The organism is Bacillus sp. LLTC93 (genome assembly GCF_002993125.1).
GTDB classification, from domain to species: Bacteria; Bacillota; Bacilli; order Bacillales; family Bacillaceae; genus Bacillus; species Bacillus zhangzhouensis.
Window position 1 is genome coordinate 859,938 of sequence record NZ_PVME01000001.1, and the last position, 57,671, is coordinate 917,608.

The 57,671-nt window shown below is 42.1% G+C and carries 55 protein-coding genes and 2 other annotated features (2 of these 57 cut by a window edge); of the genes, 8 read left to right on the top strand and 47 right to left on the bottom strand.

All coding sequences use genetic code 11. From position 1 onward, the window contains the following. The 3 genes from pheT to C6W18_RS04645 all read right to left on the bottom strand — a co-directional run. Window positions 1-1,341, bottom strand: the 5' portion of a protein-coding gene (gene pheT, locus C6W18_RS04635) for a phenylalanine--tRNA ligase subunit beta (protein WP_105926247.1). It extends 1,074 nt beyond the left edge of the window; 1,341 of the gene's 2,415 nt are visible here — the first part of the coding sequence; its start codon is at window positions 1,339-1,341; its stop codon lies off the left edge, out of view. A 15-nt stretch (window positions 1,342-1,356) separates the two neighbouring features. Continuing rightward, window positions 1,357-2,391: a phenylalanine--tRNA ligase subunit alpha gene (gene pheS, locus C6W18_RS04640; protein ID WP_034320883.1), complete on the bottom strand. Its 1,035-nt coding sequence runs from the start codon at window positions 2,389-2,391 to the stop codon at window positions 1,357-1,359. A gap of 372 nt (window positions 2,392-2,763) precedes the next feature. Then, entirely contained in the window at window positions 2,764-3,507 is a 744-nt protein-coding gene (locus C6W18_RS04645) for a TrmH family RNA methyltransferase (protein WP_105926249.1), read from the bottom strand. Window positions 3,508-3,621: 114 nt separating this feature from the next. Here C6W18_RS04645 and sspI point away from each other — a divergent pair, with 114 nt between their 5' ends. Continuing rightward, window positions 3,622-3,843, top strand: coding sequence for a small acid-soluble spore protein SspI (gene sspI / locus C6W18_RS04650; protein ID WP_024425725.1), 222 nt, complete (start codon window positions 3,622-3,624; stop codon window positions 3,841-3,843). A gap of 48 nt (window positions 3,844-3,891) precedes the next feature. On the opposite strand, the gene cstA is transcribed toward sspI, so the two are convergent. Beyond that, complete coding sequence (cstA, locus tag C6W18_RS04655) at window positions 3,892-5,688, bottom strand: carbon starvation protein CstA (protein WP_105926251.1); 1,797 nt, start codon at window positions 5,686-5,688, stop codon at window positions 3,892-3,894. A gap of 352 nt (window positions 5,689-6,040) precedes the next feature. Next, window positions 6,041-7,129 (bottom strand): M42 family metallopeptidase, encoded by a 1,089-nt coding sequence (locus C6W18_RS04660; RefSeq protein WP_034320889.1) that lies wholly within the window; start codon window positions 7,127-7,129, stop codon window positions 6,041-6,043. A gap of 179 nt (window positions 7,130-7,308) precedes the next feature. Here C6W18_RS04660 and C6W18_RS04665 point away from each other — a divergent pair, with 179 nt between their 5' ends. After that, window positions 7,309-7,713 carry a sigma-w pathway protein ysdB gene (locus tag C6W18_RS04665; RefSeq protein ID WP_105926253.1) on the top strand — a complete coding sequence of 135 codons (405 nt, stop codon included), beginning with the start codon at window positions 7,309-7,311 and terminating at the stop codon, window positions 7,711-7,713. A 17-nt stretch (window positions 7,714-7,730) separates the two neighbouring features. On the opposite strand, the gene C6W18_RS04670 is transcribed toward C6W18_RS04665, so the two are convergent. From C6W18_RS04670 to C6W18_RS04705, 8 genes are all read right to left on the bottom strand, one after another. Beyond that, on the bottom strand, window positions 7,731-7,997 hold the full coding sequence (locus C6W18_RS04670) for a DUF1294 domain-containing protein (RefSeq protein ID WP_105926255.1): 267 nt from the start codon (window positions 7,995-7,997) through the stop codon (window positions 7,731-7,733). A gap of 63 nt (window positions 7,998-8,060) precedes the next feature. Further along, window positions 8,061-8,420 carry a 50S ribosomal protein L20 gene (gene rplT / locus C6W18_RS04675; RefSeq protein ID WP_003216409.1) on the bottom strand — a complete coding sequence of 120 codons (360 nt, stop codon included), beginning with the start codon at window positions 8,418-8,420 and terminating at the stop codon, window positions 8,061-8,063. A gap of 31 nt (window positions 8,421-8,451) precedes the next feature. Then, window positions 8,452-8,652, bottom strand: a complete 201-nt coding sequence (gene rpmI, locus C6W18_RS04680; protein WP_003216324.1) for a 50S ribosomal protein L35 — start codon at window positions 8,650-8,652, stop codon at window positions 8,452-8,454. A 24-nt stretch (window positions 8,653-8,676) separates the two neighbouring features. Beyond that, on the bottom strand, window positions 8,677-9,192 hold the full coding sequence (gene infC, locus C6W18_RS04685; protein WP_034320896.1) for a translation initiation factor IF-3: 516 nt from the start codon (window positions 9,190-9,192) through the stop codon (window positions 8,677-8,679). 71 nt (window positions 9,193-9,263) lie between these two features. Next, window positions 9,264-9,395: a sequence feature (ribosomal protein L20 leader region), on the bottom strand. Window positions 9,396-9,523: 128 nt separating this feature from the next. Next, window positions 9,524-10,219: an antiholin-like protein LrgB gene (lrgB, locus tag C6W18_RS04690; protein ID WP_189318028.1), complete on the bottom strand. Its 696-nt coding sequence runs from the start codon at window positions 10,217-10,219 to the stop codon at window positions 9,524-9,526. A gap of 14 nt (window positions 10,220-10,233) precedes the next feature. Next, window positions 10,234-10,677 (bottom strand): antiholin-like murein hydrolase modulator LrgA, encoded by a 444-nt coding sequence (lrgA, locus tag C6W18_RS04695; protein ID WP_034320899.1) that lies wholly within the window; start codon window positions 10,675-10,677, stop codon window positions 10,234-10,236. Between the two features lie 136 nt (window positions 10,678-10,813). Next, window positions 10,814-11,551, bottom strand: coding sequence for a LytR/AlgR family response regulator transcription factor (locus tag C6W18_RS04700; RefSeq protein ID WP_105926257.1), 738 nt, complete (start codon window positions 11,549-11,551; stop codon window positions 10,814-10,816). Continuing rightward, entirely contained in the window at window positions 11,548-13,305 is a 1,758-nt protein-coding gene (locus C6W18_RS04705; RefSeq protein WP_105926259.1) for a sensor histidine kinase, read from the bottom strand. The genes C6W18_RS04700 and C6W18_RS04705 overlap by 4 nt, the downstream gene beginning before the upstream one ends. A 177-nt stretch (window positions 13,306-13,482) precedes the next feature. On the opposite strand from C6W18_RS04705, the gene C6W18_RS04710 reads away from it, so the two are divergent. Further along, a complete protein-coding gene (locus C6W18_RS04710) occupies window positions 13,483-14,262 on the top strand; it encodes an HAD family hydrolase (protein WP_105926261.1) in 780 nt (259 codons plus the stop codon). A 55-nt stretch (window positions 14,263-14,317) separates the two neighbouring features. On the opposite strand, the gene C6W18_RS20510 is transcribed toward C6W18_RS04710, so the two are convergent. From C6W18_RS20510 to C6W18_RS04810, 20 genes are all read right to left on the bottom strand, one after another. After that, the gene (locus C6W18_RS20510; protein ID WP_105926263.1) at window positions 14,318-15,238 is read right to left on the bottom strand and encodes a methyl-accepting chemotaxis protein; all 921 of its coding nucleotides are present in this window, start codon (window positions 15,236-15,238) and stop codon (window positions 14,318-14,320) included. A 169-nt stretch (window positions 15,239-15,407) separates the two neighbouring features. Beyond that, window positions 15,408-17,348 carry a threonine--tRNA ligase gene (gene thrS / locus C6W18_RS04720; RefSeq protein ID WP_105926265.1) on the bottom strand — a complete coding sequence of 647 codons (1,941 nt, stop codon included), beginning with the start codon at window positions 17,346-17,348 and terminating at the stop codon, window positions 15,408-15,410. Window positions 17,349-17,393: 45 nt separating this feature from the next. Further along, window positions 17,394-17,642: a binding site (T-box leader), on the bottom strand. A gap of 43 nt (window positions 17,643-17,685) precedes the next feature. Beyond that, a complete protein-coding gene (ytxC, locus tag C6W18_RS04725; RefSeq protein WP_105926267.1) occupies window positions 17,686-18,555 on the bottom strand; it encodes a putative sporulation protein YtxC in 870 nt (289 codons plus the stop codon). A 60-nt stretch (window positions 18,556-18,615) separates the two neighbouring features. Next, window positions 18,616-19,254, bottom strand: coding sequence for a TVP38/TMEM64 family protein (locus C6W18_RS04730; RefSeq protein WP_034320919.1), 639 nt, complete (start codon window positions 19,252-19,254; stop codon window positions 18,616-18,618). Window positions 19,255-19,287: 33 nt separating this feature from the next. After that, window positions 19,288-20,217 (bottom strand): primosomal protein DnaI, encoded by a 930-nt coding sequence (dnaI, locus tag C6W18_RS04735; protein ID WP_034320922.1) that lies wholly within the window; start codon window positions 20,215-20,217, stop codon window positions 19,288-19,290. A gap of 17 nt (window positions 20,218-20,234) precedes the next feature. Further along, the gene (gene dnaB, locus C6W18_RS04740; RefSeq protein ID WP_105926269.1) at window positions 20,235-21,659 is read right to left on the bottom strand and encodes a replicative helicase loading/DNA remodeling protein DnaB; all 1,425 of its coding nucleotides are present in this window, start codon (window positions 21,657-21,659) and stop codon (window positions 20,235-20,237) included. 100 nt (window positions 21,660-21,759) lie between these two features. Continuing rightward, window positions 21,760-22,218: a transcriptional regulator NrdR gene (nrdR, locus tag C6W18_RS04745; RefSeq protein ID WP_034320926.1), complete on the bottom strand. Its 459-nt coding sequence runs from the start codon at window positions 22,216-22,218 to the stop codon at window positions 21,760-21,762. Window positions 22,219-22,222: 4 nt separating this feature from the next. Then, on the bottom strand, window positions 22,223-22,606 hold the full coding sequence (locus C6W18_RS04750; protein ID WP_034320928.1) for a hypothetical protein: 384 nt from the start codon (window positions 22,604-22,606) through the stop codon (window positions 22,223-22,225). 184 nt (window positions 22,607-22,790) lie between these two features. Then, window positions 22,791-23,171 (bottom strand): adenosylmethionine decarboxylase, encoded by a 381-nt coding sequence (speD, locus tag C6W18_RS04755; RefSeq protein ID WP_003216492.1) that lies wholly within the window; start codon window positions 23,169-23,171, stop codon window positions 22,791-22,793. 235 nt (window positions 23,172-23,406) lie between these two features. Then, a complete protein-coding gene (locus C6W18_RS04760) occupies window positions 23,407-24,429 on the bottom strand; it encodes a glyceraldehyde-3-phosphate dehydrogenase (protein ID WP_105926271.1) in 1,023 nt (340 codons plus the stop codon). A 172-nt stretch (window positions 24,430-24,601) separates the two neighbouring features. Continuing rightward, complete coding sequence (gene coaE / locus C6W18_RS04765) at window positions 24,602-25,207, bottom strand: dephospho-CoA kinase (protein ID WP_105926273.1); 606 nt, start codon at window positions 25,205-25,207, stop codon at window positions 24,602-24,604. Window positions 25,208-25,220: 13 nt separating this feature from the next. Then, on the bottom strand, window positions 25,221-25,853 hold the full coding sequence (gene ytaF, locus C6W18_RS04770; RefSeq protein ID WP_034320935.1) for a sporulation membrane protein YtaF: 633 nt from the start codon (window positions 25,851-25,853) through the stop codon (window positions 25,221-25,223). 178 nt (window positions 25,854-26,031) lie between these two features. Beyond that, window positions 26,032-26,865 (bottom strand): DNA-formamidopyrimidine glycosylase, encoded by an 834-nt coding sequence (gene mutM, locus C6W18_RS04775; protein WP_105926275.1) that lies wholly within the window; start codon window positions 26,863-26,865, stop codon window positions 26,032-26,034. 26 nt (window positions 26,866-26,891) lie between these two features. Next, complete coding sequence (polA, locus tag C6W18_RS04780; protein WP_105926277.1) at window positions 26,892-29,528, bottom strand: DNA polymerase I; 2,637 nt, start codon at window positions 29,526-29,528, stop codon at window positions 26,892-26,894. A 255-nt stretch (window positions 29,529-29,783) separates the two neighbouring features. Next, entirely contained in the window at window positions 29,784-31,526 is a 1,743-nt protein-coding gene (gene pnpS / locus C6W18_RS04785; RefSeq protein WP_034320943.1) for a two-component system histidine kinase PnpS, read from the bottom strand. Continuing rightward, complete coding sequence (locus C6W18_RS04790) at window positions 31,519-32,247, bottom strand: response regulator transcription factor (protein WP_105926279.1); 729 nt, start codon at window positions 32,245-32,247, stop codon at window positions 31,519-31,521. The genes pnpS and C6W18_RS04790 overlap by 8 nt, the downstream gene beginning before the upstream one ends. Before the next feature lie 187 nt (window positions 32,248-32,434). Continuing rightward, entirely contained in the window at window positions 32,435-33,373 is a 939-nt protein-coding gene (gene mdh / locus C6W18_RS04795) for a malate dehydrogenase (RefSeq protein WP_034320949.1), read from the bottom strand. 34 nt (window positions 33,374-33,407) lie between these two features. Then, a complete protein-coding gene (icd, locus tag C6W18_RS04800) occupies window positions 33,408-34,679 on the bottom strand; it encodes an NADP-dependent isocitrate dehydrogenase (RefSeq protein WP_105926281.1) in 1,272 nt (423 codons plus the stop codon). A gap of 147 nt (window positions 34,680-34,826) precedes the next feature. After that, window positions 34,827-35,945: a citrate synthase gene (gene citZ / locus C6W18_RS04805; protein ID WP_008346063.1), complete on the bottom strand. Its 1,119-nt coding sequence runs from the start codon at window positions 35,943-35,945 to the stop codon at window positions 34,827-34,829. Between the two features lie 375 nt (window positions 35,946-36,320). Then, a complete protein-coding gene (locus C6W18_RS04810; protein ID WP_034320955.1) occupies window positions 36,321-36,785 on the bottom strand; it encodes a DUF441 domain-containing protein in 465 nt (154 codons plus the stop codon). A 100-nt stretch (window positions 36,786-36,885) separates the two neighbouring features. Here C6W18_RS04810 and ytvI point away from each other — a divergent pair, with 100 nt between their 5' ends. Continuing rightward, window positions 36,886-38,004, top strand: coding sequence for a sporulation integral membrane protein YtvI (ytvI, locus tag C6W18_RS04815; protein WP_105926283.1), 1,119 nt, complete (start codon window positions 36,886-36,888; stop codon window positions 38,002-38,004). Between the two features lie 24 nt (window positions 38,005-38,028). Here ytvI and C6W18_RS04820 read toward each other — a convergent pair whose 3' ends face one another. The 7 genes from C6W18_RS04820 to dnaE form a co-directional block, all read right to left on the bottom strand. Beyond that, on the bottom strand, window positions 38,029-38,415 hold the full coding sequence (locus tag C6W18_RS04820) for an FxsA family protein (protein WP_034320960.1): 387 nt from the start codon (window positions 38,413-38,415) through the stop codon (window positions 38,029-38,031). Between the two features lie 99 nt (window positions 38,416-38,514). Further along, window positions 38,515-40,275: a pyruvate kinase gene (pyk, locus tag C6W18_RS04825; RefSeq protein ID WP_034320963.1), complete on the bottom strand. Its 1,761-nt coding sequence runs from the start codon at window positions 40,273-40,275 to the stop codon at window positions 38,515-38,517. Window positions 40,276-40,302: 27 nt separating this feature from the next. Next, window positions 40,303-41,262, bottom strand: coding sequence for a 6-phosphofructokinase (pfkA, locus tag C6W18_RS04830; protein ID WP_017358271.1), 960 nt, complete (start codon window positions 41,260-41,262; stop codon window positions 40,303-40,305). A 341-nt stretch (window positions 41,263-41,603) separates the two neighbouring features. Further along, window positions 41,604-42,581, bottom strand: a complete 978-nt coding sequence (gene accA / locus C6W18_RS04835) for an acetyl-CoA carboxylase carboxyl transferase subunit alpha (protein WP_034320966.1) — start codon at window positions 42,579-42,581, stop codon at window positions 41,604-41,606. After that, on the bottom strand, window positions 42,566-43,441 hold the full coding sequence (gene accD / locus C6W18_RS04840; protein WP_034320969.1) for an acetyl-CoA carboxylase, carboxyltransferase subunit beta: 876 nt from the start codon (window positions 43,439-43,441) through the stop codon (window positions 42,566-42,568). Before accD ends, accA begins: the two co-directional genes overlap by 16 nt. Window positions 43,442-43,746: 305 nt before the next feature. Continuing rightward, the gene (gene ystJ, locus C6W18_RS04845; RefSeq protein WP_034320971.1) at window positions 43,747-44,979 is read right to left on the bottom strand and encodes an NADP-dependent malic enzyme; all 1,233 of its coding nucleotides are present in this window, start codon (window positions 44,977-44,979) and stop codon (window positions 43,747-43,749) included. A 141-nt stretch (window positions 44,980-45,120) separates the two neighbouring features. Beyond that, a complete protein-coding gene (gene dnaE, locus C6W18_RS04850) occupies window positions 45,121-48,456 on the bottom strand; it encodes a DNA polymerase III subunit alpha (RefSeq protein ID WP_105926285.1) in 3,336 nt (1,111 codons plus the stop codon). A gap of 137 nt (window positions 48,457-48,593) precedes the next feature. Between dnaE and ytrH the strand changes: the two genes are divergently transcribed. The 3 genes from ytrH (at window position 48,594) to C6W18_RS04865 (ending at window position 49,730) form a co-directional block, all read left to right on the top strand. Beyond that, the gene (gene ytrH, locus C6W18_RS04855; RefSeq protein WP_034320977.1) at window positions 48,594-48,935 is read left to right on the top strand and encodes a sporulation membrane protein YtrH; all 342 of its coding nucleotides are present in this window, start codon (window positions 48,594-48,596) and stop codon (window positions 48,933-48,935) included. Further along, on the top strand, window positions 48,932-49,435 hold the full coding sequence (gene ytrI / locus C6W18_RS04860; protein ID WP_105926287.1) for a sporulation membrane protein YtrI: 504 nt from the start codon (window positions 48,932-48,934) through the stop codon (window positions 49,433-49,435). The genes ytrH and ytrI overlap by 4 nt, the downstream gene beginning before the upstream one ends. A 109-nt stretch (window positions 49,436-49,544) precedes the next feature. After that, on the top strand, window positions 49,545-49,730 hold the full coding sequence (locus C6W18_RS04865) for a YtzJ family protein (RefSeq protein ID WP_008346082.1): 186 nt from the start codon (window positions 49,545-49,547) through the stop codon (window positions 49,728-49,730). Between the two features lie 51 nt (window positions 49,731-49,781). Here C6W18_RS04865 and C6W18_RS04870 read toward each other — a convergent pair whose 3' ends face one another. Further along, window positions 49,782-50,723, bottom strand: coding sequence for a DHH family phosphoesterase (locus C6W18_RS04870; RefSeq protein ID WP_007501719.1), 942 nt, complete (start codon window positions 50,721-50,723; stop codon window positions 49,782-49,784). Between the two features lie 147 nt (window positions 50,724-50,870). On the opposite strand from C6W18_RS04870, the gene C6W18_RS04875 reads away from it, so the two are divergent. Further along, window positions 50,871-51,173, top strand: coding sequence for a YtpI family protein (locus C6W18_RS04875; protein ID WP_003216665.1), 303 nt, complete (start codon window positions 50,871-50,873; stop codon window positions 51,171-51,173). 124 nt (window positions 51,174-51,297) lie between these two features. Here C6W18_RS04875 and C6W18_RS04880 read toward each other — a convergent pair whose 3' ends face one another. From C6W18_RS04880 to C6W18_RS04905, 6 genes are all read right to left on the bottom strand, one after another. After that, window positions 51,298-52,620 (bottom strand): CBS domain-containing protein, encoded by a 1,323-nt coding sequence (locus C6W18_RS04880; protein ID WP_034320983.1) that lies wholly within the window; start codon window positions 52,618-52,620, stop codon window positions 51,298-51,300. Window positions 52,621-52,767: 147 nt separating this feature from the next. Beyond that, window positions 52,768-53,451, bottom strand: coding sequence for a metal-dependent hydrolase (locus C6W18_RS04885; protein WP_105926289.1), 684 nt, complete (start codon window positions 53,449-53,451; stop codon window positions 52,768-52,770). A 64-nt stretch (window positions 53,452-53,515) separates the two neighbouring features. Further along, entirely contained in the window at window positions 53,516-54,271 is a 756-nt protein-coding gene (locus C6W18_RS04890) for an SDR family oxidoreductase (protein ID WP_105926291.1), read from the bottom strand. Between the two features lie 102 nt (window positions 54,272-54,373). Beyond that, window positions 54,374-55,282: a phosphotransferase gene (locus C6W18_RS04895; RefSeq protein WP_105926393.1), complete on the bottom strand. Its 909-nt coding sequence runs from the start codon at window positions 55,280-55,282 to the stop codon at window positions 54,374-54,376. A 126-nt stretch (window positions 55,283-55,408) separates the two neighbouring features. Further along, window positions 55,409-56,782 carry an argininosuccinate lyase gene (gene argH / locus C6W18_RS04900; protein ID WP_105926293.1) on the bottom strand — a complete coding sequence of 458 codons (1,374 nt, stop codon included), beginning with the start codon at window positions 56,780-56,782 and terminating at the stop codon, window positions 55,409-55,411. Beyond that, window positions 56,779-57,671, bottom strand: partial view of an argininosuccinate synthase gene (locus C6W18_RS04905; protein ID WP_105926295.1) — the 3' portion only. 319 nt of this gene lie beyond the right edge of the window; only the last 893 of its 1,212 coding nucleotides appear in the window; its start codon lies off the right edge, out of view; the stop codon is at window positions 56,779-56,781. The genes argH and C6W18_RS04905 overlap by 4 nt, the downstream gene beginning before the upstream one ends.

Consider the following 57,671-nt stretch of genomic DNA (forward strand, 5'->3'; position numbering starts at 1 on the left):
TTGACCCACTGTAAAGCCTAGTTTATTGAAAATATGAATCATATCTTCTTTTGAAATACTCATTCCGAGTACTTTGTTTACACGCTCAGTTGATACATGGATGACATTCATACTTGCTTCAATATGATTTTCCTCAACAATGCCGCTTAGCACTTCACCGCCTGCATAGACGCTGATCAATTGCGCTGCTCTTTCTGCTGCTGGTTTCACACGCTGCGGATCGAGTCCTTTTTCAAATCGTGTGCTCGATTCACTGCGAAGCCCTAAGTCTCTAGATGCTTGACGGACTGTTTGACCGTTAAAATATGCCGCTTCTAAAAGAATTGTAGTCGTTTCATCACGCACCTCTGATTCAAGACCACCCATAACTCCTGCTACAGCGTGTGCTTTCGTACCATTTGTAATGACCAGATGCTTTGATGACAATGTGCGCTCTTGATCATCCAGTGTTTGAATCATTTCGTTTTCAGCCGCTTTCCGTACGACCACCTGCTTTGAACCAAAGCGGTCATAATCAAATGCATGAAGCGGCTGACCGTATTCAAGCAGCACAAAATTCGTAATATCCACGACGTTGTTGATTGGGCGGATGCCTGCATTCATCAATCTTGTTTGCATCCAAAGCGGTGCAGGCCCAACTTTTACACCTTTAATGATCTTGGCTACGTAAAGAGGGTTCGCTTCTTGATCCTCAATTTTGACCGAAATGTAGTCTGCTGCTTTCTCCGAAGCCGATTCATGTGTTATATCAGGAAGTTTGACTTCTTTTCCTAAAATGGCTGCAACTTCATAAGCCACACCTAGCATATTAAGGGCATCCGCACGGTTTGGTGTTAAGCCAAGCTCTAGTACCGCATCATCTAATTGAAGCGCCTGAAGTGCATCATCTCCTGGTTTGACATCATTCGGAAAAACAAAGATACCTTCTGCATATTCTTTTGGTACGAGTTTACTCTCTACTCCTAGTTCTTGCAGAGAACAAATCATGCCATGAGACTCTTCGCCGCGCAGTTTTGCTTTTTTAATTTTAAAATTCCCTGGAAGGACTGCTCCAACTGTTGCGACTGCGACATGCTGTCCTTTCTCCACATTCGGAGCCCCACAAATAATTTGCACAGGTGCGTCTTCTCCGATATCAACAAGACATTTGTTTAATTTATCTGCATTCGGGTGCTGTTCACGCTCAATGACATGTCCAACGACAACACCTTTGATGCCTTCACCGTTATACTCAACGGCTTCCACTTCAATACCGCTTCTTGTGATTTTTTCAGCTAATTCATCTGGCTGTATGCCTTCTAAATCGACATAGTCTTCTAACCATTTATATGAAACAAACATGTTGATTTCCTCCTCTTAGTCCTGCTTGAATTGCTTTGTGAATCTAATATCGTTTGTGTAGAAATGGCGGATATCATCAATGCCGTATTTCAACATCGCAATACGTTCAACGCCCATTCCAAAAGCAAAGCCTTGGTAAGTATCTGGATCAAATCCGCTCATTTTCAGTACATTTGGGTGAACCATTCCTGCACCTAAAATCTCAATCCAGCCTGTTCCTTTACATACAGAACAGCCTTTCCCGCCGCATTTAAAGCAAGACACATCTACTTCTACTGATGGTTCTGTGAATGGGAAAAAGCTTGGACGCAGTCTAATTTCACGATCTTCACCAAACATTTTTCTTGCGACCGTCTCTAGCGTTCCTTTTAGATCACTCATGCTAATATTGTGATCTACCACAAGTCCTTCAATCTGCATGAATTGATGTGAATGGGTTGCGTCATCGCTGTCACGTCTATATACCTTACCAGGGCAGATGATCTTCACAGGGCCTTGGCCTTTATATTTCTCAAGTGTACGCGCTTGAACTGGTGACGTTTGTGTTCTCATCAATGTATCTTCGGTAATATAGAAGCTGTCCTGCATATCACGTGCTGGATGCTCTTTTGGAAGATTTAACGCTTCAAAGTTATAGTAATCCGTTTCCACCTCAGGACCTTCCTCAACGGTATAGCCCATTCCAATAAATAAATCTTCAATATCTTCTACAACAATCGTTAATGGGTGTCTTGCCCCAATTTTAATTGGACTTGCTGGCAATGTGACATCAATGGTTTGAGAAGCCAGTTTCTTCTTCACTTCTTCTGCTTCCAGCTGTTCATTTTTTTCTGCAATGGCATTAGCAATCTGCTCTCTCACTTCGTTTGCGAGCGCACCCATTTTTGGTCTTTCTTCAGCGGAGAGTTTACCCATTCCGCGAAGGACTTCTGTAATCGGCCCTTTTTTTCCTAAATATTGTACGCGAATGTCATTGACCTCTTTGAGCGAGCTAGCTGCTTCTACCTTTGCTATCGCCTCTGTTTCAAGCTGTTTTAACGTTTCTTGCATGAGTGTAATCCTCCTTTTGATATACAAAACCGCCTGGATAAACGGCTGTTTGATCGTTTGAAGACAATAAAAAAACCCGCCCCTCCAAAAAAGAAGGGACGAGTTGTGGTCGCGGTACCACCCTTGTTAAGCACACATGTGCGAATAAGCTTCATTGACATAACGGAATCAAACGAATCCGGTTCACCTTTACGCAAAGCTTGCGGTCCCGGTGACAACTCCAGAGGTGAATTCCTGTTTCAGCATTCCTTAAATGCACTTTCAGTCTACGATGCATTCTCCCTATAAGGCCGCTCATTGAAACAATCTTCCTCTATCATGGTTTTTAAAATATTAGTTTCATTATAGTGAAAATGAGCGCATGATGCAACACTATCCGCGCAAATGATAGACAAGAACCGCTGCTGCAACAGCAACATTTAATGATTCTGCTTTCCCATACATTGGAACATATAAATTCTGGTCTGTCATTTGCAGAATGTCTGGATCAATCCCTGCTCCTTCGTTTCCTACAATCAATGCAAACGGGCCTTCTGTCGTTACGCTTCTATACTCTTTCGCATCCTTTAAGGCACTTCCGTATACGGGTATGCCTTGCTCCTTGAATGCTGAAATCGCCTGTTGAAGTGTTTGCTTTAAGATGGGCAGATGGAAATGAGAGCCCTGTGCTGAACGGAGCGTTTTTCCGTTAAAAGCATCGACCGTCCCCTCACCTAAAATCACAGCATCCAGACCAGCGGCATCTGCTGTCCGAATAAGAGTGCCCAAATTTCCCGGGTCCTGCACTGCATCTAAAAGTAAAATTCGCTCATACTTCTTTTCTTCAAATACAGGAAGTGTACAAACCGCTGCGATGTGCTGAGGCGTTTCGGTTTCTGTCATTGCAGAAAAAGCCTCTTCACTCAGTTCATAGAGCCCCATGTCAGGCTTGATGTCAGACGGAAGCATGTCAGGTGATGTGACCATTAACTCCTTCACAATCCCGCTCTTTAATGCTTCTTCTACTAAATGTTTCCCCTCAACGAGAAATAGCCCCGTTTTCGTTCGTTCTTTTTTTGTATGCAGCTTTTTCCATTGTTTAATACTTGCGTTTTTAGCTGATTCTATATATTTCAAGCGACTTTAACTCCTTTAAATATCATGAATTTATTATATCTCATGCACACTACATAATAAACCTGTCTTTGAGACAGAATAGGGCTATTACCATCAAAAAAAGGAGTGTGGACAATGGATTTTAATTTAAGAGGCGCAGTCATTCAAAACATCACTGGACATAATCAAGAGCAGCTTGAACATACGATTTTAGATGCGATTCAAAGCGGCGAGGAAAAAATGCTGCCAGGCCTTGGCGTGTTGTTCGAGGTGTTATGGCAAGAAGCATCAGAAAACGAAAAAAATGAAATTCTTGAAACATTAGAGCAAGGCTTAAAGCCTCAGCAGCAGCAATAAAAAGAAGCCGGTTTGCTTATGTATGACAGCAAACCGGCTTTTGTTCGTTTATCCAGTGATAGGTGTCTCCATCCGAAGCGCTGGATCACGCCAGATCTCGACCCATTTTTTAATAGCAAACACAATAATCACAAATCCCAAGATCAGCATGATGATCGACAAGACCGCATTAAGCACGCTGTAGCCAGACGCCTCAGGATTCAGGTATACATTGACCACCATCCAGTAGCCCGCATAATTCACGGTGACATATAAGTAAGCGAGCGGAATTAAACAAGTCAGCATATATCGCCTTTTATCTGCAATTTTTAACACAACAGTTGCTCCAATGATTAAGCCTACCGAGGCCATTAATTGGTTTGAAACCCCAAACAGCGCCCAAATGGACCCAATGTCTCCAGAGTAAAGCAAGTATCCCCACATAAAACAGGCAAGCGCACTTGCAAACACAGACCCAGGTACCCAGTCATTTCGTTTAAGCGGTTTATACGCTTCTCCAAAGAAGTCTTGAATCAAATATCGCGCCACACGCGTTCCAGCATCAATAGCTGTTAAAATAAAGACCGCTTCAAACATGATGACGAATTGAAAGAAATAAGACGCCAAATGGCTAAAGAATGGAATCCCCGTAAAGATATACGCCATCCCCACTGCTAATGTAACGGCTCCACCCGTTCTCCCCTCTAAATCAAGACCAATTTCCTTACTAAGCTGCGGAAGGTTCTCGACACTCATACCGAGCGTTCGGAACACTTCTGGTGTACTGTTAATCGCAAAATAATCTCCTGGATGAAGAGCTGTGGCGGCAATTAACGCCATGATCCCAACCAAGCATTCCACTAGCATTGCACCAAACGCTACAGGCTTCATATCACTCCATCGATCCAGCATCTTTGGCGTTGTTCCTGAGCCAACAAATGCGTGGAAACCGGATATGGCACCGCAAGCAATTGTAATTGAAATAAAGGGCCAGACAGGACCAGCTAAAACAGGCCCTCCTCCATTCACAAACTCTGTAAACGCCGGAAATTGAATGGACGGATTCACCACAAAGATCCCAGCAATCAGAGCGATGAAAACACCAATTTTCATAAAACTACTTAAGTAGTCTCTTGGTGCCAATAGCAGCCAAACTGGCAGAGCCGCAGCAAAGAATGCATAAATCGGCAAGGCGAGAGCCAGCGTTTTTGTATCAAGTGTTAAAAAATGACCAAGTGCCGTTCCTTGAATATTTGGTCCAAGGAATACACCAATCATCAGTAAAATAAACCCCGCAGATGTGGCCAGCTTTAAATTGCCTGTCTTTTTATAATAAAGACCGACCCCCATCGCAATTGGAATGGTGATTCCGACTGCAAATGTCCCCCAAGGATTTCGTTCTAAAGCATGAAGCACAACCATAGACAGTCCTGCCATTGTGATCGTAATGATAAACAGCATGGCAAGCCCAGTACAAAATCCTGCAACAGGTCCTAGCTCTTCCTTCGCTACCTCTGATAATGATTTTCCCTTTTTACGCATCGAAGCAAATAACACGACAAGATCATGTACAGCTCCGCCAATCACCGCTCCAATTAAAAGCCAAAGGAGACCAGGTAAATACCCAAATTGTGCGGCTAAAATTGGACCAACTAGTGGGCCAGCAGCTGCAATCGCAGCAAAATGATGTCCAAATGTGACCCATTTATTTGTCGGCACATAATCTTTCCCATCCTCCAGTGTGTGAGCCGGTGTCGGATGATCATCTGTGACTTTTAATACCTTGACCATCATAAATGTGCCATAAAGACGATACGCAATCGCTAAAATACACATCGATCCTATGACAATTGTAACCGCATTCATTTAACCATCCCCTTCGCATAAACAATTTGTTACAAATATAACATAAATTGATTGATTTTTCTTTCTTTTAAAACCAAGTTGACAAATATGAATAATAGGTTTATTCTTAAGTTAGCTTCACCTATTTCCATAAACTCTCTTTTGGCAGGGCAGTCTCTAGGCTCTGTCCTTTTTATTGATTTCATCTTACAAAAATAAAGGCTTGATCACATGTGCCTTATTCACTAGAAAAATGTCTCTTCATTTGTCAAAAACAGTTCTTTTGACGCTGCTTGAACAACGATGTTCATTTCCTGGGAAATTCCATGGAACAAAAAAAGCCTTTCCCCAATGCTGAGGAAAGGCCTTCCTATTAGGAACCGTACGTAATCTGCTCGACAGTTTTTTGATCGAGTCTTTTGATCACTTCTGTTAAAAGCTTCACTGCATTTTCATAATCATCCCGATGAATCATCGCTGCATGGGTATGAATATATCTACTTGGTATCCCGATCGATAGAGATGGAACACCATGACCTGTTAAATGGATACCACCAGCATCTGTACCCCCGCCAGGCACTGAATCATATTGATAAGGGATGTTCAATTCATCCGCTGTCTGGACAACAAAATCGCGAAGTCCTTTATGAGAAACCATAGAAGCATCAAATACAACGATTGTTGGTCCTTTGCCAAGTTTGCTTGTTGCTTCTTTTTCAGTGATGCCTGGCGTATCTCCTGCTACACCGACATCAATGGCAAATCCAATATCAGGCTGGATCGTGGCAGCTGCTGTTTTGGCTCCACGTAAGCCTACTTCCTCTTGAACAGTTGCGACACTGTAAGCGATATTTTCATGCTGAGCATCATGTAAATTCTTCATGACATCAATCGCCACTGCACAGCCGATACGGTTGTCCCATGCTTTTGCCAGAAGCATTTTTTCATCATTCATGACCGTAAACTCAAAGTAAGGAACAATTTGATCTCCAGGCAGCACGCCCCACTCCATCGCCTGTTCTTTGCTTGAAGCTCCAATATCAATAAACATATCTGTGATTTCAATTGTTTTTTTGCGGGCTTCTGGTGATAAGATGTGTGGTGGTTTAGAGCCTATCACACCTGTGATTTCCCCTTTTTTCGTCACAATGGTCACACGCTGTGCCAGCATGACCTGCGACCACCAGCCACCGACCGTTTGAAAACGAATATAGCCTTTGTCATCAATTTTTGTCACCATGAATCCTACTTCATCTAAGTGACCGGCCAGCATAATTTTAGGGCCATTTGCGTTTCCTTCCTTCTTAGCGATCAAGCTGCCAAGGCGGTCTGTCGAGACTTCATCTGCATATGATTCTATGTATGTCTGCATGACTTTTTTGACATCACGTTCATTACCTGGAATCCCTTTTGCATCCGTTAGGTCTTTCAGCATAGTTAATGTTTGATCTAGTTTTGTCATTCCATTTATCCTCCTTTATCTTCATGGTGCATTCTTATTATACAAAACCTCTTTCGTTCAATACGATCTTTTTATGAATATTTTTTCGTTTAACGAAATATTTTTTTTAAAAAAGTTGAAACCTTTTGGCCTTTTCATTCGTAGTACATCAGATAACGGTATTGGAGGTGCATCCTGTCATGTTTGTAATCCTCATTAGACTCGCTCTTGTTGCACTGCTTGTCTACATTTTCTACATGGCGGTAAAATTCTTCTCAAATCCGAGAAGAAAGCTGAAACAAGCGCAATTAAAAGAAGGCTTTTATTTTATGGACGAACAGCAAAATGCGCGCAAAAATTTTAATTTCGTCTATAAAGGTGTCTTGTTTGAAGGGGAAAAGCATGTTCCTTCTAAGGATCATCCTCTGTTTGTCCACTCCATTTACGTTTGGACGGAGTCACCTGAAAAGCTAAATGAATTTACATTAGAAGACTTTGAAAAACTTGAGGAAAACATCATCGAACGGTATCCTCAAACAAAAATCGATTGGGATCAGCCCATCAAAAAAATCAAACAAAAAAAAGGAGCAGACACGCCGTCATGATGGCGTCTGCTCCCTTTTTAGATGAGATGGATATATCCTAATATGAGCAACTGTAAAACAATTAAAGCAGGCATACCAATTTGAAAGGCAGTATGTTTTGTTTTATGCCGGAAATACTGCATCCCAAGAAACGATCCAGCAGCGCCAAAAAGCACCGCAGCACTCCATAGATGCGCCTCTGAAATTCTCCATTTATGTGCTTTAGCCCGGCGTTTATCCTCTCCCATAAGAAAAAAACCATAGCCATTCACTAAGATGAGCAGCAGGATCAGACCGATGTTCATTCTTTTCACCTCACATGATGAGAAAAAAAGATCACCCCTCGACGGAATGATCTTTTATATGACTTACTTGTCTAGTTGTGCTTTTGCAGCATCAGCAAGCTGATTGAATGCACTTAGGTCATTCACAGCAAGGTCAGCAAGCATTTTGCGGTTTACTTCGATACCAGAAAGCTTTAAGCCATGCATTAAACGGCTGTAAGAAAGACCGTTCATACGAGCTGCAGCATTGATACGAGTGATCCATAGTTTACGGAAGTCACGTTTTTTCTGACGACGGTCACGGAAAGCGTAGTTTCCAGATTTCATGACCTGTTGGTTTGCTACTTTGTATAATCTATGTTTTGAACCGAAATAACCTTTTGCTAATTTAAGAACCTTTTTACGACGCTGACGCGACACAGTTCCGCCTTTTACTCTTGGCATTGTAATTCCCTCCTATGATTCCTATTCCAAATTACTTAATGTTTGCAAGTTGTTGTTTGATACGTTTGAAATCTCCAGCACTTACGATTGCGCTCTTACGCAATTTACGTTTTTGCTTAGTAGATTTGTTAGCGAACAAGTGACTTGTATACGCATGAGAACGTTTAAGTTTACCAGAACCTGTTTTTTTGAAACGTTTAGCAGATCCGCGGTGAGTTTTCATTTTTGGCATTGGATATTTCCTCCCTCTGTTACTTTACTTTTCGACTTTTGGTGCAAGCATAAGGAACATGCTGCGTCCGTCCATCTTAGGTTTTGTTTCTACTGTTGCTACTTCAGCGCAAGCTTCAGAGAAACGGTCTAACACGCGCTGTCCGATTTCTTTATGCGTAATCGCACGGCCTTTAAAGCGGATAGAAGCTTTCACTTTATCTCCCTTTTCAAGGAATTTGATTGCATTACGGAGCTTCGTGTTAAAATCATGTTCATCGATTGTCGGGCTCAACCGAACTTCTTTTAAGCTAATGATTTTTTGATTCTTACGTGCCTCTTTATCCTTCTTCTGCTGTTCGAATCGGAACTTACCGTAGTCCATGATTCGGCAAACAGGTGGTTTTGCATTTGCAGCAACTAACACAAGGTCAAGATTGGCTTTAGCAGCTATCTCCAGAGCTTCCTGTCGGGATTTAATCCCAAGCTGATCGCCATTTTGTCCGATTAAACGAACTTCACGCGCACGAATACCTTCATTAACTAATTGATCTTTGCTAATAGTGAGCCACCTCCATGAGATTTTGAATTGAGTTCACAATTCATTTTGACCATTTCGTTGTATGTTTTACAGGCAAACAAAAAGTGTGGGCATATAAAACACCCACACTACGAACATTTGCATGAAAAAATAAATGTACGGTCAACCTGTCAACTACAAACATGTGTCAATCAGGTGAGAAGCGGGTGCTTCTGCTTGTGATATCTATTCAATTCGTTAACTATTCTACACAATTTTCATTTGTCCGTCAAGTAACCGAACTCTTGAAACAACTTTTTCATTTTAGCATGATGAAACGATTTGGGCAAGACTTTTTCAAACAATCACGTCATCAAAGAATGAATTGCATAAAGATTGGGATGACGATGACGGTCACAACCCCTACGACCACAACGGCGATACTGGCCATTGCCGCTTCTACTTCTCCCATCTCAATCCCAACAGAAACGCCAAGCGCATGTCCTGATGTGCCAAGTGCAAGACCTTTTGCCACTGGATTTTTAATTCGAAACATTTTCAAGAAGAAGGCACCAAGCGCATAGACAATCACTGCGTTAAATATGACCGCAAAGGCTGTAATATCCGCAATTCCGCCAATATCCTTGGCAATCGGAAGGGCAATCGCTGTCGTTGCTGCCTGTGGAAGCATGCTTTTCATGACAGCGGCATCAAGATGAATCCCTTTTGCTACGACATACACAATCGTAATGGAACAGAGTGAACCTACAAAAATAGCGGATAAAATTTGCCACCAATATTTCTTAAGGAGCGCTCTTTGCTTATAAAGCGGGATAGCAAAAGCAATTGTCGCAGGCTCTAAGAAAAACTTAATGATCCGGCCACCCTCATTATAGTCTTCATAGGAAAAGCCACCAATTTTCAAAAACAAAATGCCTAACACCATGGCAACAAAAAGTGGGGTGAATAAGAAGAAACCTTTAGACTTTTTAAATAAGAATGTGCCGATCCCAAAGGCGACTAATGAGACGACAATTCCAAAATACGGACTCATAGTACTTGTACCCATCTTATACCTCTCCTTTAATGCGTACTTGAAGCTGGTTTATTTGAATGAGAAGGAGTCGATTTAGTCTCCTGTGTCTCTTTACGTTTCTGCGGTCTTTCTGATAATTGCATTAGAAGCTGTGAAAATAGCCCTGTCGTTGCAAGTAACATAATGGTTGCAATGATAATCACACCCACTACTTGCACGCCTACTTCTTGCATGACACCAAGTGATTGAATGACCGAGATACCAGAGGGAACAAATAGAAAGCTAATGAGTCCTGTCAAGGATGTGCCTAATTGCTCCACCTGCTCAAGTTTCACGATTTTTGTTGTTAATAAAACAAATAATAGAACCAATCCAATAACGGATGCGGGCATCGGAATCGGTAAATACATTGAAATGAGATTAGAAACGAACATTACGGTTGCAAAGATAAATGCTTGAGATAGAAATCCATATACTTTTGTGGCACTCATGCCCTTTCACCTCTTTCTTCGACTGCCCTCAGTATATGGCATGAAATAAATGAATGAAGCGTTTACAATGAAACTCACCGGATTCAATGACTGAAATGCAAAAAACGAGTATTGAAATACAAACAAAAAAGCCGTCCTACTCTAGCAGGAGCGACTTCTTTAGTTCTTTCGCATATGTGCGGCTGACAGGAATGATGGACCCGTCTGTCATATGAAGATTATACGTCGAATTAAACCACGGCTGTACTTCTTTCATATGAGAAGTGTTGACAATATAGCTTCGATGGACCCTCATAAAGTAAGCCTCAGGCAGCTTCTTTTCAATCACTACAAGCGGTTCGGTTACTTCATACATGTGATCCTTTGTTTTCACGACTTTTTTTCCCTCACTGAGCCCTACATACATAATCTCTTCGACTTGCAGGATGACAATCGAGTCATCGACTGAGATGGCTAATTTTTGCTGGTGGGGAAGCTTCTCTTCTGTTAGCTGGTGCTCTTGTGTCTCAACGGATTTCCACTTTTTAAACTTTTTGATGGTTTGCTGAAGCCGCTCTTCATCAAATGGCTTTGTTAAGTAATCAAGGGCACTCACCTCAAACGCCTTCAGCGCATATTGATCAAAGGCTGTAGCAAATACAATCGCTGGCGGATCAGACATCCGGTTGAGCCGTTTTGCAACATCAAATCCGTTCTCACCAGATAAGTCGATGTCTAAAAAGAGCAAATCAGGCTTATGATCTACCATCCGGTCAAAAGCAGATTCTATATTTTCTGCTTCCTCTATTTGAACATCCTCTTTCGTTCTTCGTAATAAGTATTTTAATTCGTCTCTTGCTAAAACTTCATCATCTACGATTAATACCTTCATCAACGAGAATCATCCTTTTTTACATAGTCCATTGGAATGTGAAATGAGATGTCAGTGCCTTTGTCACTATGAATGGTTAAAGCGGCTTGTCTGCCAAAAATCCCTCTTAATCGCTGGTCTAAATTATAAAGTGCCGTACCCGTTCCTTCTTTTGATTCTACAGGCGCCTTTAATAGCTGAGCCATCTTGTCATCCTCAATCCCCTGTCCATTATCTGTTACTTTCACATATACATGCCCCTCTGTCATCAAAGCGGATACGATGACTTCACAATTCGTTTGATGTTTAGGAAAAGCATGTCTCACCGCATTTTCAACAAGGACTTGAAGCACAAAGGGCGGAATCATCACCTGCTCCAGCTCTTTTTCAATTTGAAAGGTCACATGGTACTTATTTGGAAACCTTGCTTGTTCAAGTGACAAATAAGCCTCTACATGCTGAATCTCTTTATGCATTGGGATCAGCAGCTGGCGGGCGCCTTGCAAGTTTGAACGAAAATAAATACTCAGCTGCAATAGCAGCTTTCTTGCCATCTCCACATTGGTTCTGCATAAAACAGAGATTGTATTAATGGCGTTAAATAAAAAGTGTGGATTTACCTGTGCTTGAAGTGCTTTGATCTCTGCATCTTTTAACAGACGGCTTTGGGTCTCTGCCTCCCCAAGCTCAAGCTGTGTGGAAAACAGCATCGCTAAACCTTCTGCAAGCTCCTCTTCCACCCTGCTTAATCCGACCGGCGAATTGAAATACATTTTTAACGTTCCGATCGTTTGAGCGTTTGACGTGAGTGGGAGCACAATCGCCGCTTCAAGAGGGCAATGGGCGACTGAACAATTAATTTCGTCTTTCGAATGCGCCTTCATAATCTTTCCACTCATCAATACTTGCTTAGACAGCCCTGTAATCAGGCTTTTAGATGGAATATGATGATCCGTTCCATCTCCGACATGTGCTAAAATCTTTTCTGTATCTGTTAAGGAGACGGCATCTGTTTCTGTTAATCGATGAATGATCTCCGCCACACTTTTACAGGACTGTTCATTTAATCCTTGCCGGAAAAAAGGAAGCGTTTGATCTGCGATAGAAAATACACGATGTGTCTGCATCGCCTTAGCCTGCTCTTCTTGTCGAATCACTGACTGCAAAATAGATAAAAAGATAAAGCTTCCGATTCCATTCACAAAGATCATCGGCAACGCAATAATGCTCACAAGCCCCCAAGCATCAGCAAATGGCTTGGCAAACAAAAGAATAATGATCATCTGTAATGATTCCATCGCAACACCAAACAATGCTGCTTGGCGAGGTGTCACCATTCGATTCTTCCGCTTAAACCGGCTGCCGACATAGCCCGCAATCACACCGGCTAAAATCGAAGAAATCGCACAGCTCAGCGCCGTGCTCCCCCCTAGTGAATAGCGATGGATCCCAGCTAAAAGCCCTGCACCAATGCCAACAAAAGGCCCCCCTATCAAGCCGCCCATTTCAATCCCCATGATTCTTGTATTGGCGATAGAGCTTGACGAGCCGAGATGATATGAAAACTCATGATTCATGATCATCTGCTGCTGGATTTCGATCCCTGTGTAATTGCTGATCATACTAAAAGAAGCAAAAACAAAGACAAGGATTGCCTTTTTCCGAAATCCTTGGTTGTGAAGCAACAGATTGCGAAAGCCCTTCACATGGGCAAGCACGAACCCTAAAATAACGATGATCCCCACACGCTCGATCATCATAATGATTAAATGAAGCAAACCGGCCACCTCAATTGATGTATGTGATATCTATTGTCTTTCTATTCTATCATGTGCGGTCAATGATCAAAGATCTCTCAAATCTTTTCTTTATTGCCCTCACCTTCTATTGTAAAATGAACATGAGCCTGTCAGATGCAATTGAAGGTAACTACATACATAACAAGGGAGAAGATCATGAAAGCCGTATTTTTCGATTTAGATGATACTTTGCTTTGGGATGAAAAAAGCATTCACACAACTTTTCAGGAAACATGCCGGGAAGCAGAAAAGAAATATGGACTTGATCCAGAAGCATTTGAACAGATTGTACGTGAAGAAGCAAGAAAGCTGTACTCTTCTTATGAAACATATGACTATACTGTCATGATCGGAATTAATCCTTTCGAAGGACTGTGGTCAAATTTTAGTGAACCGATTAGCGAAGGCTTTCAAAAGCTGAACGCTCTTGCACCAGAGTATCGAAAAAACGCTTGGACAAACGGCTTAAAGACAGCGGGAATTAACGATGAGGCATTTGGACAATACTTGGCTGATTTTTTTGCAGCAGAACGCAGAAAACGCCCGTATGTCTATGAAGAAACGTATCCTGTTTTAGACCGCCTGAAAGGCAGCTACGAATTACTCCTTTTAACAAACGGGGACCCTAGTCTTCAAAAGGAAAAGCTTGCAGGTGTACCGGAGCTTGCGCCTTATTTTCATGAGATTGTGATTTCAGGAGATTACGGGAAAGGCAAGCCTGACCCTGGCATCTTTGAGCACTGCCTCCAGCTATTAAACGTAACAAAAGACGATGTCATCATGGTTGGAGATAATCCTAAAACAGATATTCTCGGGGCATCTCGCGTTGGCATCCAAACCGTTTGGATTAATCGCCATGGCAAGAAAAATGAAACAGATGTGACACCAGATTATGAAATCAAAGACTTACATGAATTGTTTGATATATTAAAGTAGAACCAAAGAGAAAACACCCTTCTCCTTTCGAGATAGGGTGTTTTTGTATCCTCAGCTAAACAATTGCTGCTAGGCTTTGCGCTTGCCTGTCTAAGCCGCGGGCAGCTTCTCCCACATTGATGAATTCTTCGCTTGCCTGCTTCACAAGATCCCGGTTTGAAAACACACTTGTCTTCGCCCGGCTCGTTCCGCTGCTGACCTTTTCTACTTCTGCATGAATCGCCTTCACATATTGATCCACCTTTACGATCGCTTGTTTTGAATCTGTCGCAAGCTTTCGAATTTCTGTCGCTACGACACTAAAACCATTTCCATAGGAACCCGCATGTGCAGCTTCTATCGCCGCATTTAATGCGAGCAGCTGCGTTTGTGAGGCAATGCTGTTAATGGTCGTAGCAATTGAGCTGATGGACTCTACCTGCTCTGATAACCCCTCTAGTAAGCTCATGTTTTGATCTGTTTCATTGGCGATATGGTCAAAGGATGCATTGACACTTTGACTATGCTGAATGCCAATTTCTGCTCGTTCCATTAATTTTGCAGACATCACCTTCAAATCTTCTACGACCTGCTTCATTGTATTTTCTCTCTCTGTAATATCTGTTGCCACTTTCACGACAGCCACTACGTTCCCCTCTTCATTACGAACAGGTGTATACGTCGCTTCAAGCCATAAGCTGTCACCGTACTTGGTGATCCGCTGCACTTTTTCCTGAAAGATTTGCCCCTCCTTCAAACGCTTCCAAAACATTTGATAGCTGGCGTGTTCTGCAATATGCGGTGGGCAAAACTGTCTATGCTTTAGACCGACCATCTCTTCCTTAGAATATCTCATAGCTTTTGCAAAAATTTCGTTGACCCACAGCACTTCACCTGTGACATCAAATTCAATCATTGCAAGTGAGTCCTCCAATGCACGAAGAACAGCTGATTGCTCCAATACTTGTGATGATACAGTGTTTGTTGTTTGAATCATCGCTTTTCATTCCCCCAATTTGTCTCTAACTAATAGTACATACTTACCCATACTTTCGTACTATCTAAACGTATCATTCAAGAAATGGGATCACCAGTGGAGAATTTTTTCCCTAAAGAAAAAGCCAGTGATCTCAAGGGTGAGATCACTGGCTGCTTAAATAAAAGAATTATTTTTTCGCTTCTGCTACTGCATGTTTCACAAAAGCTTCAAGATCCATTGTTTCTGAATCTTGTTCACCGTATTTTCTTACATTAACAGCGCCATTTTCTGCTTCTTGATCCCCAACGACTAGCATGTACGGAATCTTTTGCATTTGCGCTTCTCTAATTTTGTATCCAATTTTCTCATCACGGCTATCAAGCTCTACACGTAAGCCTTCAAGCTGCAAGCGTTCTTGCACTTTTTTCGCATAGTCTAGATGAACAGATGGTGAAACCGGGATGATTTGGAATTGTACAGGTGCCAGCCATGTTGGAAGGGCTCCTTTGTATTCTTCAATTAAGAAGGCAACGAAGCGCTCCATTGTGGAGACGACCCCTCTATGAATAACGACTGGACGATGGTGCTTTCCATCTTCTCCGATATATGTGAGATCGAAGCGCTCTGGAAGTAAGAAGTCAAGCTGCACAGTGGACAGCGTCTCTTCTTTTCCAAGAGCTGTCTTCACTTGTACGTCAAGCTTCGGTCCATAAAATGCCGCTTCGCCTTCTGCTTCATAGTAGTCATGACCAAGCTCGTCCATTGCATCTTTCAGCATCGACTGTGCTTTATTCCACATCGCATCATCGTCGAAATACTTCTCTGTATCCTCTGGATCACGGTAAGATAGTCGGAATGTGTAGTCATTTAAGCCGAAGTCTTGGTACACTTCTTCAATTAAGCGAACTGTACGAATGAACTCGTCTTTGATTTGATCTGGACGAACAAAGATATGTGCATCGTTTAATGTCATGCCGCGAACACGTTGCAGGCCAGATAAGGCACCCGACATTTCATAGCGATGCATTGTACCAAGCTCTGCAATACGAATTGGCAATTCACGATAGCTATGCGGTTCATTTTTGTAAATCATCATATGGTGCGGACAGTTCATTGGACGAAGGACAAGATCTTCGTTGTCCATTTCCATCACCGGGAACATATCTTCTTGATAATGCGCCCAGTGGCCTGATGTTTTATACAATTCTACATTCGCAAGAACTGGTGTATACACATGCTCATAACCAAGACGCACTTCTTTATCGACAATGTAACGCTCAATCACACGGCGAATCGTTGCCCCTTTTGGCAGCCAAAGCGGAAGACCTTGACCAACCTTTTGAGAGTTGGCAAACAGTTTCAGCTCTTTTCCAAGTTTACGGTGATCGCGTTCTTTTGCTTCTTCAAGCAGGCGTAAGTGTTCGTTTAAATCTTCTTTATTGAAGAAAGCAGTCCCATAAATACGCTGAAGCATTTGATTGTTGCTGTCGCCTCTCCAGTATGCACCTGCAAGGCTTAACAGCTTGAACTCTTTGATTTTCCCTGTAGACGGCAAGTGAATCCCGCGGCACAGGTCAAAGAATTCACCCTGCTCATAAATCGTGACAGCTTCGCCTTCTGGAATCGCCTCTAATAGCTCAAGCTTCAATTCATCACCAATCGCTTCAAAGCGTTTTTTCGCTTCTTCTCTTGATACTTCAATGCGCTCAATCGGCAGATTACTGTTAATGATTTTTTTCATTTCTTTTTCAATCTTTGGTAAGTCTTCAGGTGTAATGGCAACATCGATGTCAACATCGTAGTAGAACCCATTTTCGATCACAGGACCTACGCCAAACTGGACGTGATGCTCTTTTCCATAAATACGTTTAATCGCCTGCGCTAGTAAATGCGCTGTGCTGTGGCGCATAATATCGAGTGCTTCATCACTTTTATCTGTGATGATCTCGATTGTTCCACTTTCTAATAGCGGCGTACGCAGATCTATTTCTTTGCCGTTCAATTTACCGGCAAGCGCTTTTTTCTTTAGGCCCGGGCTAATTGATGCCGCGATGTCTTCTGTTGTTGCTGTTTTGTCAAACTCCTTGACTGCTCCATCTGGAAATGTAAGTTGAATTTGTTCTGACATCTCTGGTCACTCCTTTTTTTGGCAATATAAAAACCCCGCCCCCTGGAAAGGGACGAGGTTGAATAAACGGAATCGTGGTTCCACCCTTTTTCCCGTATTTGCAGCTTGCTTTTTCATAAGCAAATACGGCTTGTGGTTCGATAACGGGAATTCCCGTCAGCTATTACTAAACAAGTTCACAGCTGATGTTCAAAGGTGGTAAAGCAAATGGTCCTCTGCTAGGAAGCTTTCAGCCGCGGCTTCCCTCTCTTTAAGCGGGTGTTCATTTGTTCATGTCCTTATCAATACGGTCTCTGTATGAAGTTACACCGTATTATAAAACGTTTTTTCGTGAAAATCAAGAAAGCTTTTCACTTTTCTTTTCCAAATGACCATGAACAAATTGAACATTTTGTTCATTAAACGAATGAGGTGGGAACACCTCGACCCTTTCTTGAAAAATATTTTGAATGGTTTGCACCATCGAGTGACCTGTGTCATTTGTAAACAGGTCAATCTTTTGCGGAGCAATGGAAACAAGCGGTGCAATCAGCTGCGAATCAATATACATTGGATGCTCTCTTACAAACTGTCTGTCTATGTATTGTTTTTGATCACGCTCAGAAGCGTAGCGAAATTCCCAAATCACCAGGCGATCCCGATGCACAACATGTACTTTTTCAAGCTTGGGCTTTCTTTCCATCACATAGTCTCGAAGTGATTGAATAAAGTTTTGATATTCTTGTTCCATTTTGTATTCTTCAATGGACACTTCAACATAATTCTTCAGCCTTCGATCATACTCTGACAGCCTAAATGTCATAAATGAACCAATTGAAAAAATACCTTGCTGTAAAGAGATCGTCTCAAGCTCCTTTTTTAACAGGGCTTCTCTTGGTGGATCTTGATGAATCCCGGGAATATCATCTATATCCCCTTTCATGATGCTATGGGCGATTGAAAGAATTTGGTGCTGCTCTTCGGGATCTTTAAATAGGTATGTGTTTTCAAGGATGCTACGCATGCGCTCATTTTCTTTGCATTCCAAAAAAAAGTGAACCAGTAATGGCCGCACGAAGTGCTCAAGTGATTCATCTGATTCCTTCGCCTCTATGAGAAGCCGGTCTTTCCCTTGTTGAATTGACATGTGATGCCGACTGTCCAAGTGTTCAGCAAGATGTAAAAAAGCGGCGGTATCATATTCATCTTCAAAGATTATTTCAAGCATGTTTGTCCCCCCTAACGACATCTGTTACATATATATGGGGAGAACATAAAAAATAGACGCCTAAAATAAATCAGGCATCTTTCTTTTTAAAATCAGTGGAACTGAGATAAAGATCAAATAAATCAAACAAACAATTGCTAAGGCGGCATAATTGCCGCTAACAAAGCTTGACCCAAGGACATTTAGCGCAACCGTACCCGGTATTAAGCCTATAAAGGTCGCCGCCGCAAATGCACGATATTGAGCATGTGAGGCTGCTGCCGCATAGCTGACAAAATCAAAATGAATAGGCGCAATACGCAATAACAAAATATAAAGAAACCCATGCTCCTGAATCCGGGACGTCACCGCTTTCAGCTTCCGGCTGCTTGCATTCGTTTCATTCTTCTTTGAACGGAAGGTTGAAGTAAGCCAAAAAGAGCCTGTTGCGCCAGCTGTAGCACCGACGAGGGCATAAATGGTCCCAAGGACACTGCCGAATGCCAAACCTGCTGCTAGCGAGAATACAGTAAGCGGGACAAGGACAAACGGACGAAAAAGTGATAAGAAAAGAAAAACAAAGGGAGCCAGCATCCCAAATTGAAGTATCCAATTCTTCACATCTTTCGGCGCCAGCTGAAGATGATGTTTATTCAGCCACCATAGCGTAGCAACGAGAATGCCAATCACGAGAAAAAGCAGCCATTTTCTTTTGTTCATCTCATCCGCTCCTCCTTCATGTGACGTACGCTTTTATAAATGACGGCGATTTTCTCCTTCAAGCATGACTGGCTCTGCTAAATAGATAATCCGTTCCATTAAACGAGCTGCTTTGACCTCTTCTTTTTCTCCGCGCTGCGAGTACGTAAAGTGATGCTTTAGTTCACTCGGTGAGAAATTAGAAGAGAAGAAAGTCGGTAGCTGTTCAGCCATACGATATTGTAAGATCGTTCCTAGCAGTTCATCTCGTACCCAGCTTGTCATCGACTCTGCCCCAATATCATCAAGCATTAAGATAGGCGTTGATTTGACCATATTCAGTTTCTCTTCCAGTGTATGATCGGCTAACGAATTTTTTAGCTCTCTCACAAATTCAGGCACGTATACAAGGAGAGATGGGTATTCTTTTTCCGCTAGCTGCTGCGCAATCGCTGCTAGAATAAACGTTTTGCCTACCCCAAATTTTCCGTGTAAATACAAGCCTTTTCCTTTACCAGTCTCATCATAGCTTTGCAGGAATTGGCCTACTTTTTGGATGACTTCTTGTCTTCCCGTGACGGTCAGATCAGCGAACGTCGCTTGAAGAACATTCTGCGGAATGTACATGCTTTTCATGAGCTCTTGCTGTTTTTTCTGTCTATCGAGGCGCAGCTTGACTGGACAAGGGGAATATTCAATATCAATACTCTGACCTTTGATCACAAGCTTCGGATGATACCCATCTAAAATGGCATTTACGTTCTCTTCCTCTAAGCAGTAAGAGCAACCCTTCGATTGCTGAACATATTCAAAGAGCCGATTCAAGCTGCGATTAATCATGTCTTCTTGTATCTCTTCTTGATGCTCCTTTAAAAAGGCTTTTACATCTTCATCAGCTAACACACTTTCTTTGATCTGATTGTATCTCACGCGAAAATCTACTCGTCCCTTTAGCTGTTCAAATGAACGACCAATCGGTTTCATCTTCATCTCACCTCACATTAATGTGCATTGTACTTTTTCATATTTTTAAACTGATCTAACAGTTTTTCTTTTTCTCGTTCAAGATCCTCTGTAGACAGATTGTCCGCTTGTTCTTTTGCCGGCTGATCTTTCGTTTCAGTTTCTTTCATCCAGTCAGGCAGTTTTTCCTCGCGGACGACTTTTCCTGATCCATATGTGCTTCTCTGCTTTTTCTGCTGCGCCCATTCTGTCATTTGCCTGTTCTCTTCTTTGGCCATTTTCATCGCAGCCGCAACGGTTTTGATTTTCTTTCTCACCCAATGGGCGGCGATTTTTTGCATATACGTTTTGGACAGCTTCATATCTGTTTTCAGCAATGTATAGTAGATCAGAACATTCATGACACCTGGCTCTAGCTGCTGCTCGAGCATGATATCTTCGACAATTCTTAAGTCGGCATACGTTGGCTCAATGCCATCTGCCATATCTTTTAGAAGCTCCCTGGGCGAAATATGGTCTAGCTTTTCAATCAATTTGGCATCAGGTGTATCTGCCGCCGGCGGCTTTGAGGCATCGTGACGTAAATGTCTTGGCTGTTTTTGATCAATCAGTTTCGGCTGTTCGCCTCTGTATTCAATTTGATACCAATCTCTTGCTGCTTTTCTTAGCTCTTCTGTTGAGATCATTTGATCCGAACCACAGGCGCCAGCTACAATATTTTGCATTTGCAGTGGGGTGATGCCGTATACAACAGCTAACTTCTTAATCGTCTCTTTCACCTGCTTTGTCAAAGCCTTCCTTGGAATCATCATGTCAGACATGCCCGCTAACAACAGATCAAAATCAAAGGATTCGTCTGAGAGCGGCGCCGGCTGACTAGATCCAACCGTCACATATTCATAGCCCTGGTCAAGCGATGACGCCTGATTGATTTCTTCTGTCATCTTGCGTTCGCCTGGTTGCAATACGTGAAAGACTTCTTCAAACGAACGTGAAATGTTCTTCGCTTCTGCAGGGACACCTGGATAAGAGAAATAATCACGAAGCTGCATATATTTTGCTTTTTCTACACGATGGTACAAAAGAACATTCAGCATACCGTCTTGGAAAAACTCATCAGGCCTTAGCGGCGGCACGAGCTCATATGTAAACAGTCTACCCTCTTCCGTTTCCTGTTCATATGTGCGGAGTAAGCCGATCGCTTCAAGTTTTAAACGTTCCTCAAAAATATCATTTAAATTCGTTTGCAGCATGACCATGAGCTGCCGATGAGGTGCGGGCTTTCCCCACATACGATTTTGTTCTAGCTCTCCCCACAGCGTCATGTATAAGCTGAAAGCGGACATGCCAATTAGCGGCTGATATAAAAGAGTGATGAGCTGTCTATCGATGTCACCGAGCAATGAAGCGCTTTTGACGACATACGGATCGACGGCTAGCACTTCCTTCCAATGCTCTGTCATATGCTGATCCTCCCCTGAATACGATTGTTTCCATTGTACACTCTTTTTGCGTTTTACGCTTTACGCAGGAAAAAGAGCATGAAGAATCTTCAGCTCTTTTTTAACGTTCTTTCTTTAATAAATCTTTTAATTCGTCAATAAATACATTGATGTCTTTAAACTGCCGGTAAACCGAAGCAAACCTGACGTAAGACACTTCATCAATTTTCGCCAGCTCGTCCATCACCATTTCACCGACAAGCTCACTTTTCACTTCTGACATGCCTTGATTACGCAATTCTTTTTCGATGTTAAAGCAAACATCTTCCAGCTGTTTTAAAGCGACAGGACGCTTTTCACACGCTTTGATGAGTCCCCTCAGCATCTTTTCCCGGCTGAATTCTTCTCGTATACCTTCTTTTTTCACTACAATAAGCGGTAATTCTTCTAATTTTTCAAACGTCGTAAAGCGATATTGGCAGCTTTCGCACTCTCTTCTACGACGGATGGCTTTCCCTTCATCTACTGGTCTTGAATCAAGCACCCTTGTGCCAAGGTGCTGACATGTGGGACATTTCATTTCATCAGCTCCGATCTATTCTTGGAAGTTGTTTGTCTAGTTCTTCATAAAGGGACAAAACGGTCTTTTGACTGTAGCCAAAATCTGTTGGCAGGGCCGTTTCTGTTGTCACGTTAAAATCGACAGCTGTTTCAAAAGGACGAATTGAAATGACAGTCGCCACGAGAAAGGCTTTTTTCGGCATTCGTATGTTTGCGCTGATTTCACCTCGTTCTGCTGAAACAGATGTCACTTGATAGAAATCGTTTGAAAGAAGGGCTTCCACCGCTTGAAAAACTTGTACATTTGTCGATTTGTAGTAACGGCTTTTCAACTCTGACACCGGATGATGGTCAGATGTTTCCGTATAGTTTGAAATCAACCGTTTGAACTTTTGTCCTAAAGTCATACACATATCCCCTTTGCCTTTAAGCCTCTTCTTTATTTTATAAAAAAAACCTTTGTTTTCCTAGAACAAAAGTATAGACAAGTTAGGGAATGTTGGATGTTGTATATGAAACAAATATAAAAAGGAGCATAACACAAAGGCATTCAATGCTTTTGGCCAGCTCCCATTGCAATCTTTTTTATGTTTACAGTGCTTTGGCTTGTGCCTGTTTCACTTGTACAGGTCCCATGCCTCGAGGAATTTCGATGTTCTCTCTTGTTTCAGCACCTAGTTCATCTCCGATATGATCTGCTGCGATATTCGGATCTAGGTCGCCGCAAGTATAGACATCTATGCTCGCATAACCATGTTCAGGAAAGCTGTGAATTGTCAGATGAGATTCAGAAATAATGACAACTCCACTTACTCCTTGAGGTGCAAATTTGTGAAAAGCAACCTCTCTTACCTCAGCTCCTGATTTCAAAGCTGCATTTACAAACGTTTTTTCAATAAAATCCATGTCGTTCAGTTTATCACAGTCGCATCCCCATAGCTCGGAGATAACGTGACGTCCGATTGTTTCCATCATGGACCCCCCTTTAAACAAGAATGAAAGAGTGAAGTTCTAAGCAGCCGGACCGGACATATACCACGGGGGAAAGTTAGTCCTAAGAGGTCCTAACCCTTTAAGTATACCCGAATGAGTCTGCGAACAAGAAGTTCACGAAAAATAGTATACTTTGTTTAGACCCATTTTGCAAGCTGTGTTTTTAGTGGGATTTTCTCTCATTTCTTGAAAAGGGACGTTCGTCTTCTTCATTTCAAACAGCAGAAAGCTCTTTCATCTTTGAGCCAACAAACTTCACAAGATCCACCACTCTGCATGAATAGCCCCATTCATTGTCATACCATGCAAGGACTTTTACTTTTCTATCTTCCATCACCATCGTTGTGAGTCCATCAACGACAGCTGAATATGGATTTGTGTTAAAGTCAGTGGAGACAAGCGGTTCATCCGTGTAATCTAAAATGCCGGCAAGAGATGTTTTTGATGCATTTGAGAAGGCAGCATTTACCTCTTCTACTGTCACATCTTTTTTCAAGTCGACCACAAGATCAACCATCGACACATTTGAGACTGGTACGCGAAGCGCAAGCCCATGCAATTTCCCTTTCATATGAGGCAGCACTAAAGAAAGCGCTTTAGCGGCACCCGTCGTAGTTGGAATGATGGACTGGGCACACGCTCTTGCCCGGCGCAGATCCTTATGCGGGTTGTCGATATTTTTTTGATCATTTGTATAAGCATGAACCGTTGTCATTAAGCCATTGTCGATGCCAAATTCATCATCTAACAGCTTGACAACTGGAGCTAAGCAGTTTGTTGTACAAGAAGCGTTTGAAATAATGACGTGCTTTTCAGGATCAAGATCATCCTCATTGACACCCATCACAATCGTAATGTCTTCATTTTTACCTGGAGCTGTTAAAACGACTTTTTTCGCTCCGGCATCTATATGGCTCATCGCTTGATCTTTTGAATTAAATTTACCCGTTGCTTCTATGACGATATCAATCCCAAGCTCTCCCCATGGAAGCTGCTTTGGGTCTCTGTTATTGAGCAAAAGTACTCTTTTTCCATTCACAATCAAAGCGTCATCTTCTGCTGTCACATCGCATTCGTAACGTCCATGATTTGTATCATATTTAATTAAATGTGCTAGCGTTTCGGCAGGATAGCTTGCGTTAACCGCTACAATTTGAATTTGATCGTCAAGCATTGCTTTTCTGAAGACCATGCGTCCAATTCTGCCAAACCCATTGATCGCTGCTTTTACCTTCATGAACAGGTCACTCCTCTATTATGTGTTATACTCAATAAATTTATTTATGAAATTAGTATATCACATTAGAATGTAATTGCCAGTATATAAACGTATATTTTCTAAAAAGGGCTGTTCTTTTCAAAGGAAATAAGAAAAAAGCATAAAAAAAGAAGAGTACGTGTATGTACTCTTACTTATCTGTATGTTCCCATTCGTTTAATATGTTCTGCAATTGTTTTCTGATAAAAGCGAGATCTTTTGTGTTTTCTATCACGCGGTCTGCTTTTTGACATTTCTCCTCAAGAGGCTGCTGAGAATGAATACGATTCAGCGCTTCTTCCTCGCTGAGGTCGTTTCGACTCATGAGCCGCGATAGCTGCAATTCAGGCGTTGTATATACGACAATGATACGGTCGACGAGACTCTCCAGCTGACTCTCGAATAAAAGCGGGATATCAAGCACAACGAATGTTTCTTGGTGATTGATCCCTTCATCTCGCTGCTTGAGCATTTCCTTTCTAACCTCAGGATGAACGATGGCATTGAGCTGCTTTCTTTTCTCTTCATCAGAAAAAATGAGCGCTCCCAGCTGCTGCCGGTTCAATTCTCCATTTGGCAGGAGGACATCCTCACCGAAAGTTTGAACGATTTGACGAAGAGCTGGTGTTCCTTTAGCAACGGCTTCTTTTGCGATGACATCTGCATCCACCACCCGGATGCCCTGCTCTTTTATCATCTGCGAGACTGTGCTTTTTCCACTAGCAATCCCGCCTGTTAATCCAATGACGAGCGTCAATTGATTTCCTCCTTTACAGCTTCCAAACCCCAATTAAAATGAGCAAAAGCCCTGGTAAGCATGCGAGCTTATCAATCCAGCGCCAATTTGCCAAGTAATGTCCGGAGCGCAGCCCGATACACACAAAGAGTGAACTCATCACTGCTACCGTGATACTCATCACAATTGGAGAAAACCCTAGAATCGCTGCACCAATCCCTGCACCAAATGCATCGATGGATAAAGCAATCCCAAGAAGCACTGCTTCCATTCCATTGATCGTCCCAGATCGGTCAATATCTGCACTTGTAGGCTTTCGCAAAATTTGGATGACAAGACCAAGAGATTGCACTTCTACATTAAGCAACGTTTTTTCATGAAGGAGCAAGTCACGCTCTTTCGTTGGTTTGTAAAATTGATACAAAACCCAAAGTCCAATGGCAATCAAAATACCTCCACCAAGTTTATCTGTCACTGAGACAGGGAGGAATGTCGTAAGCAGGCTGCCAATTAGCATGGAAATGAGCAGCACAATCCCTGAACAGCATGCAATAATGACAATGGCTTTAAATGGAATCCTCATTTTGCGAAGACCATACGTAAAGCCCACAGAAAAGCTGTCGATGCTGACTGCAATAGCTAAAAACAGAAGCGAAAACGAAATCATACCTGAACTCTTCCTTTCTGTTCATGCAACGATGATCAAGAGTCTCTGGGCGTCCGTCCTAAGACTCTTCTTCACTATATGAAGAGCAGGTGGGCTGTGTGTCAGTCTACACCTTGCTGAAAAATGAATGTTTTTTATCGTATGCATAGCAAAAAGGAAGCATGCTGATGGCTGACCTTTATTGAGGACGTTTTTGGCAGGTCACACAAAAATGAGTACCGCGCCCTCCAACAACCGTTTTCTCAATGAGACTTCCGCATGTTTGGCAAGGCTCTCCCCGCCGGTCATATACAAGAAGCTGCAATTGAAATGTTCCAATATCTCCTTGTGAATTAATATATGAACGAATCGTGCTTCCTCCCGCATCTACCGCCACTTGAAGAGTGTCAATAATATGTTTGTGAAGCACTTTGGAAGATTCCAGGCTTAGCTGATTTGCTTTTGTTTCTGGATGAACCCCTGATTTAAAAAGGACTTCATCCACATAAATATTACCAAGTCCCACGACAATCTTTTGATCGAGTAACGCTGTTTTGACCACACGGGATGTTTTTTTCAATTGCTCCCATAAATACTCCGGAGTGAACTGTTCAGAAAAAGGTTCATATCCAAGCTGTGAGAGCGGGAGTTCTTTTTCCTCTTCACCTGGCTGAAATAGATGCATTGTGCCAAATTTACGCACATCATGGTACCGAAGCTCGGTACCATCTGTAAACGTAAAGACAACGTGTACGTGTTTATCATAAGGCTCATCTGCTTCATGTACGCGGTATTTTCCTTCCATCCTTAAATGGGAGACCATCACGTAGTGGTCTAAATGAAAGAGTAAGAACTTCCCTCTTCTTTCAATGGTTTGTATGGTTTCTCCTACCATCCTTCTTGCGAACTCTTCCGGTTCCCCAGGACGTTTGATGATGTTTGGCCATTTGATATCGACCGTTTCAATCGTTTTTCCTTTGACTAACCGCTTAAGAGTGCGCCGGACGGTTTCGACTTCTGGTAATTCCGGCATGCTCCTCGCTCCTTTTCTCTCTCTATTTATTTTGCATCGTACCAAGATGGGCCTGAAGCAAAATCAACTTTTAGCGGCACATCAAGCTGAAGTGCGTTTTCCATGACTTCAGGGACAATTTTTTCTAGTATGGCGATTTCTTCTTTCGGCGCTTCGAAGATCAGTTCATCGTGTACCTGCAATAAAAGATTTGCCTGCAAGTTCTCTTCTTTTAGCTTTCGCGCCATATCAATCATTGCTTTTTTAATAATATCTGCGGCACTGCCTTGAATCGGTGTGTTCATCGCCGTTCTTTCTGCAAAGCTTTTGATATTAAAATTACGGCTTGTGATATCCGGGATATATCGTCTGCGTTTAAGAAGTGTCGTGACGTAGCCTTTTTGTTTTGCTTCCTGCACGATCTCTTCCATATATGTTTTCACGCCTTTAAAGCTTGTTAAATAGCGTTCAATAAATGCCGCTGCTTCTTTTCTTGTAATCCCAAGGTTTTGAGAAAGTCCATAGTCACTAATTCCGTAAACGATTCCGAAGTTCACAGCCTTGGCCTGTCTTCTCATAGAGGAAGTTACTTCTTCTTTTGATACATGGAACACATCCATTGCTGTTTTTGTATGAATATCCATATCTTGCGTAAAGGCTTCGATCAAGTTCTCATCTTGAGAAATATGAGCAAGCACACGCAGCTCGATTTGAGAATAGTCAGCTGCAAACATGAGCCACCCTTCTTTTGATGGAACGAACGCTTGACGAATCTTCCGGCCTTCCTCTAAACGAATCGGGATATTTTGAAGGTTTGGATCCGTTGAGCTTAGCCTTCCTGTTTGCGTGAGCGCCTGATTAAATCTTGTATGAACTTTATGGGTATCCTTGCGCGTTACTTTCATTAAGCCTTCGACATAGGTAGATTGCAGCTTTCCAATTTGGCGGTAATGCAGAATCGACCGAATAATTTCGTGCTTGTCTTCAAGTTTTTCAAGAACATCCGCAGACGTGGAGTAGCCTGTTTTGGTCTTCTTCATAATTGGCAGACCTAATTTTTCAAATAAAATCACACCAAGCTGTTTAGGAGAATTGATGTTAAACGTTTCTCCCGCTAAGCGGTGAATGGTTTCTTCATATTCATTGAGCTTTTTCGTCAATTCTTCACGCATCTTCTCTAGGCGCTCAATATCCACCTTTACCCCAAGAGATTCCATTTCACCCAAGATGAGCGCAAGCGGCAGCTCTAAATCTTCATACAGTTCATGCTGATCATTTTTTTCTAACGCTTCAAGTGTTAGATCATGCAAGGCAGAGATCGCCGCTGCTTTCCGTCCAAGATGATCTTTTAGCTCATCTTCAGGTGGAATTGCCTGCTTTGCTCCTTTTCCGTACACTTTTTCATCAGAAAGGGCAATATTCAGACCATACTCCTTTGCTACACTTGCTACGTCCTCGTATGATTTCTGCGGGTTGACGACATATGAAGCGAGCAAGACATCGTAATCGACACCTTTTAGATCGACATCATGCCATCTGAGGGCGACAACTGCTCTTTTTGAATCAAAGACCCATTTTTTCTTCGTTTCATCCTGTGCCCATTGTTTAAACGCTTCTGATGCAAGTGCATTTTCTTTTGTGATAAAAAACGCACCGTTTTCATTATGGATTGCAAAACCGATCAATTCCGCTTCGTGATAATTATCACCTAGCTGTTCTACCACAAGCGCAGCATGATCTGTCAGCATATCATCTGTTACATCTGTCATCTTTTTCACTTCTAACGCTTCTACTTCGACCTGTTCTGTTTCTGGTGCTTCTCCTAGACGCTCTAGCAGCGTTTGAAAGCCTAGCTCTTTATAAAGGGAAATCACTTGATCCATATGAGGTCCTTCATAAGCGAGATCTTTGCTCGACACATCAAGTGGTGCTTCTATATGAATTGTCGCCAGCTTTTTACTCATCACCGCTTGTTCTTTATATTCTTCAAGCTTTTCTTTTAGCTTTTTGCCACTGACCTCGTCAATATGTTCAAGCAAGTTTTCAACCGTTTCAAACTGCTTTAACAATTTAATTGCTGTTTTTTCACCCACACCAGGCACCCCTGGGATATTATCTGAGGAATCTCCCATTAGCCCTTTCATATCGATGATTTGATCTGGGCGCAGGCCATATTTTTCTTCAATATGAGCCGGAGTGTAGTATTCTACTTCTGTGATGCCTTTTTTCGTAATAGCCACCGTCGTATGATCAGTTGAAAGCTGCGTTAAATCTTTATCTCCTGAGAAGATTTTGACTTCAAAGCCGTCTTTTTCTGCCTCCACAGCTAGTGTACCGATAATATCATCTGCCTCATATTGAGGAAGCTCGTACCTTTTCACGTGATAGGCATCTAATAGTTCACGAATGAACGGCATTTGTTCTGATAGCTCTGGCGGCGTTTTTTGTCTTCCACCTTTATATTCTTTAAATGTCTCGTGGCGGAACGTTGTTTTTCCCGCATCAAAAGCGACGAGCATATGGGTTGGCTTCTCGTCCTCCAGCATCTTCATTAGGATCATCGCAAAGCCATAAATGGCATTTGTATGTACGCCTTTATCATTGGATAATAGCGGCAAAGCAAAAAAGGCTCGATAAGCGAGACTGTTTCCATCCACTAGTACTAATTTCTTTTTGTCTGTCATATTTTTAATCCTCCATCGACTGAGCCATCTCAGCCGTCTCTTTCACACATTGTATGTTCATTTTATCAAAGTTTATTTTGAAAAGAAAATAGACGAGCCTGCATAAAAAAAGGGACGAAAACAACAAGTGTTTTCGTCCTTCCAAAATTGGCTCCTTGGATGAAGGGGTTCCTATTCATCCTACCAATGATTGATTAACAAAACATGAATTCATTGTAAAGATCATGTAAATTTTAACGCGACTTTCCTTTTTCTCTATTTCGATTTCAGACTCACCGTAAAAGTCGTCCCTTTGCCTTGTTTGCTGTGGACGGAAATCGTCCCTTCATGCGCTTCGACAAGGTGTTTGACAATGGCAAGCCCAAGCCCTGTACCGCCTGAATTTCTACTCCTATCTCTATCAATTCGATAAAATCTCTCAAATATTCTTGGAATCTCCCTTTTTTTCATGCCGATTCCTGTATCTGCTACATCAAATTCATAACTGCCTTTCCGCGGTCTTGCCGAAATTGTGACACTTCCTCCCTCCGGTGTATAGGTGAGCGCATTGTTCACGAGATTGAGAAAGATTTGCTTTAATCTCAGCGGGTCAGCCATGACATAGACCGGTTCTTTCGGGACACGCACTAGTAATTGAATGCCTTTCTCTGCGGCCTTTTGTTTTAATAGCACTTCAATCTCCTGAATGATTTCTGTCGCATTGGCTTCTTGTATGTTCAGCTTAAACTGTTGTTGTTCAATTTTAGACAGATCAAGTAAGTCTTGAATGAGTGTTTCTAAACGGATACTTTCTTTTAGGATGATCGAAAGGAATTCCGTCAGCGCTTCTTTGTCATCAATCGCTCCATCAAGAAGGGTTTCGGAAAACCCTTTAATCGACGTAATCGGTGTCTTTAATTCATGGGAGACGTTGGCGACAAAATCTTTTCGCATCTGTTCTAGCTGCTTTGTTTCTGTCACATCATGGAACACAAGGACAATCCCTTTCCATTCATCATCTGTACTTAAGATTGGGACGCCATCGACTTGGAAGTAACGTCGTTCGATCTCAACGGCTAGACGTAAAAACTTCCGCACCTTGGTTTCTGTCATAAAAATTTCGTCAATTAGCTCAATAATCTCTTCATGTGTGAAGGCTTCATGGTACAGCTTGTGCATGTAAATATGTTTTTGCACCTTAAATTGCTTGCGGAAAGTTCGATTGACCAGGTTGATATAACCCATTTTATCAATCAAAATAATGCCCGCTCCGATGTTTTCAATGACCGTTTGCAGGCGATCTCGCTGCATTTCACCAGCGCTTGTCATTTCTTGAAGGCTTTCTGCCAGACGCTTCATCGATGTATTGAGCTCACTTGTTTCTATGATCAGCTCTTCATAGTTATGGGTATCATAGTTCCCGCGTTCAAGCTGTTTGGCTACCTTTGTCGCATAATCAATCGGCTTCACATACTTCATCGACATGCGGTAGCCAAAGAAGACGATGATAATGATAGCCGAGCCAAGACAAAAGGCTAATGCAAGCCACAGCTGGCCGTCAATTTCATTTAAAGGCTGGTATGAAGCATGGAGAAATAAATATCCCGCTGGTTCGTTTTGTTTCATGATAGGGACTGCATAATGAAATAGCGCATCCTTCTCATCATCAATGACCGCTCCTTTTGTTTGGAGGCGTTCATTTTTCAGCGTGTTTTGGATGATGGCTCTTTGTTCTGCTTGACCCGTTGTATGTATGATATTCCCCTTCAGGTCCACAATCGACGCATTCATATCAAGATGCTGCTTTGCCTGTTTGAGAATCTCCTTGTTTTGCTTCGCCTTCAGATCCTCACCATTCATTGAAGAAAGGAGAAAGCTTGATTCCTTTTCCATTCGTTCCGTTAATTTTGTTTCATAGAAAACATGAAACATGTGATCCAGGAAAAGGCCAAGTGCAACAAACACAATAAAAAGGAGAAAGATGAGCCCCGAAAACAGGCGGGTCCTAATTTTACTCATTTGGCTTTGGCTCCTCCAATTTGTAGCCTAAGCCGCGAATGGTTTTAATATATGTTGGTTTTTTCGTATTCTTTTCAATTTTGTCTCTCAAGTGGCTGATATGAACATCCACAATACGTGTGTCTCCTGCAAAGTCATAATTCCAAACGGCACTTAACAATAGATCACGCGTGAGAACACGGCCTTTATGCTTGGCCAAATAAAGCAGCAGTTCAAATTCCTTTGGCGTGAGCTCTAGACGTTCTTCTTGGAAGTAGACTTCGTAATGTTCAGGTAAAATGCGGAGTTCACCAATTTTGATTTGGTCTGCAATGATCTCTTCCTTCTCCTCTTGTGAAGGGACAGGCTGAGATTGCTGCGCTCGTCTTAAAATGGCTTTTACTCGAGCACCAACTTCTCTAGGACTAAATGGCTTTGTCATGTAATCATCGGCTCCAAGCTCAAGGCCGAGCACCTTATCAAATTCATCGTCCTTTGCTGTCAGCATTAAAATAGGGAACATCATTTTTTGAATTCTCAGTTGTTTGCACACTTCAATGCCGTCCATCTTCGGAAGCATTAAATCTAATACAATGAGATCAGGCTGTTCACTTGCTGCTTTCTCAAGCGCTTCTTCCCCATCTTTTGCTGTGACGACATCATAGCCCGCCCTTTCAAGGTTATAGCTTAGAAGTGTTACAATCGATTCTTCATCATCCACAACTAATATTTTTTTATTCATGTTGTGCCTCCAATTAGTGATTTCCCCAGCATCCGGTTTTTGTATCTTATGTGAAAAGCGAGAAGTCATGCTTTCTCTTTCATTTTAACGAAAGCTTAACAAGAGGACAATTTAAAATTTCGACAAGTTTTGTTTTGTAAACAAAAAGAAGGCCCCCTATTAAGAGAAGCCTTCTTTTTGATTCATATTAAGACAATACTTTCATGACGTTCTTAACAGATTCAACAGAACGGTCAAGCTGACTTCTTTCTTCTTCTGTCAGCTCAAGCTCAATGATCTGCTCAAGGCCGTTTCCACCTACGATTGTTGGAACACCAAGGTAAATACCTTCGTAGCCATATTCACCTTCAAGGTATGCAATCGTTGGCATGACGCGGCGCTGATCTTTTAAGATCGCCTCAACCATTTCAACTAGTGAAGCAGCAGGAGCATAATACGCACTACCGTTACCTAATAGGTTGACGATTTCGCCGCCGCCTTTTCTTGTTCTTTCAACAATCGCATCAATTCGATCTTTTGGAATCAATGTTTCAAGCGGAATACCACCTGCATAAGAGTAACGAACAAGCGGAACCATGTCATCGCCATGTCCACCAAGTACAAAGCCCGTCACATCTTTGACAGATAGATTTAATTCTTGAGCAACGAACGTACGGAAACGTGCTGTATCAAGAATGCCCGATTGTCCAATGACTTTTTCTTTTGGTAATCCTGATTCTTTATAAACTGCATATGTCATTGCATCAACAGGGTTTGTTAAGACAACAATGATCGCTTCTGGAGAATATTTAACAATTTCGCGTGTCACACTGCGCATGATTTTTTCATTTGTTGACACGAGGTCGTCACGGCTCATTCCCGGCTTTCTTGCAATTCCTGCCGTAATGACCACGACATCAGAACCGGCTGTATCTTCGTAGTTAGAAGTTCCTGTAATGTTCGCATCGAAGCCTTGAACAGGGCTAGCTTCCAGCATATCAAGTGCTTTCCCTTTTGTTGGGTTCTCAAGCTGAGGAATATCGACTAATACGACATCCGCTAATTCTTTTTGAGCCGTTAGAAATGCTGTAGTTGCTCCAGTAAAGCCTGCACCGATGACAGATACTTTTTTACGCTTGTTTGCCATTTCCTTTTTCCCCTTTAACTTTAAAGTTTAAGAATCAAGACAAGTTTTTGATGAGCTCGTCAGCAAACTCAGAACATTTCACTTCTGTTGCGCCATCCATTAATCTAGCAAAATCGTATGTGACGACTTTTGATTCGATTGTTTTTTCAACAGATTGAATCACTAGATCCGCTGCTTCCTGCCAGCCAAGGTGCTCAAGTAAAAGCACGCCTGATAGTAGAACAGAAGATGGATTCACTTTATCAAGACCAGCATATTTCGGAGCTGTTCCGTGAGTCGCTTCAAAAATAGCGTGTCCTGTTTCGTAGTTGATGTTCGCACCTGGTGCGATACCAATTCCACCAACTTGTGCTGCAAGTGCATCAGAGATGTAGTCTCCGTTTAAGTTCATTGTTGCAACAACATCAAACTCAGCTGGACGAGTTAGGATTTGTTGAAGGAAAATATCTGCAATGCTATCTTTGACAATGATTTTGCCAGCAGCTTCTGCTTCACTTTGCGCTTTGTTTGCCGCATCTTTTCCATCTTTTTCTACAATACGATCATATTGTGCCCATGTAAAGACTTTGTCACCAAACTCTTTTTCAGCCACTTCGTAGCCCCAGTTTTTAAAGGCACCTTCTGTAAATTTCATGATGTTTCCTTTGTGAACAAGCGTCACAGATTTACGGCCTTGGTCAATTGCATATTGGATGGCTGCTCTGACAAGACGAGATGTTCCTTCTTCAGAAACTGGCTTGATCCCGATACCTGAAGTTTCTGGGAAGCGGATTTTATTCACACCTAATTCATTTTTCAAGAAGTCGATTAACTTCTTCACTTCGCCTGATCCTTTTGCATACTCGATTCCTGCATAAATATCTTCAGTGTTCTCACGGAAGATGACCATGTCTGTGTCTTCTGGACGTTTCACAGGAGATGGTACGCCTTGGAACCAGCGAACTGGACGTAAGCATGTGAATAAATCAAGCTCTTGTCTAAGTGCCACGTTTAATGAACGGATTCCTCCACCAATTGGTGTTGTAAGTGGTCCTTTAATGGCAATTAAGTATTCACGAATGTCTTCAAGCGTTTGCTCAGGAAGCCACTCTCCAGTTTTATTGTAAGCTTTTTCACCTGCATATACTTCTTTCCAAGTGATTTGCTTTTCACCTTTATATGCTTTTTCTACAGCTGCTTCAAGAACTCTTGATGCTGCTTTCCAAATGTCAGGACCGATTCCGTCCCCTTCGATAAACGGGATAATTGGATTATTTGGTACATTCAATACGCCGCCAGTAACTGTAATTTTTTCGCCTTGTGACAATGATATTACCTCCCAGGTTATGTAGTGAATATTTGAAACTTCTTGGCTTGATGTCTGCAAGCGAAGAAGTTTTTCACATGATTCGTTTTTTGTTGATGTGGAGGCTGATTGGTTTATTTGGATCAGCCTCCGCTTATTCTATAAACATTAGTCTCTTTCACTGATCGGAACAAACGTTTGAAGATCAGGTCCAATGTAGTCAGCTCTTGGACGGATAAGACGGTTGTTGTCATATTGCTCTAAAATGTGAGCAATCCATCCAGAGAATCGGCTGATCACGAAAATTGGTGTAAACAAGTCATGATCAATACCAAGACTGTGATATACAGATGCAGAATAAAAATCAACATTCGGTGGAAGATTTTTCTCTGATGTCACGATTTCCTCTGCGCGAACAGACATTTCATACCATTTCGGCTCGCCAGTGAGGTTTGTTAAACGCTGGCTCATTTCTTTTAGATGCTTTGCACGCGGGTCACCTTGGCGGTATACACGGTGGCCAAAGCCCATAATTTTTTCTTTCTTCTCTAGCTTACCATGAATATAGGAATCTACGTTTTCGACTTCGCCAATTTCTGAAAGCATCTTCATAACACCTTCATTGGCGCCTCCATGAAGCGGCCCTTTAAGCGCGCCGATGGCTGCTGTTACACCAGAGTAGATATCTGATAGTGTAGCAACACATACACGTGCTGTAAATGTCGACGCATTTAATTCATGATCCGCATGTAGAATGAGTGCCTTATCAATTGCCTCAATTTCTACTGGAGATGGTTCTTCGCCGTTTAGCATATACAAGAAGTTCGCAGCATAGCTGTATTCTTCTTTTGGCTGTACAGGCTCAAGCCCCTTTCGAATGCGTGAGAACGCAGCGACAAGACCAGAAATTTTCGCCTGTAATCGAATGGCTTTTCTGTAATTCGCTTCTTTGTCCATAATCTCTGATTCGTCATCGAGTAAACCTAGTAAGGATACCGCTGTACGAATCGCAGACATTGGATGAACCCCATCCAGCGAATAAGATTTAAAGTGCTCAATGATTTCTTGCGGAATGTGAGCATTTTCATTGAGCTGCTGTTTTAATTCACTCAACTCCTGCTCATTCGGCAGCTTTAAGTGCCATAACAGGTAGACAATTTCTTCGAATGTAGCTTTTTCAGTTAAATCATCGATATTGTACCCTACGTAAGTAAGAGTATCATCAATAATTGAGCTTACGGATGAAGTTGTTGCCACAATACCTTCTAGACCTCTTGTTGCTGTCATGTTCAATCTCCCCTTTTTAAAAAGATTCCCCTTCGTTGCAGAATTCTCGCTTTTTGAAAGCGCTATCCAATCCGAATATGGTGGCAGGTTCAGAAAAGAAAATGCTTACATTTACCTATACGGTTAGAGCGCTTTTAGCCTCATATCTCTTGTGTGATCAATGAGTTCAAAATTAAGCCTATTCCCATTATAAACAATAATCAGACATTTGTTAAATGTTTAACTATAATTTTTTTTGATAAATTTTTTTCCAGCCTTCCGTGTAGGGCATGGAATAAAGGGATTTTGCTTCTTTTAATATATTTAATTATGTTTTATTGCAAAAGCTCGCGGAAGAAAAAAATAAAAAAGAAAGTGGCATGAGCCACTCTCTTTTCATCCGCTGAAAAATTTCACAGCTTGCATCGCCAAATAGGCAATTCCTGCACCGATCAGCGGGCCAACAGCCACACCTTTAAATAAACTGACGGCCAAAATCGTGCCAAACACAAGCGCTGCCGTGATATGCGGATCATTTTCGAGTAGTACAATGCCGTTTTTTGCAATAAGTGCTACTAATATACCCGCTCCAAGTGCAATCCAAGCATAGGAAGATTTCACCGCTTCTCCAAGCTGCTTAAATCCAATGTCACCTGTTGCGATCGGCACAAGCACAGCAATTGTAATGACGGTAACCCCCCAATTGATGCCTTTTGATTGCAGAACCGGGAAAATTTTTTGATCCAGGCCAATGAGCTTAATCCCAATCAGCACAGAAACCGCTAAAATTAACGAATTGTTCTTCGCAATAAGTGCAATAACGAGTAAAAGAACCAAAAATAAATTTGCTTGAGTAAACATACGCCGCCCCTTCCTTTCTTTTTATTGCGACCTTTTCATATTACTAATCTTTTTGAATAAAATGAAGTATCGGACATGCTTGTTTTTTGGAGGGGATTTTGTGAATCACGCCTATGTGGCTATTTTTCTGCGAAGTTTGATGATGATCAGCATTGCCGTGTTTGCGGTTGTCTTTTTATATCAGTCTTTTCCGTTTTTATATCCTTTTTGGATCGCACTTGTTGTGTCCTGTTTGATTCATCCTGCCGTCTGCAAAATAGAAGAGATCACCGGGATGCCAAGAGGGTTTGTCGTAGTTATTGTTCTATTGCTCTTTTTAGTGGCTGCTGCCGGCTTAATGACGCTTTTAGTAGCGGAAATCATTTCAGGAAGTGCTTATTTAGCAAAGGTATTGCCTGGTCACCTTGATCAAATGATCAGTATTGTGGAACAGTTTTTCACAAATAAAATTTTGCCTTTATATCATGATTTGACTGCCCAATTTAATACGCTTCAAGCAGGACAAAAGGAATCGATTTTGGGACAAATTCAAGCACTTGGCGACGAAGCAGCCGCGAAAATCGGGACTTTTCTTTCAAAAACACTCGAACTCATTCCAGCTTTTTTAGGTCTTTTGCCCGATGTAGCAGCAACGCTTTTATTTTCCGCACTCGCGACTTTTTTTATCACAAAAGATTGGTTTACTTTAAAAAAATATGGTTCACGTATCTTTCCCGCAAAGTGGATGCAGCATACACGCGCCATTTTATCTGAAATCAAAAAAGCGATTACTGGCTTTATGAAAGCTCAGCTTCTGCTTGTTGCCATGACCATCGGCATCGTGCTCATTGGGCTGATCATCTTAAAGGTCGATCATGCCCTTGTCATCGCATTATGTATTGGGCTTGTTGATTTACTCCCTTACATCGGTAGCGGAACTGTTTTTCTCCCTTGGATTATTTACTCCGCCATGACAGGCAATCTTTCACTTGCCATCGGACTGGGCATTTTGTATATTGTCGTGTTAATTCAAAGACAAATATCAGAGCCGAAAGTCTTAAGTAAATCCATTGGGCTTAATCCTTTAGCAACCCTTGTGGCGCTATTTGTCGGGTTAAAATGGTTTGGTTTTCTCGGACTTGCCCTTGGCCCTGCTTCTCTTGTCGTATGGCAGGCATTTCGTAATGCAGGTGTTTTTAGGGAAATCTATCAGTACATTAGGTATGGCATGCAAAAGTAAAAGAGACCTCATCTGAAGGTCTCTTTAGCGAATAATGGTATAGCGTTTCCGGTTTGACAAGTTTCTAAGCCAGCGTTCAAAGAGCGGTTTGATTCGTTTTCTCGTCATCGGAATGAGCAGCAAGGCTCCAATGAGATCCGATAAAAATCCTGGAATGAGCAGCAGCAAACCGCCAATGAGAATGCAAAAGCCATCTACAATGGTTGACCCTGGCATCTTGCCATATTGTAAATCTCGCTGCACTTTTTGAAATGCTTCAATTCCTTGCTTTCTCGCAAAATAAGCACCTAGTGCACTCGTGAGCACGATGATGAGCATCGTTGGTAAAATGCCAATAATTTTACTTGAGATTAAAAACAAACTAATTTCCACTGCAGGGAACAGAATCAATAATAGTAGAAAATATTTCAACCATATCACCTCATGGGGTATCTTTCATCGAAAGCTGTTTACTTTTTTTAGTGTAACATAAAAAAAGAGAGGAGTCAGACAACTCCCCTCGTGTGTGATTTAAAGGACGCTTGCACGGCCTTTGTAGATCGCTCCGCGTGCTGGATCTACTGTAATCTCTTCGCCTTCTTTTAGAAGTGTTGTTGCGCTGTCAAGACCAACAATTACTGGAATGCCAAGGCTGAGTCCGACGACTGCTGCATGGCTTGTTAAACCGCCTTCTTCTGTGATAAGAGCAGATGCTTTCTCTAAAGCGCCCATCATATCACGGTCTGTGCAGTTCGCTACAAGAATTGCACCATCGTACATTTTTTCGTCTGCTTCTTTTCCGCTTTGTGCAATGACAACTGGTCCAAATGCAGATTTACGGCCAATTCCTTGACCCTTCGCAATGATGTCACCGACAACATATACTTTCATTAAGTTCGTTGTACCTGCTTCACCAACTGGCACACCTGCTGTAATCACAATCAAGTCGCCATGTCTTACATAGCCAGTTTCAATTGACTTCTCTACTGCATTCTCAAGCATTTCATCTGTAGAGTTCGTATTTGATCCACTCTTAGCAAATACGCCGAATACAAGAGATAGCTTTCTAGCCACTGATTCGTTTGCTGTTACCGCTACGATTGGTGCTTTTGGTCTATATTTTGAAATCATTCTCGCTGTATGACCACTTTCAGTAGGTGTCACAATCGCTGCCACATCAAGCTTCATGGCTGTATGCGCAACAGATTGACCGATGGCATCTGTAATACTGACTTCTACTTCTTCGCTTCTGCGAGAAAGAATCGCTTTATAGTTTAGTGCTTCCTCTGAACGTGATGCAATGTTATGCATCGTTTGCACAGCTTCAACTGGGTATGTCCCTGCTGCTGTTTCACCAGAAAGCATAATCGCATCTGTGCCGTCAAAAATAGCATTTGCCACGTCACTTGCTTCCGCACGAGTTGGACGCGGGTTACGCTGCATGCTGTCCAGCATTTGAGTAGCTGTGATGACTGGCTTGCCTAAACGGTTACATTTTTTGATCAGCATTTTTTGAACAAGCGGTACTTCTTCTGCTGGGATCTCTACACCAAGGTCTCCACGTGCAACCATCAGACCGTCTGATACCTCAAGGATCTCATCGATGTTATCAACGCCCTCTTGGTTTTCAATCTTAGGAATGATTTGAATGTCAGCCGCATTATTTTTCTCAAGAAGCTCACGAATTTCAAGAACATCAGAAGCTCGTCTTACAAAAGAAGCTGCGATGAAATCGACGCCTTGTTCAATTCCGAACAGAATATCATTGGCATCTTTTTCTGTAATACCTGGCAGGTTTACACTCACACCTGGTACGTTTACGCCTTTTTTGTTTTTGAGCGTGCCAGTATTCATAACTTTCGTGACGATTTCTTTGCGGTCCTTGTTGAGTTCTTTGACCTCTAAACCAATGAGACCATCATCTAATAGAATGGTTGAGCCCACTTCTATATCATGAATTAAATCTTCGTATGTCACACTAATTCTTTCCGTATTCCCTACAATGTCTTCCATACTCACGATGAGATCAGAACCAGCTACTAGCTCAATTGAGCCGTTTTCAACTGTACGTGTACGGATCTCTGGACCTTTTGTATCAAGAAGGATCGCAATGTCCTTGCCTAAAGTTTTACCTGCTTTACGAATGTTTTCGATGCGTGCACCATGCTCTTCAAAATCTCCATGAGAGAAGTTAAGTCTGGCTACATTCATTCCTGCTTCAATCAATTCAGTCAGCGTTTCAATGCTTTCACTTGCTGGACCGATTGTACAAACGATTTTTGTCTTTCTCATTACTGTTCCTCCTAAGGTCTTCTCGTTTTATATAGAGAGCTCTTGTGAAAGTCGGTACATATTTTGATCGACTGTATGTTTTTTATCTAAGATGTCTAAAATATCGTGATGAACGAGTTCATTGCTTTGAATGCCCACACAGCGTCCGCCTCTTCCTTCAAGAAGAAGTTCTACTGCATATGCTCCTAAACGGCTTGCCAGCACCCGGTCAAACGCACTTGGAGAACCTCCGCGCTGAATATGTCCTAAGACAGATACACGTGTTTCAAGGCTTGTCTCCTCTTCAATTCGCTTACCAAATTCAACACCGCTGCCTACGCCTTCTGCTACGATGATGATACTGTGCTTCTTGCCGCGCTCATGACCTCTTCTCAATCTGGCAATAATTTCGTCCATGTCATAGTCTGCTTCAGGAATCAAAATGGATTCGGCTCCGCCCGCAAGACCTGACCATAGAGCAATATCACCAGCATGTCTTCCCATTACTTCCACTACGTATGTACGTTCATGAGATGTGGCTGTATCACGAATTTTATCAATGGCATCAATGACTGTATTAAGTGCTGTGTCAAAGCCAATAGTGAAATCAGTACCTGGAATATCGTTGTCAATCGTGCCAGGGACACCTACACATGGAAAACCGAGCTCTGTTAATTTCTTCGCTCCCATGAATGAGCCATCTCCACCGATGACAACAAGTCCTTCAATACCGAATTTTTTTAAGTTTTCAATCCCTTTTTCGCGACCTTCAACTGTCTTGAATTCAGGGCATCTTGCCGTGTAAAGTTTTGTTCCTCCACGATGAATAATATCGCCTACTGAACCTATTTCTAGTTTCTCAATTTTACCGTTAATTAGACCTGAATATCCATTATAAATACCGTAAACTTCAACATTATGGTAAATTGCTTTTCTTACAACTGCGCGCACAGCTGCATTCATTCCTGGGGAATCCCCACCGCTCGTTAAAACTCCTATACGCTTCATCTTTTTCACCTCAGAGACCATATATGAATTAAACATACCATTTCCACTGCTTGAAAACAATCATGAGCAAAACCGGATGTTTTCAATACGAATTTCTAAAACCGTACTTATTATACAATTAAATAAACCGTTTTTAAACAAAAGTTAAGAAAGTCATGAAAGCATATCTCTCAAAAACCTGTAAGTCTAAGCGCGCTAAACCTTATCATGTCAGGGTTTTCAGACGTTTCAAATTTTATGAAAACAAAAGAAAATTATTTTCAAATAGCGCTTACATCAGGAAGGTTTTCATGAAAAAAGATGAAAAAAATAAACGCCAGCCAAAAAGGCTGTACGTTTATTTAGTTTACCCCAATATATTGATTTTCAATCGACACTTTGCCAATTGCTTTGTATTTTTGATATCTTTGTTCGACTAATTCTTCTGGCGATAGTTTGAGCAAAGATGTAAGTGACTGTTTTAATGTTTGATCCATGTAGGCTGCTTGTTGTTTCACGTCTCGATGTGCTCCACCTTGCACTTCTTTAATAACATCATCTATAATATCTAATTCTTTTAGGTCTGGAGCGGTAATTTTCATTGTTTCTGCAGCCTTTTTAGCAAGTGATGAATCCTTCCAGAGCAGTGCTGCTGCACCTTCAGGTGAAATCACTGAATACGTTGAGTTCTCTAGCATGAATAGGTGGTTTCCTACGCCTAAGCCTAGTGCTCCGCCACTTCCGCCTTCTCCAATGACAATGCAGACAACCGGTACACGAAGTCCTGCCATTTCGAATAGGTTTTTCGCAATTGCTTCACTTTGCCCGCGTTCTTCAGCTGCTTTACCAGGATAAGCTCCTTTTGTATCAATAAAGCAAATGATGGGGCGATTAAATTTATCTGCTTGTTTCATCAAACGCAGCGCTTTACGGTAACCTTCTGGATGAGGCATTCCGAAATTACGGCGCAAGTTTTCTTTTGTGTCTTTTCCGCGCTGATGTCCAATGACTGTGACAGGAAGCCCTTTAAACGTGGCGATTCCTCCAACAATGGCTTCATCATCGCCATAGAAACGATCACCATGACATTCAAAAAAGTTGTCAAACAGCTCTTGAATGTAATCGAGAGTTGTTGGACGCATCGCATGACGAGCAATTTGCACTCTGTCCCACGGCTTTAAATTTGTATAAATGTCTGCTTCAAGCTTACTCAGACGTGTTTCAAGACGCTCAATTTCCGCACTTAAATCCATCTCTGAGTTTTGTGTGAACTTTTTCAATTCATCAATTTTCGCTCTAAGTTCGATGACAGGTTTTTCAAATTCTAGTTCTCCAGCCACTCTCGTTCACCTCCTGTGCTGTGTAATGCTAAGATTTGACCCAGTTTTTCTTTCATCTCTGCACGGTGAATGACAGCATCCAATTGACCATGCTTCATTAAAAATTCAGCCGTTTGGAAGTCCTCTGGCAAGTCTTCACGAATGGTTTGTTCAATGATTCTTCGGCCTGCAAAACCAATTAATGCACCTGGTTCTGCAAAGTTGTAATCACCAAGAGACGCAAAACTAGCTGATACACCGCCAGTTGTCGGATTGGTCATCACAGAGATAATCAAACCTTGGTCCTCACTGAACATCTTTAATGCTGCACTTGTTTTTGCCATCTGCATGAGACTGAGAATTCCCTCTTGCATTCTCGCTCCACCAGATGCAGTAAAGATAATAAATGGTACCTTGTCCGCTTTTGCTTTCTCGATAGCCAGTGTAATTTTTTCACCAACGACCGTTCCCATGCTGCCCATACGGAACGTGGCATCCATGACAGCAATCACAGCACTTTGGCCTTCAATTTCACCTTTACCTGTGACAATGGCTTCATTCAAAGATGTTTTTTCTCTGTCTTTCTCAAGCTTTTCTTCGTAGCCTGGGAAACCGAGCGGGTTTGTAGAAATGAGATGCCCGTTAAATTCTTCAAATGTTCCTTCGTCTACAAGGCTTTTAATACGCTGTTTTGCATTCATTTGCAAATGTCTGCCACAATTCATACAAACACGTAAGTTTTTATCTAGTTCTTTGGTGAGCATTATTTTTTTACATTGCGGACATTTGGTCATGATGCCTTCAGGCACATCTTGACTTGCCTGTTCAGAGGGTACAGATGCATATTTTTTCTTTTTACTGAAAATGTTCTTGATTGACAAATGACTACCTCCCTTTTTGAAGGGTTTTTTCTTTACACGCACATCCACTATTATAGGACATGTCATAACTGTACCGAAACTATTGTACTTTTTTTGTCAAACGCTGTCATCCTTCATTCCATTTTTTCAGTGGGGAATTGATGAGAAATGAGTATGTGTTTGGGGCGCTGAGCAGTTGATATATTTGAATTGTGAACGTCTACAAAAAAAATCTCATTCCAGATGAAAAAATTTTCGCGTCAGAGAGAAAATGGTGCACGCCTTTCCTCCAATTTCAGAAAGAACGTGCACACTTTTCCAGTTGATTATTCGCCGATAATCGTTAATTTTCTTGTTTTTTCTGCGACAGTTTCTGGGTCGACTTTGATTCTTGCAACACCGGTTTCCATTGCTGCTTTTGCCACCGCTTTTGCTACTGCTGGTGCTACGCGTGCATCAAATGGTGCAGGAATGACGTATTCAGCTGTCAATTCTTCATCTGAAACAAGAGAAGCAATGGCTTCAACAGCTGCAATTTTCATTTCTTCGTTAATGTGTGTTGCGCGCACATCTAGTGCTCCGCGGAAAATGCCTGGGAATGCAAGTACGTTGTTTACTTGGTTTGGGAAGTCAGAACGGCCAGTTCCTACAACACTTGCACCTGCTGCATGTGCATCTTCTGGCATGATCTCTGGATTTGGATTAGCCATTGCAAAGATCACAGGATCTTTTGCCATTTTTCCAACCATTTCTTTTGTTAAAGCACCTGCTGCTGATACCCCGATGAAGACATCTGCGCCTTCAATCACTTCTTCTAAAGAACCTTCTTTACGGTCTTGGTTCGTGAATTTAGCTACTTCGTTTTTCACTGAATTCATACCGTTTGGACGGCCTTCGTAAATAGCGCCTTTTGTATCACACATAATGATATCACGTACACCGAAATGATAGAGAAGTTTGATAATCGCAATACCCGCTGCGCCAGCGCCGTTTGCAACAACTTTGATTGAAGACATTGATTTTCCAGACAATTTAAGGGCATTGACAAGTCCTGCTACTGTTACAATCGCTGTTCCATGTTGATCATCGTGGAAAACTGGAATGTTTGTCTCTTTTTTCAAACGCTCTTCAATGATGAAGCAGTTAGGAGCTGCAATATCTTCCAGGTTGACACCGCCAAAAGTCGGCTCAAGAAGCTTCACTGTTTCAACGATTTTGTCTACATCGTTTGTCGCAAGTGCGATTGGGAAAGCATCTACGCCTGCAAAGCTTTTGAATAATACAGCTTTACCTTCCATGACTGGAAGAGATGCTTCCGCACCGATATTTCCAAGCCCTAAAACAGCGCTTCCGTCTGTGACAACAGCGACCATATTGCCTTTCATTGTATAATCATACACTTTGCTTGTGTCGTCATAAATCTCTTTACATGGTTCTGCAACACCAGGTGAGTAAGCCAAGCTTAAGTCTTTCGCATTTTTCACTTGTACTTTTGATTTTGATTCGAGTTTGCCTTGATTCTCTTTGTGCATATGTAATGCTTCTTCTCTTAATGACATGTGATGAACACTCCTTCAAGTGGAAAATGATTTAATGAATTGCTAAGTTGATAAGCACATACTGGCAGTTTTAAATACACAGAATCTTTAAAATGATAACACAATAGATGATTTTGTAAAACACATTCAAGCGATTTGTCATCATTTAATCACAACGTTTTGTTCACCGAGTAGCTCTTTTAACTGGAAGATCACGGCATGATCTGCATGAACTTTGTATGCATCTGGAAGTCTCATCGTCTTCTTTTGCTTTTCATAATACAAATAGACATCTGCTTCTCCGCTGTGCAAAGAGATCACTCGTTTTACTTGCTCAAGCAGCTCCTGCGTATGGTTTTCTTCTTTCACCCGAATGTAGACAGACTCTTTTCTTTTCGTGCCCATCTCGTCAAGTAGAACTGCTTCTTGCACGATGATTTGACTGCTGTCATTTCTGACATCTATTCTGCCTTCAACATAAAGCATGGCGCCCTCCTCAAGTAAGGGGGACAGCTTTCTAAATTGCTCTGGAAAGACGACACCTTCCATTTCTCCCGTTTCATCCCCAAATGTAACAAATGCCATCGATTGTCCATTTTTTGTCCGAATCGATTTCACTTTTGTCAAAAGGCCACCCATTGAGATCTTTCGCTTTATATAGGAAGATAGTCTGATGATTTCCACTGCATCATTCTCTCTTAAGCGATCTCGATACGCTTGTACTGGGTGATTTGATAAATATAACCCAAGTGCCTCTTTTTCAAATTGCAAAAGGTCGACAAGCGGCATTTCGTCTATCTCAGCATATTTTGGCTTAATGGAGAAGGTTGTATCCCCAAGAAAGTCTAGCTGATCCTCAGGCGTTAAAAATGACACGTGGTCTAACGCAATATCTATAGATGCTAAAAGCGAAGCACGATTTGGATAAAACTCATCCATCGCCCCTGAAAAAATGAGCGCTTCAATCGTTTTTCGGTTTACACTCTTTGGTGATACCCTTGCGCAAAAATCAAATAAATCTTCAAACGGCTTTTCCTGTCTTGCTCTGTATATATCCTTTACAGCTGACACTCCGACATTTTTGATCGCTCTTAAGCTGTAGCGGATCTCCCCTTTTTCAACCGTAAATGGAAATTCACTCTTATTAATAGAAGGCTTCAACACAGAGATCCCTTTTTCCTTTGCCTCATAGAAATATTGAGCGACTTTGTCTTCATTTCCAATCACACTAGTTAAAAGTCCGCACATAAAATATAACGGATAATGCGCTTTTAAATAAGCAAGCTGAAAGCCGATCATGCTATATGCAACAGCATGGCTTCTATTAAAACCATAGTTTGCAAATTTGACGATTAAGTCATAAACGTCATTTGCAATGTTAACAGGATACTCCTTTTTTAGGCATCCTTCAACAAAATGGCTTCGCTGCTCATCAAGGACCTTTTTATCCTTCTTTGAAACGGCCCTTCTTAATAGATCAGCCTCTCCTAGCTGAAAGCCTGCCATCTTCGCTGCAATCAGCATGATTTGTTCTTGGTACACGATGACCCCGTATGTGTCCTTTAAAATGTCATACAAATCTGGATGCGGGTAAGAGACCTTGACCCTGCCGTGCTTTCGGTCGATAAAGAGCGGGATATTCTCCATTGGACCTGGCCGGTAAAGGGCATTGACTGCCACGATGTCTTCTAGACTAGAAGGTTTCAGCCGTCTTAGCACCTGGCGCATCCCCTGTGATTCCAGCTGGAAAATCCCTGTTGTATCTCCCGCTGATAACAATTCAAACGTTTTTGGGTCTTGATACGAAATGTCACTAAAGTTAATGTGGACGTTTTCCTGTCTTTCAATCTGATTTTTAATGGATTCGATTAACGTTAAGTTTCTTAATCCTAAGAAATCCATCTTTAAAAGTCCGAGATCTTCTAAATAATTCATGGCATACTGCGTTAAATACACACCATCATGGCCGTCTTGGATCGGAACGACCTGCGTCAGCGGCTCTTCGCTTAACACAACGCCGGCTGCATGTGTCGACGTGTGTCTTGGCAAGCCTTCTACCTTTAAAGCTGTTTGGAAGACCGTTCGAAGCTCTTCAGATTGCTGGAGAAGCGTTTTTAATTCAGGAGATGCGGCCACCGCTTCTTTCAGCGTCGTCCCTGGCTTTGATGGGACGAGCTTTGCAAGACGGTCTGCTGCCTTTGAGTCAATTCCCATCACACGTCCGACATCCCTTAAGGCAGCCTTTGCGGCAAGTGTGCCAAACGTGACAATTTGAGCCACATGCATGTCCCCGTATTTGTCTTTTACATAAGAAATCATTTCATCTCTTCTCGTGTCAGGAAAATCAATATCAATATCCGGCATGCTAATACGCTCAGGATTTAAAAAACGCTCAAATAAAAGCCCGTGACGAATCGGATCGACATCTGTAATAAACAGAACATAGGCAACAAGTGAGCCTGCTGCTGATCCCCGTCCTGGACCTGTGACAATGCCGTTGTCATGCGCATACTTCATAAAATCCCATACAATAAGAAAATAGTCACTGAAATTCATTTTTTGGATAATGCTTAGCTCATACTCAAGCCTTTTGGCATATGTTTCATTTGAAGCGATCTTTCTTTGTTTCATGCCTTCCGCACACACTCTGCGTAAAAACTGATCGGCTGTTGATTGATCAGGAGTTGGATAGGATGGCAATTTTGTCTGTCCAAGATTTAAATCTACTTCACAGCGGTCTGCGATCTCAACTGTTCTTGTCAGTAGTTCAGGATCATCCCCATACCAATCCATCATTTCTTGGGTGGATCTGAAATGCTTTTCTCCTCGGTCTTCCTCTATATCTGAAAGCTGCTGTCCCGCCTTTATGGCCTTTAAACATGTATACGCCGTTTTGTCCTCTCGGTTGATGTAATGAACATCCCCCGTTGCGACAAGTGGAATATCCGCACTTTTTGAGACGTCTCGCAGTTTTTCGGCAAGCGACTCGTCTTGCTGGAATGGCTGAACCGCAATGTACACATGTCCCTCGCCAAAAATACGTTTCAAATGGCTTGCCGCATTGCGCGCTTCTTCTAACTGATCATGCTTCAGCAGCGTTTCAATATAGCCAGATGTGCCTGGCGTTATGGCAATAAGCCCATGATGATAACTTTTCAGCCATTTTTCTTTCAGGCCAGCTTTTGATTTTGATTTCAGCACACTGCTAATTTTGATCAGATTTTGATAGCCTTCATTGTTTTTTGCAAGGAGTACCAAGGGATAAGCCTCTGTCTCTTGTTCATCTATGAAGACAGAAGCTGTTAAACCGATGACCGGCTTGATGCCATATTTTTTACATTCCTTATAAAATTCAACCGTTCCATACATCACATGGTCATCGGTCAGAGCGAGCGCTTTGTAGCCAAGTTCTTTTGCTTTCAGCACGAGCTCCCTTACTTTAGCTGCACTGCTTAACAAGCTGTATCCACTGTGGACCTGAAGATGAACATAAGACATGCTTAATCCACTCCTTTCGTCTAAAGTCATTCTTTCATTATAAAACGCGATGCGATGAGAAACAAATGTTCTTTCTTTTCCATCCGTTCATACTTGTCCAGAGCACACCATATATTGAATAGAGTGAGGTGGAAAAAATGGATGTGAAGGAAGCCTTTATTCCGAACTTTATTAGCTGTTACTTTATCGCACTTGGGGTGATTTTAGGTGGTGCCATTATAGGCGGTGTAGGTGCGTATTTATCTGGTCAGCCGCCTCTATCAATTATTTCAAGTCTTGCCAACCGTTTAAAAATTTGGGCGCTTGTCGCCGCAATCGGTGGAACATTTGATGCGGTCTATAGCTTTGAAAGAGGCATTTTCGAAGGAAACACGCGTGATATTTTCAAACAGATCTTATTAATTATCTCTGCCATGGGCGGTGCACAAACGGGATATCTCATTATTACGTGGCTCACTCAGGAGCATGTGTCATCATGAGAGTGCCGGAGCTGTATAAACGCCCAGGCTGGCAGCGTTTTTTTGCTGGAATGATGTTCGGCGCGATTATCAGCTGGCTGATTTTCCTCTTTACATATGGAACCTTTCAGGAAAAGCAGGTGACGCTGCTCAGAAGCCAGCAACACCATATGGACAGTCTGAAAGAACAAATCACACTCTATCGGGAAGATTTGCATAAGTTAAATGAGGATAATAAGCAGCGGCTGCTGATCCAAAGCGTAGATGTTCATCTCGTGAATCGTGAGCAATATAAAATCCCAGAGCCGGATACGCTAAAGTTTGAAGATCAGGTCAAAGAGGACATCTCAGAAGTCATCACAAAGGATATTGAAAGTGTCTATAAAACAAAGGAATTATTAAAACGAACGGTGGAAAATAAAGAATATATGATTCGGGAAAAGGCATACCGCGCCAAAGTGACAGAGCTGACGATTTATACGAAACTTTCACTTGAAGTGCGTATTTCATTTGCTGAATAAATGATCATGTGGAATTTTTATGAATTTCTGCCCTCAATGATCGCTTTTTACTCCTCATTTTTATACACTAAAAGAAGAACGATATCCTAAATAGAAAGAGGTGAGGACAATGGAGGTTTATAGCTATCGGCAAATGGCACGAGACAAAGCAAGCCGGATCAAGGACGGCATGTGTGCTTATGCTGAGACAGAAATGATGGCTCATTTAATTAAAAAAGAATTAAAACATCAAAATCTCCAAGCCTATGAAGATTCAACGGACATCGGCTGCTGGTTTATCCCTGTATCTAAGTAACCCTTTTCTCCAACATCAAAAAAGAGAGAGGGAACTTGAAGCCTCCCTCTCTCACGATGATGATTTACATACTTCTTCTAAATCACGCAAAATCTCATCTGCCACGGCCCAATCATAAATGGACGCACCGGCTGCAAGCGGGTGACCGCCGCCATGATATTTTTTAGCAATGGTGTTAATGACGACGCCTTTAGAGCGGAATCTGACACGAATCTGATCGTTTTCTTCCACAAAAAAGACCCAAGCCTTAATTCCTGCAATATTTCCAAGTGTCCCAACAAGCTGCGAGGCTTGCTGCGCCGTTGTTTGGAACGACTCCAAAATGTCACGCTTAATAAAAACAGATGCTACCCCATTCTCTGACAAAGAGATATGTTGAAAAATATAGCCATTTAATTTCACGACATTCAAATCCGTCTCATACAATTGATTGAAAAGGTCTGATGATGAAAAAGGGTATTCGATGAGTTCCCCTGCATATTTGAGTGTCTTTTTCGTAGTGTTTGGGAAAAGGAAGCGGCCTGTGTCTCCTACAATGCCGGCATAAATCAGTTCAGCCGCCTTTGTATTCAGCTGATATCCTTCTTCTTTCCCCTCTAAATACAGCTCATAAATCATCTCACTCACAGAGCTTGCCTCTGTATCAACCCAAAGCAAGTCACCATAAGGATCTTCATTTGGATGATGATCAATTTTCATCAGCTTATCGCCCATAGAATAGCGCTGATCATCAATTCTTGCCTGATTGGCTGTATCGCAGACAATGACAAGGGCACCTTTATACACTTCGTCCGGCACCTCATCGAGTTCATATAAAAATGAAAGGGATGGCTCCGGGGTTCCAGTCGCATAAATATTTTTTTCTGGATACGTGGCACGCAAGATTTCCGTAAGGCCGCACTGCGATCCATACGCGTCAGGATCGGGTCTTACATGTCTATGAATGATAATGGTGTCATATAATGATATGGTTCTAATCAGTTCTTTTTTCATAAAAACTCCTTCTCATGCGATACTCTTTTTATTATTAAATCATAATCTATCCTGACGGAAAAGTGAGGAATAGACAATTTATTCTAGTAAGCAAGCCTATTTACGTTTAAAATAGGGTTGTAACCACTTACAATGGGGGCTTGGCACATGCTTGTTTTGATTGTGTTTATTATTTGTTCTGCCATGTTTTATTTATACTACAAAGCAAAGAATGTCCGTACGAATCGGCCGGTCGAGAAGAAATTCTGGTCTGCCAAATCCAGTATGGCACTTGGATGCTTTGTCCTGCTGTTCGGTGTGAATCAATTATTTTTAAACCGCTCGTCACTCGCATTTGTCATTGGGTTTATTTTTGTTGCAGTCGGTATCGGCAGTACGTGGGCTGGGTATAAAGCCTACAAGCATTATCTTCCGCTCTTTTTAAAGGAAGGCGAAAAAGATCACGCGTAATAAGAGGTTACAGTATGATAGAAAACCCTTGAAGTCTAGGAAAGACGAGCACAGGATTGATATCGGATGCGAGGGTTTGTCTACATGCTGGGAAGGGCGAAGTCATTTCGCCCTTTTTTCTCATTTAGCCTCTCTCCATCAGCTGTACCATCAGCATCGCTTTCCCTACGATATTTGATTGGTGGTACACCTCAACCTCCAGCTTTCCAAACTTGCGCCCTACTTCTAAAATATTCGGCTTGATCTGTATCGTAGATTCCATTTGAACCGGTTTTAAGAAATAGACAGAGAGACTTTCGACAATCAGCTCGCCTTTTTTATGAGATTTTAAGAAGCGGTTGGCTGATTCGATTAAAATTTGTGTAAACACACCATATGAAATATTGCCAAGCTGGTTTGTCATTTGTGGTGTGACCTCATATTGATAAACCGCATCTGCTTTCGGTTTTTCTGTATCGGTCTCTTTAAATCCTCTCGACACAACGTCATCCAGTTTTTCTCCGACCTGCGGCTGCTTTTGGATCATTTGCAGCGCCTTGAGCACATCCTGACGGCTAATCATCCCAATCAGCTTCGCATGATCATCTACAACTGGCAGCACCTCAATGCCTTCCCACACCATCATTTGTGCAGCAGAGGCAACAGATGTTTTGCCAATGACCGTCAGTGGATTTTTCGTCATCACCTTTTCAATCGGTGTAGAGCGGTCATGACCTGCAATATCCTTTGAGGTGAGAATGCCGTGAATCTTCATTTGATCATCTGCTACCGGGAAACGGCCGTGCCCTGTTTCGTAATTCTTCTCATACCATTTCTCAAGTTTATCTTCTGGTGATAAGTATACGGTCCGTTCAATCGGCGTTAAAATATCTTCCACAAGCACAATCTCTTTTTTAATTAATTGGTCATAAATGGCCCTGTTAATGAGAGCCGCTACAGTAAATGTATCGTAGCTTGTCGATAATATTGGCAGCTCAAGCTCATCTGCGAGCTGAATGATTTGTTCATCTGTTGAGAATCCGCCTGTGACCAGCACAGCCGCTCCTGCCTCTAATGCTTGCCTGTGGGCATTGATCCGGTTTCCGACGATCAATAGGTTTCCAGCTGCCGTATATCGCATCATCGCATCCAGCTCCATCGCCCCGATGACAAATTTGTTTAAAGTTTTATGTAAGCCGGCTCGTCCTCCAAGCACCTGTCCATCAATGACATTGACAACTTCCGCATATGTCAGTTTTTCAATATTTTCTTTTTTCTTCTGTTCAATTCGAATGGTTCCCACTCGTTCAATGGTACTGACGAATCCTTTATTTTCAGCATCTTTAATGGCCCTGTAAGCGGTGCCTTCACTCACTTTCATTTCTTTCGCTATGCGCCGGACAGAAATTTTCTCTCCGACATCTAATGAATCAATATACGATAAAATTTGCTCATGCTTTGTCGCCAATCCCGTTCACCCTTTTTGTTTTCAGCGTTTTCATCTATGTTTCATTATAAAGGCAGGAGGCTTTTAATAGCAATTTGTCTTTTACTTCAGCACGATCCAGGCAAACAAAAAAGCCAGCATTTGTATGCCAGCTTTTGTTCATGCTTATCAAATGTCGATGGACTCTCCGCTGTTCAACACATGACCTACGCCGCCGTGCAGGCTGTCTGCAAATGCATGCGGATCTTGCTCAATTGGCGGGAACGTACTGTAGTGAATCGGAACGACCTGCTTTGCACGAAGCCATTCTGCTGCAATTCTTGCATCGTCTGGCCCCATGGTGAAGTTATCACCGATTGGAAGGAATGCAAGGTCAATATGATTTAGTTCACCGATTAGCTTCATATCTGAAAAGAGTGCTGTGTCTCCTGCATGATAAATTGTTTTCCCCTCTGCGGTAAATAAAATACCTGATGGCATGCCAGTATATGTAATCGTCTGTGCCTCTTCATCAATGACAGCTGAACCGTGGAACGCTTGCGTGAGCTTCACTTTACCAAATTCAAACTCACGTCCGCCTCCAATAGAAAGCGGGTGCGTTTTCACCCCTTGCCAGCTTAAATAAGTGGCAAGTTCGAATGGCGCGATAACGAGCGCGTCATTGTTTTTAGCGATTTCAATGGTGTCACCGACGTGATCTCCATGTCCGTGAGTGAGCAAAATCACATCTGCTTTGACATCCTGTGGTTTAATCTCTGTATGCTTATTCCCATTTAAAAATGGATCAATCCAAATATGATATCCGTTTGTTTCAATGTGTACGACTGAATGTCCATGATATGTAGCTTTCATGTAGTAATCCACCTCTCAATTTTGATCTCATATCATCTATTCCCTGTATAAAAAGCTAAAAAACTTAATGCCTATGAATCACGTTAAGTCCACCTGTCGCTTCAATGACAGTCCCTGTAATGAGGTCTGATCGATCATCACATAAAAATGAGATGATGCGCCCTATATCCTCTCCGGTACCAGACCGGCCTATTGGTGTTTCATCGTCTCTGATCTGACGTGCTTCCTCGATCGTGGATTCTTTCATGTCTCCGACGATTTTGCCTGGACAAACCATATTGGCCGTGATGCCATTTTCAGCTTCTTCAATGGCAATGGTTTTCGTCAATGACGCCAGCCCTACTTTTGCCGCTCCGAAGGCTGACCTGTGCATCCAGCCTGGTGCATGATCTGCCCCTTGGAAGCCGTACGTGATAATCCGGCCAAAGCCTTGTTTTCTCATCATGGGGATGACCATTCGGAACAAATGGAACACTGCGGATAGGTTGCCTTCTATCATTTGATACCATTCATCTTCGGAGTAATCCGCGAGTTTCTTTCGTTCAAAAATATAAGGTCCAGCATTATTGATCAAGGCATCAATCCGCCCAAATCGCTCAGCTGCCAGCTCCACCATGTTTTTTAAATCTTCTTTGTTTGTCACATCACCTTGGACAAATTGAAGCTTTTCTTCGTATTCCTGCAATTCTTCTTTCATCTGCCGGACAGCTTCATCATCACTTCGATAATTCACTGTCACAGAATACCCCATATTCAGTAAAGACTCGGTGACTTTCCTGCCAAGTCCTTTAGAACCCGCTGTTATTAATGCGTGTCGCACACAATCTCCTCCTAAAGCAAAGGTTGCAAGTTCATGTGTTTCTCATACTATCTTTACTTTACTATAAACCAGCACTGGACGCACTTCTGAACCCTTTGTCTGCTATCCATATTGTGAATGGAAAAATACAGGGTGATTCATCCACTTTTGTACATCCCATGAGCCATGAATATCAAGGAGGAATGAAACAAAACGGTAGCATTCCCGCACCTCGTGAAGCTGCTTGGGGAGCGGCCGTATATCTTCATAGCCTCGTTGAACAAAATGTGCCGCTTCTTTCGTCAAAAGATACTCTAATGCAATGAAATCAAATTCCGCCGGTCCAAACACCACATATTCCGTATCAACAAGACACATGACTTTTCCATCTCTCTCGATGTATTGAGTCGCATCTAAATCAATTAATATGAGACTGGATGATTCAGGCAGACTGAGCTCTTCCAGTTTTTGTTGTACAATCTTCTCATAGCGTACAATTTCAGGCTGATTAACATAATAGTGACTTGTGAGATGGTGAACAGCCTTTTTTAACTGTTGATTAAAATTCTTCAAATCGTGCCGCTTTCCACCGTATACCGCACCAAAAAAGTGAGTTTGGTATGCATGGAAACGTGCCAGCTTTCTCCCGTAATCCTCATAAAATGCTGGTGTTCTTCCCTTTAAAGTTGTGATTGACGTCCCCTCTACTTTTTCCATCACAGTATAATTCCTTCCCGATATTTGCACTTGGCGAATAACGGCAGGAATGTGAAAAGATTTCGTTTGAGACAGGCGTCGATTGATTTGATCGATATGATCTTGAACTGCATGTGCATCGACTCCATAAATCAAACTGATCCCTGCCGTAAATTCACTTTCATTCCTGTTCGTTCTTCGTGACCGAACAACATATTCTGTCTCATCCTGTAACGAGACAAGCCATACATCATTGGTTCGTCCGTCATATTGTTCACCAAGCGTTTTGATCGATACGATGGGTTGATCAAACAAAGTCTCTAGCTTTTGTCTCACCGTCAATCCCCTATCCCCCTTCTACTTCTTAAAACAACATATGCTTTCATGTTCTCCAAGGAGGATAAATCTCCTTTTTGAAAAACAGCAAAAAACCATCCGTATCATACGAATGGTTTTGGTAAGTTATGCTAGGCAGGATTTTGCCTTTTCTAAAGCAAGCTGGATTTGTTTGAATCCAGTTCCCCCTGCACTTGTTCTTTTTTCAACAGCGACATACGGATCAAGAACAGTGTAAATGTCTTGTTCAAAGAGACCGCTTGCTTCTGTGAATGTTTCGAAAGGAAGGTCACTTAAGTAGATGCCTTTTTGAATGCACGTATACACAAGCTTTCCAACGATTTCGTGTGCTTCACGGAATGGCATTCCTTTTTTCGCAAGGTAGTCTGCCACTTCGGTCGCATTTGAGAAATCTTCCTTTGTTGCTTTTTTCATGACATCTTTGTTCACTGTCATCGTTTGAATCATGCCTGTGAAGATTTGCAAGCTGCCAGCGATGGTTTTCACTGTATCAAACATGCCTTCCTTGTCTTCTTGCAGGTCTTTGTTATACGTAAGCGGCAAACCTTTCATAATGGTGAGAAGCCCCATCAGGTTGCCATATACACGGCCCGTTTTTCCGCGGATCAATTCAGCCATATCCGGGTTTTTCTTTTGCGGCATCATGCTACTGCCTGTTGCGTATGTGTCATCAAGTTCAATGAATTTGAATTCTTGAGAGCACCATAAAATGATTTCCTCACAAAGACGCGAGAGGTGCATCATGACAAGGCTGCTGTTAGACAAGAACTCTAAAATGAAGTCACGATCACTCACGCCATCAAGGCTGTTCTCGTAAATATGATCAAAGCCAAGCAGCTCTGCTGTATATTCACGATCAATTGGGAATGTCGTTCCTGCTAACGCCCCGCATCCAAGTGGAGAGACGTTAATCCGCTTCAAAGAATCTTGAAAGCGCGCTTTGTCACGCTCAAGCATCCAAAAGTAAGCGAGCATATGATGGGCAAAGGAAATAGGCTGTGCACGCTGTAAGTGCGTATATCCTGGAAAGATCGTTTCAACGTGCTGTTCTGCTTTCTCTACAAGCACCTTTTGAAAAGAAGAGATCAGCTCAATGATATGCTCTACTTGGTTATTCAAATATAAATGCATATCTGTTGCGACCTGATCATTCCGGCTTCTCGCTGTGTGCAATTTGCCGCCAAGCGGCCCAATCTCATCAATGAGCATTTTTTCAAGGTTTAAATGAATGTCCTCATAATCCACTGAGAAATCCAGTTCATCCGCCTCTGCCTTTTTCATGAGCGTATTCAGTCCGTCTTTGATGGCAGCGGCCTCCTCATCTTGGAGGATACCGCATTTATTCAGCATACTTGCATGAGCAAGGGAGCCGGTCAGATCTTCTTTGACTAATTGTTTGTCGAAATGAATGGATGCACCAAACTCATCGACCCATTTTTCTGGTGTTTTTTGAAATCGGCCTCCCCAAAGCTTTTTCATGCCTTAACCTGCTCCTTTTTGTTCACGATACTGTTTACTTTTGTTGGTAAACCCCAAAGGTTAATAAATCCTACAGCTGCATCATGATCGAATTCATCTGCTTTTGTGTAAGTCGCTAGATTTTCATCATAAAGTGAATATGGTGATTTACGTCCTTCTACAATCGCATGGCCTTTAAATAGTTTCACACGTACAACACCTGTTACGTTCTTTTGTGTTTCTTGTAAGAATGCGTCTAGTGCTTCTTTAAGTGGTGAGAACCATAAGCCGTTGTATATTAATTCAGCCATTTTTTGTTCAACGATTGGCTTAAAGTGAGCGACTTCTTTGACAAGCGTTAAGTCTTCCAGCTCTTTATGCGCTTTTAAAAGTGTGATAGCACCTGGGCACTCGTACACTTCACGAGATTTGATCCCAACAAGGCGGTTTTCAACGTGATCGATTCTGCCAACGCCATGGTGTCCAGCGACTTCATTTAAATGAAGGATCAGATCAGATAAAGAATACTGGATACCGTCAATCGCGGTTGGTTTTCCTTTTTCAAACGTGATTTCAATGATCTCAGGTGTGTCAGGTGTTTTTTCAAGTGGATTTGTCAGATCGTACGCACCTTCTGGCGGCGCAGCCCAAGGATCTTCTAAGATGCCGCATTCGTTACTTCTGCCCCAAAGGTTTTGGTCGATTGAATATGGGCTGTCTAAGTTAATTGGAATTGGAATACCATGCTTTTGTGCATAGTCAATCTCTTCATCACGAGACCATTTCCATTCACGTACTGGTGCAAGAACTTCTAGATCTGGATTCAATGCTTTAATGGATACTTCAAAACGAACTTGGTCGTTCCCTTTTCCTGTACACCCGTGAGCTACTGCTACTGCATTTTCTGCCT

Excerpts from the sequence above, each read along its gene's own strand:
- nrdR (WP_034320926.1), bottom strand. The coding sequence starts at position 22,218 with ATGAAATGTCCCACATGTCAGCACCTTGGCACAAGGGTGCTTGATTCA.
- lrgB (WP_189318028.1), bottom strand. The coding sequence starts at position 10,219 with ATGGGTACAAGTACTATGAGTCCGTATTTTGGAATTGTCGTCTCATTA.
- pheS (WP_034320883.1), bottom strand. The coding sequence starts at position 2,391 with ATGCAAGAAACGTTAAAACAGCTTGAAACAGAGGCGATAGCAAAGGTA.
- argH (WP_105926293.1), bottom strand. The coding sequence starts at position 56,782 with ATGAAAAAGCTTTGGGGAGGCCGATTTCAAAAAACACCAGAAAAATGG.
- C6W18_RS04710 (WP_105926261.1), top strand. The coding sequence starts at position 13,483 with ATGAAAGCCGTATTTTTCGATTTAGATGATACTTTGCTTTGGGATGAA.
- C6W18_RS04875 (WP_003216665.1), top strand. The coding sequence starts at position 50,871 with ATGCTTGTTTTGATTGTGTTTATTATTTGTTCTGCCATGTTTTATTTA.
- speD (WP_003216492.1), bottom strand. The coding sequence starts at position 23,171 with ATGGAAACAATCGGACGTCACGTTATCTCCGAGCTATGGGGATGCGAC.
- C6W18_RS20510 (WP_105926263.1), bottom strand. The coding sequence starts at position 15,238 with ATGATTCAAACAACAAACACTGTATCATCACAAGTATTGGAGCAATCA.
- pyk (WP_034320963.1), bottom strand. The coding sequence starts at position 40,275 with ATGAGAAAGACAAAAATCGTTTGTACAATCGGTCCAGCAAGTGAAAGC.
- mdh (WP_034320949.1), bottom strand. The coding sequence starts at position 33,373 with ATGGCAAACAAGCGTAAAAAAGTATCTGTCATCGGTGCAGGCTTTACT.
- C6W18_RS04750 (WP_034320928.1), bottom strand. The coding sequence starts at position 22,606 with ATGACTTTAGGACAAAAGTTCAAACGGTTGATTTCAAACTATACGGAA.
- ystJ (WP_034320971.1), bottom strand. The coding sequence starts at position 44,979 with ATGTCATTAAGAGAAGAAGCATTACATATGCACAAAGAGAATCAAGGC.
- C6W18_RS04670 (WP_105926255.1), bottom strand. The coding sequence starts at position 7,997 with ATGAACATCGGTCTGATCCTGCTGCTCATCTTAGTGAATGGCTATGGT.
- lrgA (WP_034320899.1), bottom strand. The coding sequence starts at position 10,677 with ATGAGTGCCACAAAAGTATATGGATTTCTATCTCAAGCATTTATCTTT.
- C6W18_RS04660 (WP_034320889.1), bottom strand. The coding sequence starts at position 7,129 with ATGACAAAACTAGATCAAACATTAACTATGCTGAAAGACCTAACGGAT.
- dnaE (WP_105926285.1), bottom strand. The coding sequence starts at position 48,456 with ATGTCTTATGTTCATCTTCAGGTCCACAGTGGATACAGCTTGTTAAGC.
- C6W18_RS04665 (WP_105926253.1), top strand. The coding sequence starts at position 7,309 with ATGTTTGTAATCCTCATTAGACTCGCTCTTGTTGCACTGCTTGTCTAC.
- citZ (WP_008346063.1), bottom strand. The coding sequence starts at position 35,945 with ATGACAGCAACAAGAGGTCTAGAAGGTATTGTGGCAACAACTTCATCC.
- pnpS (WP_034320943.1), bottom strand. The coding sequence starts at position 31,526 with ATGAGTAAAATTAGGACCCGCCTGTTTTCGGGGCTCATCTTTCTCCTT.
- C6W18_RS04870 (WP_007501719.1), bottom strand. The coding sequence starts at position 50,723 with ATGAAAAAAGAACTGATTAGAACCATATCATTATATGACACCATTATC.
- sspI (WP_024425725.1), top strand. The coding sequence starts at position 3,622 with ATGGATTTTAATTTAAGAGGCGCAGTCATTCAAAACATCACTGGACAT.
- rplT (WP_003216409.1), bottom strand. The coding sequence starts at position 8,420 with ATGCCAAGAGTAAAAGGCGGAACTGTGTCGCGTCAGCGTCGTAAAAAG.
- C6W18_RS04760 (WP_105926271.1), bottom strand. The coding sequence starts at position 24,429 with ATGAAGGTAAAAGCAGCGATCAATGGGTTTGGCAGAATTGGACGCATG.
- C6W18_RS04810 (WP_034320955.1), bottom strand. The coding sequence starts at position 36,785 with ATGTTTACTCAAGCAAATTTATTTTTGGTTCTTTTACTCGTTATTGCA.
- ytrI (WP_105926287.1), top strand. The coding sequence starts at position 48,932 with ATGAGAGTGCCGGAGCTGTATAAACGCCCAGGCTGGCAGCGTTTTTTT.
- dnaI (WP_034320922.1), bottom strand. The coding sequence starts at position 20,217 with ATGAAACCGATTGGTCGTTCATTTGAACAGCTAAAGGGACGAGTAGAT.
- mutM (WP_105926275.1), bottom strand. The coding sequence starts at position 26,865 with ATGCCGGAATTACCAGAAGTCGAAACCGTCCGGCGCACTCTTAAGCGG.
- ytaF (WP_034320935.1), bottom strand. The coding sequence starts at position 25,853 with ATGATTTCGTTTTCGCTTCTGTTTTTAGCTATTGCAGTCAGCATCGAC.
- polA (WP_105926277.1), bottom strand. The coding sequence starts at position 29,528 with ATGACAGACAAAAAGAAATTAGTACTAGTGGATGGAAACAGTCTCGCT.
- ytxC (WP_105926267.1), bottom strand. The coding sequence starts at position 18,555 with ATGCTTGAAATAATCTTTGAAGATGAATATGATACCGCCGCTTTTTTA.
- C6W18_RS04730 (WP_034320919.1), bottom strand. The coding sequence starts at position 19,254 with ATGAACAAAAGAAAATGGCTGCTTTTTCTCGTGATTGGCATTCTCGTT.
- pfkA (WP_017358271.1), bottom strand. The coding sequence starts at position 41,262 with ATGAAGCGTATAGGAGTTTTAACGAGCGGTGGGGATTCCCCAGGAATG.
- C6W18_RS04865 (WP_008346082.1), top strand. The coding sequence starts at position 49,545 with ATGGAGGTTTATAGCTATCGGCAAATGGCACGAGACAAAGCAAGCCGG.
- ytrH (WP_034320977.1), top strand. The coding sequence starts at position 48,594 with ATGGATGTGAAGGAAGCCTTTATTCCGAACTTTATTAGCTGTTACTTT.
- C6W18_RS04885 (WP_105926289.1), bottom strand. The coding sequence starts at position 53,451 with ATGAAAGCTACATATCATGGACATTCAGTCGTACACATTGAAACAAAC.
- cstA (WP_105926251.1), bottom strand. The coding sequence starts at position 5,688 with ATGAATGCGGTTACAATTGTCATAGGATCGATGTGTATTTTAGCGATT.
- C6W18_RS04790 (WP_105926279.1), bottom strand. The coding sequence starts at position 32,247 with ATGAATAAAAAAATATTAGTTGTGGATGATGAAGAATCGATTGTAACA.
- rpmI (WP_003216324.1), bottom strand. The coding sequence starts at position 8,652 with ATGCCAAAAATGAAAACTCACCGCGGATCTGCTAAACGTTTCAAAAAA.
- dnaB (WP_105926269.1), bottom strand. The coding sequence starts at position 21,659 with ATGACAGAGCATTGGAAGGAAGTGCTAGCCGTCGATCCGTATGTCGTC.
- thrS (WP_105926265.1), bottom strand. The coding sequence starts at position 17,348 with ATGTCAGAACAAATTCAACTTACATTTCCAGATGGAGCAGTCAAGGAG.